At 61.0% G+C, this 48,236-nt stretch carries 36 protein-coding genes (1 of these 36 running past the window's edge); 21 read left to right on the forward strand and 15 right to left on the reverse strand.

All coding sequences use genetic code 11. From position 1 onward, the window contains the following. The 3 genes from QZ822_RS01735 to QZ822_RS01745 all read left to right on the forward strand — a co-directional run. Positions 1–276, forward strand: partial view of an alpha/beta hydrolase gene (locus QZ822_RS01735; RefSeq protein WP_294642114.1) — the final stretch only. It extends 765 nt beyond the left edge of the window; the window shows 276 of its 1,041 coding nt (coding positions 766–1,041); the start codon falls outside the window, past its left edge; it ends in the stop codon at positions 274–276. Positions 277–410: 134 nt separating this feature from the next. After that, positions 411–1,502 (forward strand): S-(hydroxymethyl)mycothiol dehydrogenase, encoded by a 1,092-nt coding sequence (locus QZ822_RS01740; protein WP_049354328.1) that lies wholly within the window; start codon positions 411–413, stop codon positions 1,500–1,502. A gap of 9 nt (positions 1,503–1,511) precedes the next feature. Further along, positions 1,512–2,159: an MBL fold metallo-hydrolase gene (locus QZ822_RS01745; RefSeq protein WP_005508635.1), complete on the forward strand. Its 648-nt coding sequence runs from the start codon at positions 1,512–1,514 to the stop codon at positions 2,157–2,159. A 178-nt stretch (positions 2,160–2,337) separates the two neighbouring features. On the opposite strand, the gene QZ822_RS01750 is transcribed toward QZ822_RS01745, so the two are convergent. The 3 genes from QZ822_RS01750 to QZ822_RS01760 all read right to left on the reverse strand — a co-directional run bounded on the left by QZ822_RS01750 (position 2,338) and on the right by QZ822_RS01760 (position 8,488). Beyond that, positions 2,338–3,927, reverse strand: a complete 1,590-nt coding sequence (locus QZ822_RS01750; protein ID WP_294642115.1) for an MFS transporter — start codon at positions 3,925–3,927, stop codon at positions 2,338–2,340. Between the two features lie 65 nt (positions 3,928–3,992). Beyond that, the gene (locus QZ822_RS01755; protein WP_294642117.1) at positions 3,993–7,286 is read right to left on the reverse strand and encodes an SMC family ATPase; all 3,294 of its coding nucleotides are present in this window, start codon (positions 7,284–7,286) and stop codon (positions 3,993–3,995) included. After that, positions 7,283–8,488, reverse strand: a complete 1,206-nt coding sequence (locus QZ822_RS01760; RefSeq protein WP_294642119.1) for an exonuclease SbcCD subunit D — start codon at positions 8,486–8,488, stop codon at positions 7,283–7,285. The genes QZ822_RS01755 and QZ822_RS01760 overlap by 4 nt, the downstream gene beginning before the upstream one ends. 297 nt (positions 8,489–8,785) lie before the next feature. Here QZ822_RS01760 and QZ822_RS01765 point away from each other — a divergent pair, with 297 nt between their 5' ends. Then, the gene (locus QZ822_RS01765) at positions 8,786–9,934 is read left to right on the forward strand and encodes an ADP-ribosylglycohydrolase family protein (RefSeq protein WP_294642121.1); all 1,149 of its coding nucleotides are present in this window, start codon (positions 8,786–8,788) and stop codon (positions 9,932–9,934) included. A 422-nt stretch (positions 9,935–10,356) separates the two neighbouring features. Here the strand turns inward: QZ822_RS01765 and QZ822_RS01770 are convergent, their stop codons facing one another. The 3 genes from QZ822_RS01770 to QZ822_RS01780 form a co-directional block, all read right to left on the reverse strand. Further along, entirely contained in the window at positions 10,357–11,718 is a 1,362-nt protein-coding gene (locus tag QZ822_RS01770) for an RNA polymerase sigma factor (RefSeq protein ID WP_294642123.1), read from the reverse strand. Between the two features lie 406 nt (positions 11,719–12,124). After that, positions 12,125–14,020, reverse strand: a complete 1,896-nt coding sequence (locus tag QZ822_RS01775; protein WP_294642125.1) for a metal-dependent hydrolase — start codon at positions 14,018–14,020, stop codon at positions 12,125–12,127. A gap of 236 nt (positions 14,021–14,256) precedes the next feature. Beyond that, positions 14,257–15,162 carry a PAC2 family protein gene (locus QZ822_RS01780; protein WP_294642127.1) on the reverse strand — a complete coding sequence of 302 codons (906 nt, stop codon included), beginning with the start codon at positions 15,160–15,162 and terminating at the stop codon, positions 14,257–14,259. Positions 15,163–15,596: 434 nt separating this feature from the next. On the opposite strand from QZ822_RS01780, the gene QZ822_RS01785 reads away from it, so the two are divergent. The 3 genes from QZ822_RS01785 (at position 15,597) to sucB (ending at position 20,776) form a co-directional block, all read left to right on the forward strand. After that, the gene (locus QZ822_RS01785; RefSeq protein WP_294642129.1) at positions 15,597–17,093 is read left to right on the forward strand and encodes a leucyl aminopeptidase; all 1,497 of its coding nucleotides are present in this window, start codon (positions 15,597–15,599) and stop codon (positions 17,091–17,093) included. Positions 17,094–17,531: 438 nt separating this feature from the next. Further along, positions 17,532–18,917, forward strand: coding sequence for a dihydrolipoyl dehydrogenase (gene lpdA / locus QZ822_RS01790; protein WP_044145795.1), 1,386 nt, complete (start codon positions 17,532–17,534; stop codon positions 18,915–18,917). A 191-nt stretch (positions 18,918–19,108) separates the two neighbouring features. Beyond that, positions 19,109–20,776: a 2-oxoglutarate dehydrogenase, E2 component, dihydrolipoamide succinyltransferase gene (gene sucB / locus QZ822_RS01795; protein WP_294642131.1), complete on the forward strand. Its 1,668-nt coding sequence runs from the start codon at positions 19,109–19,111 to the stop codon at positions 20,774–20,776. A gap of 176 nt (positions 20,777–20,952) precedes the next feature. Here sucB and QZ822_RS01800 read toward each other — a convergent pair whose 3' ends face one another. Continuing rightward, positions 20,953–22,566 carry a peptidase gene (locus tag QZ822_RS01800; RefSeq protein ID WP_294642133.1) on the reverse strand — a complete coding sequence of 538 codons (1,614 nt, stop codon included), beginning with the start codon at positions 22,564–22,566 and terminating at the stop codon, positions 20,953–20,955. A gap of 126 nt (positions 22,567–22,692) precedes the next feature. Between QZ822_RS01800 and lipB the strand changes: the two genes are divergently transcribed. From lipB to glnA, 4 genes are all read left to right on the forward strand, one after another. Then, positions 22,693–23,475: a lipoyl(octanoyl) transferase LipB gene (gene lipB, locus QZ822_RS01805; protein WP_294642166.1), complete on the forward strand. Its 783-nt coding sequence runs from the start codon at positions 22,693–22,695 to the stop codon at positions 23,473–23,475. 176 nt (positions 23,476–23,651) lie between these two features. Then, a complete protein-coding gene (gene lipA / locus QZ822_RS01810; RefSeq protein ID WP_005505472.1) occupies positions 23,652–24,659 on the forward strand; it encodes a lipoyl synthase in 1,008 nt (335 codons plus the stop codon). A 209-nt stretch (positions 24,660–24,868) separates the two neighbouring features. Next, positions 24,869–25,585 carry a DUF4191 domain-containing protein gene (locus tag QZ822_RS01815; RefSeq protein ID WP_294642135.1) on the forward strand — a complete coding sequence of 239 codons (717 nt, stop codon included), beginning with the start codon at positions 24,869–24,871 and terminating at the stop codon, positions 25,583–25,585. A gap of 350 nt (positions 25,586–25,935) precedes the next feature. Beyond that, complete coding sequence (glnA, locus tag QZ822_RS01820; RefSeq protein ID WP_294642137.1) at positions 25,936–27,360, forward strand: type I glutamate--ammonia ligase; 1,425 nt, start codon at positions 25,936–25,938, stop codon at positions 27,358–27,360. A 294-nt stretch (positions 27,361–27,654) separates the two neighbouring features. On the opposite strand, the gene QZ822_RS01825 is transcribed toward glnA, so the two are convergent. Further along, positions 27,655–28,035 (reverse strand): PH domain-containing protein, encoded by a 381-nt coding sequence (locus QZ822_RS01825; protein ID WP_294642139.1) that lies wholly within the window; start codon positions 28,033–28,035, stop codon positions 27,655–27,657. A 228-nt stretch (positions 28,036–28,263) separates the two neighbouring features. Here QZ822_RS01825 and QZ822_RS01830 point away from each other — a divergent pair, with 228 nt between their 5' ends. Continuing rightward, positions 28,264–28,761 carry a GNAT family N-acetyltransferase gene (locus QZ822_RS01830; protein WP_294642141.1) on the forward strand — a complete coding sequence of 166 codons (498 nt, stop codon included), beginning with the start codon at positions 28,264–28,266 and terminating at the stop codon, positions 28,759–28,761. Between the two features lie 269 nt (positions 28,762–29,030). Next, a complete protein-coding gene (gene budA, locus QZ822_RS01835; protein ID WP_049327712.1) occupies positions 29,031–29,780 on the forward strand; it encodes an acetolactate decarboxylase in 750 nt (249 codons plus the stop codon). A gap of 144 nt (positions 29,781–29,924) precedes the next feature. On the opposite strand, the gene QZ822_RS01840 is transcribed toward budA, so the two are convergent. Next, entirely contained in the window at positions 29,925–30,353 is a 429-nt protein-coding gene (locus tag QZ822_RS01840) for an HIT family protein (protein ID WP_294642143.1), read from the reverse strand. Between the two features lie 53 nt (positions 30,354–30,406). Then, complete coding sequence (locus tag QZ822_RS01845; protein ID WP_294642145.1) at positions 30,407–31,084, reverse strand: MBL fold metallo-hydrolase; 678 nt, start codon at positions 31,082–31,084, stop codon at positions 30,407–30,409. Positions 31,085–31,241: 157 nt separating this feature from the next. Here QZ822_RS01845 and QZ822_RS01850 point away from each other — a divergent pair, with 157 nt between their 5' ends. Next, entirely contained in the window at positions 31,242–31,706 is a 465-nt protein-coding gene (locus QZ822_RS01850) for a Fur family transcriptional regulator (RefSeq protein ID WP_049327710.1), read from the forward strand. A 265-nt stretch (positions 31,707–31,971) separates the two neighbouring features. Here the strand turns inward: QZ822_RS01850 and QZ822_RS01855 are convergent, their stop codons facing one another. From QZ822_RS01855 to QZ822_RS01875, 5 genes are all read right to left on the reverse strand, one after another. After that, positions 31,972–32,892 carry a metal ABC transporter permease gene (locus QZ822_RS01855; RefSeq protein ID WP_049352576.1) on the reverse strand — a complete coding sequence of 307 codons (921 nt, stop codon included), beginning with the start codon at positions 32,890–32,892 and terminating at the stop codon, positions 31,972–31,974. Then, the gene (locus QZ822_RS01860) at positions 32,889–33,788 is read right to left on the reverse strand and encodes a metal ABC transporter ATP-binding protein (RefSeq protein WP_049327709.1); all 900 of its coding nucleotides are present in this window, start codon (positions 33,786–33,788) and stop codon (positions 32,889–32,891) included. Before QZ822_RS01860 ends, QZ822_RS01855 begins: the two co-directional genes overlap by 4 nt. Continuing rightward, entirely contained in the window at positions 33,789–34,796 is a 1,008-nt protein-coding gene (locus QZ822_RS01865) for a metal ABC transporter solute-binding protein, Zn/Mn family (RefSeq protein WP_294642146.1), read from the reverse strand. 352 nt (positions 34,797–35,148) lie between these two features. Next, positions 35,149–36,231, reverse strand: a complete 1,083-nt coding sequence (locus QZ822_RS01870; RefSeq protein ID WP_049361912.1) for a hemolysin family protein — start codon at positions 36,229–36,231, stop codon at positions 35,149–35,151. Beyond that, positions 36,228–37,562, reverse strand: a complete 1,335-nt coding sequence (locus QZ822_RS01875; protein ID WP_070677962.1) for a hemolysin family protein — start codon at positions 37,560–37,562, stop codon at positions 36,228–36,230. The genes QZ822_RS01870 and QZ822_RS01875 overlap by 4 nt, the downstream gene beginning before the upstream one ends. Positions 37,563–38,149: 587 nt before the next feature. Here QZ822_RS01875 and QZ822_RS01880 point away from each other — a divergent pair. The 7 genes from QZ822_RS01880 to QZ822_RS01910 all read left to right on the forward strand — a co-directional run bounded on the left by QZ822_RS01880 (position 38,150) and on the right by QZ822_RS01910 (position 48,160). Beyond that, entirely contained in the window at positions 38,150–41,827 is a 3,678-nt protein-coding gene (locus QZ822_RS01880; RefSeq protein ID WP_294642147.1) for a multifunctional oxoglutarate decarboxylase/oxoglutarate dehydrogenase thiamine pyrophosphate-binding subunit/dihydrolipoyllysine-residue succinyltransferase subunit, read from the forward strand. A 220-nt stretch (positions 41,828–42,047) separates the two neighbouring features. Then, entirely contained in the window at positions 42,048–42,647 is a 600-nt protein-coding gene (locus tag QZ822_RS01885; RefSeq protein ID WP_005505446.1) for a GDSL-type esterase/lipase family protein, read from the forward strand. 461 nt (positions 42,648–43,108) lie between these two features. Next, on the forward strand, positions 43,109–43,828 hold the full coding sequence (locus tag QZ822_RS01890; RefSeq protein WP_294642149.1) for a sigma-70 family RNA polymerase sigma factor: 720 nt from the start codon (positions 43,109–43,111) through the stop codon (positions 43,826–43,828). An 88-nt stretch (positions 43,829–43,916) separates the two neighbouring features. Then, complete coding sequence (gene rsrA, locus QZ822_RS01895; protein ID WP_294642151.1) at positions 43,917–44,222, forward strand: mycothiol system anti-sigma-R factor; 306 nt, start codon at positions 43,917–43,919, stop codon at positions 44,220–44,222. A 275-nt stretch (positions 44,223–44,497) separates the two neighbouring features. Continuing rightward, positions 44,498–46,009 (forward strand): 3-phosphoshikimate 1-carboxyvinyltransferase, encoded by a 1,512-nt coding sequence (aroA, locus tag QZ822_RS01900; protein ID WP_294642153.1) that lies wholly within the window; start codon positions 44,498–44,500, stop codon positions 46,007–46,009. Beyond that, complete coding sequence (rsgA, locus tag QZ822_RS01905) at positions 46,010–47,137, forward strand: ribosome small subunit-dependent GTPase A (protein ID WP_070604484.1); 1,128 nt, start codon at positions 46,010–46,012, stop codon at positions 47,135–47,137. Positions 47,138–47,218: 81 nt separating this feature from the next. Then, a complete protein-coding gene (locus QZ822_RS01910; protein WP_294642155.1) occupies positions 47,219–48,160 on the forward strand; it encodes an inositol monophosphatase family protein in 942 nt (313 codons plus the stop codon). The last annotated feature ends 76 nt before the right edge of the window (positions 48,161–48,236 follow it).

Raw genomic sequence — 48,236 nt, forward strand, 5'->3', positions numbered from 1 at the left:
CCGTTCTTCGACGTGCCCGCCCTGCGTGCCGGATCCCCCGACTTGCCTACGGGTCACCCGGGCGCGCATCCGCACGCACCCATTGCGGTCGTGCTCGGTGACGCGGACACCATCGCCGCCGACGGGGCGGAACTCTACGACATGGTGCGCGGCAACAACCCGCTCAACCGTTTCATCTCCCTACCCGGCCGCGACCACGTGAACGCACTGACCTCGGGCGCATTCCGACGCGGTGCGCTCGCCTTTGCAGCAGAGGTGGAGGCGACAACGTCATAAAACGTCACATTCACCTGGGGGCTTCACGCTCAGCCCCGGGGTGCATCAGGTATGCCTTAGCTCTTAGAATGGGAACGTATCAAAAAACCTTTATCTGCGGTTGAACCTCAGCCGCGCCTTAGCAAAGGAGCACCATGCACAAGGTTAAGGCTGTCGTAGCCCTCTCCCAGGACGCGCCCGTCACCGTCACCACCATCAACGTACCCGACCCCGGCAAGGGCGAAGCACTCGTCAAGGTCCTCACCTGCGGTGTCTGCCAGACCGACCACCACTACGTCACCGGCGGCGTCGGCCAGGACTTCCCCTACCTGCTCGGCCACGAGTCCGCAGGTATCGTCGAGGCTGTCGGTGATGACGTCACCGACATCGCCCCCGGCGACCTGGTCATCCTCAACTGGCGTGCCGTCTGCGGCGAGTGCCGTGCCTGCCGCAAGGGTCAGCCGCAGTACTGCTTCGCAACCCACAACGCAACCCAGAAGATGACCCTCGAGGACGGCACCGAACTCACCCCCGCACTGGGTATCGGCTCCTTCGCTGAGAAGACCCTCGTCGCAGCCGGTCAGTGCACCAAGATCACCGCTGACATCAGCCCCGAACAGTACGCAGCCATCGGTCTGCTCGGTTGCGGCGTTACCGCAGGTCTGGGTGCTGTTCTGAACACCGGTGAGCTCAAGCGCGGCGAGTCCGTCGCAGTCATCGGCTGCGGCGGCGTCGGAACCGCAGCAATTGCAGGCGCACAGCTCGGTGGCGCAACCACCATCATCGCCGTCGACATCGACGAAGAGAAGCTGGCACGCGCACGCGAGCACGGCGCAACCCACACCGTGAACTCCTCCAAGGTCGACCCCGTCGAAGCCATCAAGGAACTCACCGGCGGCTTCGGTGCAGACCTCGTCATCGACGCTGTCGGCATCGCCCCCACCTTCAAGCAGGCATTCGAAGCACGCGACCTGGCTGGCCGCGTCGTCCTCGTCGGCGTGCCCGCGCCCGGCACCACCTGGGACATCCCGCTGGACGAGGTGTTCGGCCGCGGCGGCTCCATCAAGAGCGCATGGTACGGCGACACCCTGCCCTCCCGCGACTTCCCCGAGTTCGTGGACCAGTACCTGCTCGGCCGCCTCGACCTGGACGGCTTCGTCTCCGAGCGCATCCGCCTCGAAGACGTCAACGAAGCATTCGAAACCATGAAGACCGGCCGCGTGCTACGCTCGGTCGTGGAACTCTAGGAGCGTAGCGTGAGCGAACGTATTGAACGAGTCGTCACCTCCGGCACCTTCTCGCTGGACGGCGGCTGCTGGGACGTCGACAACAACGTCTGGATCATCGGCAATGACTCCTCCGTGATCATCATTGACCCTGCCCACGACGTCGACAAGATCTCCCGCACCGTCGCAGGCCGCACCGTGGAGAAGATCCTGCTGACCCACGCCCACGACGACCACATCCGCAGCGCCAAAGAGGCGGCAGAACGCTTCGGCGCACCCGTCTACCTGAACCCCGCGGACCGTGTGCTCTGGGAAATGGTGTACCCCTCCTGGGACTTCGATCACGAACTCGCTGACGGCGACGTACTGCGCATCGGCGACACCGAACTGAAGGTCCTCGCCACCCCCGGCCACTCCCCCGGCTCCGTGTGCTTCTACGCACCCACCCTCAGCTGGGAGAACAGCGAAGGCGTCGTCTTCTCCGGCGACACCCTCTTCAACGGCGGCCCCGGCGCAACCGGACGCTCCTACAGCGACTTCGACACCATCATCGAGTCGATCTCGACCCGCCTGCTGACCCTGCCCGAGTCCACCGCGGTCCTCACCGGCCACGGCGACAGCACCGGCATCGGTCTGGAAGCACCCGAGCTTCCGGCATGGATCAAGCGCGGTCACTAAACCGGTAGCCTCACGCTGAGATTCTCACGCTGAAGCTCTCAGGCTGAGGCTCGCAACAAACCGAGCACGGTACACAAAAGGCGATGCCCCACCACCTGCAGAAGGTGGCGGGGCATCCGCCTTTTATCACGCGCTCATCACGCTCAAGCTACCGGCAAGGAACTAGCAGCAACCCAAACTAGCCGCGTTCCGTCTCAGCCAAAGGAGCCAGCTGCTCCTCATGCTCCTCACGCCACAGGTAGCCGTACAAATGACCCAACGCAAAATACAGAGTCGCAATAATCACCGGAACCATAAACGCATTACGGTAATACGGGGCGTCGCCCATATAGCCGCCCCACATACAGCCCAGCGCAAGACCAATGCCCAGCATCGAGCGGGTAAAGAAGCTCGCCTGCGCATCAGGAATATGCTTGAGCGAACGGTTCAGCCACAGCTCATGGCCGCCAAACGCCACACCCAGCACCGCACCACACAGCACCAACGCATAGAAAATCGTGGACGTATCATCGCTCGCCGGCAAATATAGCGCCGCCATAATCAGCAGAACGCCACTCGCCAGCCAGCCGTGCCACGGGTTCACCGAACGGCCACCCAGAACCACCGGGAAAGCCACCACCACGAGCGCACCGGTACCGGTCGCAACCATCGCCATGAACAGGTTCATCGAACCGTGAATCAGCGAGAAGCCCAGCAAACCAGAACCAACCGAACCCATGCAAGCACCCAGCAGAACCAGACCAAGAATCAGCACCACCGTCTGACGGCTCGGACGCACCAGATTCTGCGGCGGAGCCATACGAATACGCGAAATGTCCGGCAGCCACCTCGGCGCCGCCAGCACCACAATGAACAGCAGCGCATCCAGAATAATCGTGATCCAGAAACCCGCGTACTCATTATTCGGGGTGATGTACGCATCGCCCAGCCACACCAGCAGAGCAGCCAGCGGGTGCATCGACATGTTCGCCGTAGTACCCCACGACACCGCAGTCGACAAGCGAACATCACTGTACTGATAATTACGGCGATACAGCGACTCAAGCGCAAACGGAGTCCACGGCGGAGTAGTGAAACCCATCGCCACACAGGACAGCGCATGGTAGGTCGTACTCACGTTATTCGGGTCAACCGTCAAACGCCAACCAATCACCAGCATATTCAGCACCGCGGCAATATTCAGGAGCGACGTAATCGCCAGCAACGACCGCAAACCCAGGGCACGAACCAGCATCGGGCCGAGCATAATCTGCACCGAATACGCGCCCGTAAACGCCGCCACCGCATAGCCGCCATCATGCACACTACCCAGGTGGCTCGCCAACAGAATATACAGCGCAAACGCCGAAGAAGCCGCCGGAATGTGGAACAGAATCGTCAACACACTACGGGCAAAACCCTCAGCACGGAGCACCGCATACAGGTGACGACGCTGCTCCTTACCGTTGCGCAGGAACAACGCCCAATGCTGACGCAAAATATCCGGCACCGACGCGTTCGTATTAATCTCATCCGCAGCCGGAATCGGGCGAGGCGGCAACTCCTGCAACACGTGCTCGTTGTTGCGCACCACATCCGTCAGGGAGGTGCCCGGAACCGTCGGAATGCCCGTGCCCGAAGCACGCATTTTATTCAGCGCATCGGAGGCTGGGCTCACCTTCATGGTGCGCGGAGGAACTTCCGGCGCGGATGCGCCAGTGCGCGCATCAGCCGAAGGTTCCACACGATACGTTGAATTCGGGTCCCTATCCTGAGGTGTCGAGGTCATCATCTCTTTCACGAATAAGCCGCCGGACATGCCATAACAGCAGCCCGGAAGCGAATTTATGCCTACTAGGAGTTTACCCTCACCGACGAGCCGTTCTGACCCTTTTCGACCACAATCTGCGCCGGAATACGGTTCTTCATCTCCTCCACATGCGAAATCAGGCCAATAGTGCGGCCACTATCACGCAAGGATTCGATTGTGCCCATGACCATATCCAGGGTTTCGGCGTCCAACGTGCCAAAACCCTCATCAATGAACAGGGTGTCCAGCTCGATACCGCCGTTATTCGCCTGCACAACCTCAGCCAGACCCAACGCCAACGACAGCGACGCCAAGAACGACTCACCACCGGACAGCGACGACGCCTCACGCGGCTCACCCGTCCAGGTGTCGGTAATCTCCAGGTTCAGGCCGCCGCCGGAACGGCTACCCTTCGCACGGTGAGCGCTGAACACCATGCCGTAGCGGCCCTCACTCATACGATCCAGGTGCAGCGACGCCGAATGCAGAATCCGCTCAAACTCGGCACCCAGCACATAACTCACCAGGTCAACCTGATGCTCATAACCGCCCAGCGTGTCGCCGCGGGCAGCCGCCGCCAGGTTCGCCAGCATCTGCGCACGGTCATAACGCTGCGCCGTCTGCGCACGGAACGCCGCATACTCGCCACGCAGAGCCTGCAAAGAACGCAGCACGCTCTCCCGCTCGCCCTCACGAAGAGTCAAACGGTGCGCCGCCGCACGCAGCTGCTCAACCTGCTCACGCACACCCTGCAGATCATCCGGCGCCTGCTCACCGGCGGCAACACGAGCCGCCACCGCAATAATTGCCTCACGACCAAAGCCCTCTAGGAGGCGGGCATGCTCCAACTCATACGCGGCGACAGCCCGCTCCAGGGCATCGATGCGCGCGGGGGTGCGCACCGCCGCATGCACCAGCTCGGCGCGCTCAAACGAAGACTCAGCCAGCAGACGCTCAGCCGCAGCCACCGCCGAAGCATGACGCTCACGCGCCTGTCCCAACAGCAGCACCGCACGAGCAAGACGCTGATGCGCCGCACGGTAGCCCTCCACAGCCTCAACACGCTGCGCAAAACCCACCGCCGCACGAGCAGGCGCCAACTGCGCCGCAGCCGCCTCACAGCGCGCCGCAGCGTCACGGTGACGAGTCTGAGCTTCCACCGCCGCGCCCTCGATGGTGCGCAGCGCCTCCTGAGCCTTCTGCTGCTCAACCCGCACCCGCTCAGCCTTCGCCTGCACGCCGTCACGCGCCGTCACGCGCGACTGAGCCTGCGTGAGGCGGGTCTGCGCCTCCTGCAGCTGCGCGGCAGTCTGCTCAACATCGCACTCGCCCTGAGCCACCAGAGTCTCGTACTGGGTGCGGGCGGCGGCAAGCGCCTCGGAAGCTTCCTGATGCGCCTTGGTCGCCCGATCCTTAGCCAGTTCGTGGGTGCGAGCCTGCTTGTGCGCCTTGTCTTCACGCTCCTTGGCGGCGTCCAGGTCGGCGCGCTCAACCAGCTGCTCACCCTCGGCAATCTGCGCCGGGGCGGGGTGCTCGACCGAGCCGCAGACTGCGCAGGGTTCGCCGTCCTTGAGCTCACGCGCGAGCAGGGAGGACGCCTGGGCGAGGCGCAACACCTGCAGGTTCTTAAACTCCTCCGTCGCGGCGAGCGCCTGCTGAGCCGAGGCCTGCCACTTTTCCTGCGCCTTCTGCTCTGCGGTGGCGGTGCGCTTGCTCTGCTTCTCAGCTGCGGCGACCGCGGCGGATGCGGCGTCCAGTTTCTGCTGCATCTGCTGGGCGGCGTCGTGCTTCTGCTGCGCCTCGGTGACCAGGTGCGCGGCGAGGGTGCGTTCCTCATCGGCGGTGCTGTAGCCGGCGAGCTCTTCAGCAAGCTGCTCCGCGGCGGCGGTGAGGTCGCTCAGGGTCTTTTCGGCACGCGACTTGTCCTTCTCGAGGGCGTTAGCCTGCTTCAGCAGGGCGGCAACGGCGGCCTCCTCGTCGGCGAGCTGAGCGTCCTGCTTCTGCAGGGCACGCAGGGTATCGAGGAGCGCCTCCAGCTGGGTTTCCTGCTCGGCGGGTTCGAGATCCGGGAGCGCGGCGAAGGTCGTCTCTTCGGGGAAGGTGACTTCTGCGGCGGTTTCCTCATCGCGGAGTGCCGCAAGTAGGGCACCGCCGTTCTCCTCCAGCGCGGAAGCACACGCGGCCTGTTCCTGTTCCCGGGCGGTGAGCACCTGGGATTCAGCCTGGACCTGCGCGTACTGTGCGTGCAGGGGTGCGGCGGCACGCGCCTGCGCCAGCTCTTCACGTTGCGCCTTATGCTCGTCAGCGCGTTCGGTCAGGCGGGTACGGCGCTCGCAGAGCTGCTCGTATTCGCGCCAGTCGGCCTGCAGCTGGGCGCGTTCGGCGAGTAGGCGGGTGTTCCGGTCGGCTTCGTCGGTGAGGCGCTGCTGTTCCTGCTTTTCGCGCGCGGAGGTTTCGCGGGCGCGTTCTACTCCGCCGGCGACCCATGCGTCGAGGGTTTCGGCAGTGACATTCTCGGCAGTGACGCTCTCAGCGGTGAGCTGTTCGGAAGTCTCCGCCTCCACAGGGTCTTCGGTAGCGGAGCCCTCCCCTGCAGCATCTTCAGCGTCCGGATCCGCAACATCCAGTAGCGCCTGCAGGGCGAGCATTTCTACGCGGGCACGTTCAAGGTAGCCGCGCTGGGTGTTTTCGTCCTGGGCGACTTCCTGCTGGGCGGTTTTCGCTTCTTCGGTGAGTGCGGCGAAGAGCTGTTCGTAGTGTTCGACGGGGAACATCTTTTTGAGCAGTTCTTTGCGTTCTTTGGGCTTGGACTTGAGGAATTGCGCGAACTGACCCTGCGGCAGGAGTACGACTTTGAGGAATTGTTCTTTGGTCAGGTGGGTGCGTTCGGCGATGGTGCGGTTGACTTCGGCGACGCTGCTGGAGATGGGGGTCCAGGCTTTTTCGTCGGCGGGGTCGGCGCCGGGTGCGAGTTCGGCGAGGGTTGCTTTGGCGCTTTCTTCGCGCATCTGGCCTTTGCGGGCGCCGCGGGTGATGGGCTTGTTGTAGGCGGGGGTGCGGTCGATGCGCAGGCGCTTGCCGTGGAGGGTCACGTCGAGCAGCACGCGCGGTTTGGTGCCGCTGTGTGCCGCGTAGGTGGAGTGCAGTTTGGCGGATTCGCGGTCGCTGCTGGTTTCGCCGTAGAGGGCGTAGCAGATGGCGTCGAGGATGGTGGTTTTGCCGGCGCCGGTGGGGCCGTTGAGCAGGAATACGCCGGCGCTGTTGAGGGTGTCGAAGTTGATTTCTTGGCGCTTGGGGTATGCCATGAAGGCTTCGAATTCGAGGGTGTGCAGGATCATGCGTTGTCCTTGTGGCTTTTGATGTGGTCGCTGAGGGTGGTGATGACGTCGCGTTCTTCGCTGGTGAGGGGGCGGTTGCGTACGTATTGGTGGAATTGGTCGAAGGTGTCGACGGGGTCGGCGTCGCGGGTGGGTTGTGCGGCGGCGGGTTTGTCGGCGGCGGGTTGGGTGCTGCGGTAGCTGAAGTGGGAGATGGTTTCGTAGCGGCTGCGCAGGCGGTCGACGGCACCGACGGGTAGGGTTTCGTCGGTGAGCTCGATGCGGCAGTAGTAGCCGTGTTCGTAGTCGGTGTGTTCGGGGCTGTTGAGTAGCTGCTCCATGGTGCCGCGCAGGGTTTTCATATGTACGCGGGTTGCCCATTCGTGGCTGCTGATGGCGGGCTCTTCGCCGGGGTTGAGTTCGATGAGGTAGGCACCGTTGCGGTTGTGTTCTTCGCTGAATGAGAAGCCGATCGGGGAGCCGCTGTAGCGGATGGTGTGGGTGACGGGGTAGCGCTTGTGGATGTGGCCGAGCGCTACGTAGTCGAAGCCGTCGAAGAGGGAGGCGGGTACCCAGTCGATGCCGCCGACGCTGATGTCGCGTTCGGAGTCGCTGCGGGGCGTGGTATCAGCGCTACTGGCGGTGTCGCTGACGGTGGCGTGGCTCATGACGATGATGCGGTCGGCGCCTTCGCCGCGGGCGTGACGTTCTGCGGCGTCGGTGCGGATGGCGTCGGTGACGGCGCCGAGGACGGCGTGGTGGGTGGGATCTACACCGAGGGCGGTGGCATGGAGGCGCGGCGCGAGGTAGGGGATGGCGTAGACGTGTACGCGCAAGGTGCCGTCGGTGAGTTCGACGGGGCGGGTAGCGTCTTCGAGGCTGGTGCGCAGGTGCACGCCGGAGGCTTCGAAGAAGGCGGCGCCGTAGCTGAGGCGGCGGAAGGAGTCGTGGTTGCCGGAGCTGAGGATGACTTGCACGCCGGCGCGCATGAGGCGGGTGAGTGCTTGGTCGAGCAGGGTGGTGCTTTCGGCGGTGGGGATGGTGCTGTCGTAGACGTCGCCGCTGATGAGGAGAGTATCGATGCCTTCGGCGTGCACGTATTCGAGCAGTTCGTCGATGAACTGCTGGTGTTCGCGGGTGAGGGGGCTGCGGTGGAAGGTGCGGCCGAGGTGCCAGTCGGAGGTGTGCAGAATCTTCATGGTTTCAGTATGGCACTGCGTCATGTTTTGCGCCTCACAGTTCGTCATTCACGGGCGGAACCCTCTGCGGCGTAGGTGCTCATGCGGAGCGGGGGCTGCAGCCTCGGTATCTCCCCATCCCCGGAGTAGACGCCCCACCGCGGCGTAGGTGCTCATGCGGAGCGGGGGCTCCGTCCTCAAGGCGCTCAGCGCCGCAGAGGGAGCACTCCCCCGCGAGCATGAGCACGAAGCCGCCTGGTACACCCCACCCCGCACATCCTGAGCACAAAGCCGCCCGGTACATCCCCCGCGCATTCTAACCACCCATGGGATAATCGCCCTATGAGTTTTTCTTCTGTTGAGTTCACGCGTGCACCTGAGGTTTCGGCTGAGTTTGCGGGCAGGGTGCGCGGCCTGTTGTGTGCCTCTGCGCTGGGTGATGCGCTGGGCTATCCTCTTGAGCTACTGCCGGCGGATCAGATTGCGGCGTGCGACCCGAAGCCGTGGGATTCGGCGTTTGGTGAGCTGCTGATCAGTGATGATACGCAGCTGACCTGCTTCACTCTGGATGGTCTGACGGAGGTTTTGGAGTGGAATAATGAGGGCGCGGCGGCGGATGAGTTGGCGTGTCTGTGGTTGGCGTATTTGCGGTGGTTCCGCGGTATTGGTGAGGTTTTGCCGGAGTCTGCGCCGTTTTCGTTGGATCGTGAGATTGATGGGTCGGTGGAGTTGACGGCGCGTCGTGGTCCGGGTGCGGCGACGGTGCGGGCGTTGGGTACCGGTGAGATGCAGTTGGTGTCGAAGTCGGTGAATCCTGATGCTTTGGGTAGTGGCGCGTTGGTGCGTTCGGCGGCGTTGGGTGTTTTGCCGGTGGCGCAGGAGCGTACGGTGGTTTTGTTGGCGGTGCGTGCGGCGGCGTTGACGCATGGGCATCCGGAGGCGTTGGCTTCGGCGGCGGCGTATGCGTTGCTCATCCGCGACCTGTTGGCGTCCCCGTCCGGTTCCTTTGATGCGTTGTTGGGTGCGGTGCGCCGTGTGCTTGACTGGTGTGGCACGGTGGGCGCGGATGATTCGATGCCGGGTGATGCTGCGCGTACGGCGGCGGCGCTGAGTCGTGCCCTCGAGCTGCTGGAGGGCGGTACGGTGCCGGTTCCGGAGGCTGTGGCGGAGCATTTTGGTACAGGTTGGACTGCGCCGGAGCTGTTGGGTATGGCTCTCTGGTGCGCGGCGGATGCTGTGAAGAGTCTGCCTGCTGATGCTGACGATGCGGCGGTGCGCGAAGCCCTGTTTGGGGGTTTGTGCTGTGCGGTGTCGGTGGATTCGGATTCGGATTCGGTGGGTGCGATGACGGCGGCATTGTGGGCGGCGGCTGGCTTCCCGGTGGCTGCCGACAACGAGGCTGATACTTGGTCGCAGGCGCTGGCTCGTGTGCGCGGCCTGGATCAGGTGGAGGCGGTGGCGGACCGCTATCTGCGCCAGCTGGGCCTGTAACGGCACGGTACAGCTGGCGGCGTAACGGACATGCGTAGCGGGGGCTCCGTCCTCAAGGCGCCCCGGCGCCGCAGAGGGGGCACTCCCCCGCGAGCATCGTCCGCGAGCCGGTCGTACAAAACGGTGCCGCAAGCATCGTCCGCGAGCCTGTCATGCGGAACGGTGCCGTAAGCCGTCGCTCCAACCGCATATAAGTAACAGAAAAGGCTCTCCGATATCTCGGAGAGCCTTTTCTGTATGTGCTAGAACTAGCGAAACTGAACCTAGACGGCATAGCAGCGATGCGTAGCGGGGGCTCCGTCCTCGAAGCGCCCCCAGGCGCTGAAGAGGGGGCACTCCCCCGCGAGCATCGTCTGTGTGCCGGACAGCAGAACAGCTGCACGAGCATCCGCCCGCATCTTAGAACCGCTAGTCAGGAACTTTTAGTCCAGGTAGTCGCGCAGCACCTGCGAACGCGAGGGGTGACGGAGCTTAGACATGGTCTTCGACTCGATCTGGCGGATTCGTTCGCGGGTCACGCCGTAGACCTTGCCGATTTCGTCGAGGGTCTTGGGCTGACCGTCGGTCATGCCGAAGCGCATTGCGACGACGCCTGCCTCACGCTCGGAGAGGGTGTCGAGCACGGAGTGGAGCTGTTCCTGCAGAAGGGTGAAGGACACTGCGTCTGCGGGGACGACTGCCTCGGAGTCTTCGATGAGGTCGCCGAATTCGGAGTCGCCGTCTTCACCGAGGGGGGTGTGCAGGGAGATGGGTTCGCGGCCGTACTTCTGGACTTCGATGACCTTTTCGGGGGTCATGTCGAGTTCCTTGCCGAGTTCTTCGGGGGTGGGTTCGCGACCGAGGTCCTGGAGCATCTGGCGCTGCACGCGGGCGAGCTTGTTGATGACTTCTACCATGTGCACGGGGATGCGGATGGTGCGGGCCTGGTCTGCCATTGCGCGGGTGATGGCCTGGCGGATCCACCAGGTTGCGTAGGTGGAGAACTTGAAGCCCTTGGAGTAGTCGAACTTTTCGACGGCGCGGATGAGGCCGAGGTTGCCTTCCTGGATGAGGTCGAGGAAGAGCATGCCGCGACCGGTGTAGCGCTTGGCGAGGGAGACGACGAGTCGCAGGTTGGCTTCGAGCAGGTGGTTCTTGGCTCGCTTGCCGTCGTGGATGACCCAGCGCAGGGCTTTTTTGAGGTCTTTGTCCATGTCGGGGTTTTCGGCGAGCTTGTGTTCGGCGTAGAGGCCTGCTTCGATGCGCATGGCGAGGTCGACTTCCTGCTGTGCGTTGAGCAGGGAGACCTTACCGATCTGCTTGAGGTAGTCCTTGACGGGGTCGGCGGTTGCGCCGGGGGTGACGACGCGCTGTGCGGGTGCGTCGTCGTCGTCGTTTGCGGTGAGGACGAAGCCGGAGCCCTTGGCTGCTACTGCTTCTGCGGCCTTCTTTTCTTCTTTTTTGGCTACGGTTTCTTCGTCTTCTTCGTCGGTTTCGTCTTCGCCGTCGATGATTTCGAGGTCGGTGTCGAGTTCGAGGTCGAATTCGTCGTCGTCGCTCTTTTTGCGGCGGCCACCGGTCTTGCGCTTGGTTGCGGTTTTGGTGGTGGTGGTTTTGCGGGTGCGCTTGGGCTTGTCTTCCGCAGTTTCTGCAGCGGTTTCGGCGGTTGCGCCAGCGGTGTCTTCGGTTGCCGCTGCGGCCTTGGTGGTTGCCTTCTTGGTGCGGGTGGTCTTGGTGGTGGTTTTTGCGACGGTTTCTTCGGTTGCGTCGCCGGTCGCGGTCTTCTTGCTGGTTGCAGGTGCCACTAGAACCCTTTCTGGCTTGTGGTGGGGTGTTTTGTTTGCAAAACACCTAAGACCCTGTCAAGTCTGTGCTGGCGTCCTCGGTCGGGGTGTTTGCTGCTTTTGACGTGTTTAACGCTGTGGGGGCGGGTTTTATTCCGCGTGCGTTGGTCGTTTGCAGGGTTCCGTTGCTCGTTGTGTTGAGCTGTTTGAGGGCGCGTTGTAGCGCATTGACTGTACGGGGTCAATATATAAGTATTGCAGATTTTTGGTTGCTTTCAACTTGACGCGCTGTTTGGGGGCTTGTGGGCTTGGTTTTGGGTGGGTGCGGCTGTGTGCGAGAGGTGTGTGGGAGGGGCGTGCCGGGTGGTGGCGCGCCCCTCCCCTGTTTTGCGCCTCGAGTTTAGGTGCCGGGTTCACGTACCGAGCTTTAGACCTTTCGTGGTTTGAGGGTGCTGATGGGTTGGCGGTTTGCGCCGGGTTCGCCGCAGATGGTGTGTTTGATCCAGGCGGGTAGGCCTCCGGCGTTGAGGTGTACGTCGAGGATGTTGAGGTCTTCTCCTGTGGTGTGGTGGTGGGCTTCTTGGCGGAGCAGGCGGGCATAGGTGCTGTAGCCCTTGTACCAGTTGGCCCAGGCTTGGGTGTTGCGCAGCGTTGCGTATTCGCCGTCGGCACTGTGGGGCGTGAGCAGGCTGGTGAGCAGTTCGAGCCCGTTGAGGCGCTCCCAGTGGGGGCTGTCTAGTTCTCCTTTGAGGGCGCCGAGGTAGTGGGCGTAGACGGCTTGGTGGTTGGGGTTGGCGAGGTATTCGCTGTTGGTGTAGGCGTCGTCGATTCGTTGGCTGATCTCTTCGAGTTTGCGTGCGGCGGTGTGGTCGTTGGAGTCTCTTTGTTTGAGCAGGCGCGGGAGCACTTCTCGGTTGATGGTGTTGAGTTCGGTGGTGACGGCGAGGTCGGCGGGGCTGAGTTCTTGGAGTGCCCAGTGGTCGAGGTTGACCTGTTGGATGCCGCGGTTTTGTTGGACGCTGCGGTTTTGCTGAATAGCGCGGTGGGTGCGGCGGATCCAGTCTTGCCATTGCACGCATTTTTCGGGCACGGCACGTACGTGTGTCTGGTCGGCGCCGGGTGCGGTGCTGAGCATGCGGGTGAAGCTTTCGGGCATGTAGGTTTTTCGGGTGATGCGGGTGCCGTAGTGGGGCGGTTCGAGCGGGTCGATGCCTGGGAGGGCGACGGGTCGGGGGCCGCCGAGGGCGTAGTTGGTGTGTTGGGCGGCGTAGTGCATGTGGGCGAGCGCTTTTTGGGCGTGGTTGAGCCCGTATCCGGCGAGGTAGGTGAGCATTTCGGGGGTGATGGGGTTGAGTGCCATCGGTGCGATGGAGGCGCGTAGGTGCCCGGCGACTTCGGCGGGGATGAGGTCGCGCAGCGCATCACCGATGGTGGGTGCCTTAGCATCATCGACCGGGTGGGTGGTGAGCAGGTGCGCGGCGGCGTTGATGGCGGCGTCCCAGTAGCAGAGGTCGATTTGGGCTTGGTGGTAGATGGCGTGGACGTTGGTGCGGCGGGCGTCGTCGCGCCGTGCGGTGTTGGTGCGGGTGTGGTCCCAGAGTTCTACGGCGTTTTCCCAGTCGTGGCGGGTTTCGGGGTTGCCGGTGGGGTCGGTGTCCCAGGGGCTGTGGGCGTAGTTGTGGTGGGCGTTGGGGGCGATGGTGTCGCCGTGGCGGGTGAGCCAGGTGTAGTAGCCGCTGTGGTGGATTTCTTCGATGGGCGCGAGGAGGGTGAGTGCTTGCTGTTCGGGGTCGAGCGCCCAGATGCTGGCGCCGCCGGCGTAGATGATGTCTTCGCAGCGTAGTTCGCTGACGATGCGCGGGTCGTGGAGCAGGTGGAGCCAGGTGTTGATGTTGATTTGGGTGTCGACGTCCTCTTGAATTTCTTCGATGGCGGCGAGTTGCGCGGTGTCGGGGCTGAGTTGGCGTTGGCGTACGGTGTTGTCGCCGTCGACGATGACAGTGTAGAAGCGGGTGAGGGTTTCGCCGTTGTGGCAGGTGGGTAGTTTGGCGAAGGTTTCGTGGAGGAAGTCAGCGCGTTCGGGCAGGGTGCAGGGTTCGTCGGGGAGGTTGACGCGCAGGCTGGGGCCGAGGGTGTCTTCGGTTGCGGTGAGGATGATGAGTGAGTGGTCGGGCCAGTAGCCGTGCTGGTGGAGGGCGCTGCTGAGCACGTCGTATTCGTTGCGGATGGGCGGGGGCGTGTCGTAGTTGCCGCTGTTGAAGTGGTCGCTGTTGAGGTGGTTGCTGTTGGGGGTGTTCCCGTTGGAGATATTGTTTGCGTTCATGCCTTCACGGTGGCATGGTTTGGGCGGGTGCGCAGGTTATACAAATAAATCTGTGGATACTTCGGTTCATAGGTCCGAAGATTCCACAGATTTATTCGTATTGTTCGTTTGTACGCTGGGGTTTGTCCACAGCGGCGCGGGGTGCCGCGTCATAATCTGTCATGCAGAGTAAGGGCCCCCCAGAGTAAGGGCGCACCGGGTACTTTCCCTACTGCACGCGCTTTACTGCACGCGCCCTACTGTTCGTCGAGGAATCGCTCAAAGAGCGCACCAATCTCGTCGCGGCTGGGCACGTTGTGCGCGTCGCGTCGCGAGAGGGGAACCGCAATGTCGGAGGTGCGGAAGTTCTCGTCGTAGTTCTCTTCCATGGTCGTAATCATGCGACCAATTTCGGGGTTCTGCTTGACCTGATCGTTAATCTGGCTGTGCACGTGGCGTGCGGCTTCGCGCAGGTTCTCGGTGGGTAGCGAGAGGTGCGCCGCCATGCCCACGTGTTCGAGGGCGGTGAGGGTGCCCTGCGGCAGGTCCGCCTCCGAAATGTACTGGGGAATGTTCACGCCGAAGCCGACGGTGTCGATTCCGTTTTCGGTGAAGAGCACTTCCAGCAGGTTGGTGACGGTCGCGTGTACGTCCGCGCTGGGCTTCCACGGGGAGATGCCGCGAATCAGGTCCTTGCGGGAGCCGTGTGCGGTAATCGGGAAGGGGCGGGTGTGCGGCACCGGCATGGGGAATGCGGAGACCAGCACGACCAGGGAGGGCTTGACCCGCTGGGCGATGGTCAGCACCGCCTTTTCGAAGCGCTGCCACTGCAGGTCCGGTTCAGCACCGGTGAGCAGCAGGAACGGCTTGTTGAGGCTGTCTTCTACGGCGTAGAGCTTCAGCTGCGGGTATTGCGGCTTTTCGAAGTGGTCTTTTTCGTAGCGGATGAAGGGGCGGCGGGCACGGTAGTCGTGCAGCTGGTCGCTGTCGAACTCGACGATTTCAATATTCTTGAGTTCGCTGAGCAGCACCTGTCCGAGCTGGCCGGCGGTGGAGCCTGCATCCTGCGGGCTGGAGAGGGCAATGACGAGGGTCAGCCCGTGCATCCGGGGGTCATCCAATATTTTGGTGTTGGCTAAGTAGAGATCTTCGGGGTTGAGCATCGTGCCTCCTCACTTCTGTCTGGTTCGCGCCGCGTTCGGGTGGGCTTAGCGTTTCATGCCGGTACCCGAGGTGGTGGGGCGAAGGGGCGTCTTCTGTTATCTGACGCTTTCCGTAGTCTTTCATTTTATGCCACGACTGCCCCGTATCGACAGTGTGCGGGCTTTTCTCGCAGTAGGTGAACTTGTTGAGGGTTGTGCCGACGTTCTTAAGACGCTGCAGCTCGGCTTTTTGCACGTTTTTCCTGTTCTGCCAGCGGCTCGGGGTGAGAGCTGAACCTCACGCCCTCCTACATATCCGTGTAGAGTAGAAGCAGTAGTCCGCGCGGCTTTGCGCGGCGGTATTCATCCTCACTCTTCGAGGGCCTACAGTTGAGTTTTTCGGGCGCGAGGATGTGCCCCGACTATTTCGAGAAGACATACGCAAAGGAGTAACGATGTCTCTGTCTCTGTCTATTCACAGCACCGACCTTGAAGCGCTCGAAGCTGACGTTCTGGTTCTGGGCGTTCTGAAGGGCGATGACGGCGCCTACCTGGCACCGAACTCGCTGTCTGAGGAGTCTGTTGAGGGTATTAACGAGCTGCTGGAGGCGCTGGGCGCCTCGGGTGCACCCGATCAGCTGCTGCGTCTGCCGGGCCTTGAGGACACCGGCGCCGGCATTGTTGCTCTGGCGGGTCTGGGTTCTGATACTGCTGAGGGTCAGGAGCGTCTGGACGCCCTGCGTTACGCTGCCGGTTCTGCGGCTCGTCAGCTGGTTGGTTCCGCTGAGGAGATTGCGTTCGATTTCGGCGTTTCCTCGGTGGAGGAAATTGAGGCGATTGCTCACGGTGCTGTGCTGGGTAACTTCGTTGAGGAGGGCCTGCGCGGCAAGACTCAGGATTCGATCAAGGAAGAGATCGATTCAATCCTGATCGTTTCGTCGATTGATCAGGAAGAGGCTGAAGAGGCTCTGGTTCACGCCCTGGTTCTGGGTGAGACCGCTAAGGATGCTCGCCGCCTGGTGAACCTGCCCCCGTCGCACCTGTACCCGGAGACTTTCGCTGAGTTCGTGGCTGAGGTCGCTGAGGATTACTCGAACGTTGAGATTGAGCTGTTCCACCACGACCGCCTGGCTGAGGAGGGCTTCGGCGGCATTTCCGGTGTTGGTCAGGGTTCGCCCCGCAAGCCGGTTCTTGCCGTTGTGAAGTACGTTCCGGAGAACCCGAAGGCTCACGTGGCTCTGGTGGGTAAGGGCATTACTTTCGACACCGGTGGTAACTCGCTGAAGCCTGCCGCTTCGATGATGACCATGAAGTGCGATATGGCGGGTGCCGCATCCGTGCTGAACGCTGTGCTTGCTTCTGCTGAGCTGGACGTTCCGGTTGCTGTGACCGGTTACCTGTGCCTGGCTGAGAACATGCCCGGCGGTCACGCTCTGCGCCCGGAGGACGTCATCACCATGCGTGACGGTCGTACCGTTGAGGTGCTGAACACTGACGCCGAGGGCCGCCTGGTCATGGCTGATGGTATTGCGCTGGCTTCTGAGTCGAACCCGGACGTCATCCTGGATATCGCTACTCTGACCGGTGCCGCTATGGCTGCTCTGGGTCTGCGCACTGCGGCTCTGCTCGGTGACGAGGAGATTCGTGACCGCGTGATTGCAGCCGGTGCCGCTGCGGGCGAGTCTTACTGGCCGATGCCGCTGGAGTCCTACCTGCGCAAGAGCCTGGAGTCCCCCGTTGCTGACCTGAAGAACATTGGTTCTCGCTACGGTGGTGCGCTGACTGCGGGTCTGTTCCTGAAGGAGTTCGTGGGCGAGGGCATCCCCTGGGCTCACCTGGACATTGCGGGCCCCGCATTCAACGAGGAGGCTCCCTACGGCTTCACCCCGAAGGAGGGTACCGGTTTCGGTACCGCTACCCTGGTGAACTTCATCCAGTCCTACGCTAAGTAGCCTGTAGTCTCGCTGGGCGCGCATCCTAGCTGGCGTATATCACTGGCATGTAGCCGCGCAGCATAGAGCTAATCAGAGGAGGGCTTTTCCGGTATTTCGTACCGGGGAGCCCTCCTTTTGTCTGTTCTTGACCGATGCTGCGCGCTCGTTGAGGCTGCGCTGTAATAGCGCTGTGCCGGTGCTGTCATCGGGCTGTTCTATGACGCGCCTCTTTTCTTGAGTGGTGAAAAATTTGCGCTGTTTGGGTGATTAATCAGCTAAAACCGCCCTGAGTGAACTTAAACGACCCTCAACGGGGGTATTGTTGTATTAAGTGTTTTTCTGCGTACGCGGAGGGGCGCGCGATTTTTGTGAGTCGCGGGCCTTTCGCGCATGCTGGGGAAACCTACCAATAAATTGGTAAAGAACTCATTGCAGGGGTCTTTAGCCCCCACAACTATGCAAGGGAGCAATATCGTGGCTCAAGAATTCGACATCCTCATCCTCGGCGGCGGTTCCGCTGGCTACTCTGCAGCTATTCGCGCACGCCAGCTAGGCTTCACCGTCGGCCTGATCGAGAAGGAAAAGGTCGGCGGCACCTGCCTGCACACCGGCTGTATCCCCACCAAGGCGTACCTGCACGCTGCTGAGCTGGCTGAAGAGGCACGCGAGGCGTCCAAGGTTGGCGTTAACGCTGTTCTGCAGTCCATCGAGATGGGCAAGGTTCGCGATTACAAGGACGGCATCGTCTCCGGTAAGTTCAAGGGTCTTGCAGGCCTGCTGAAGATGAAGGGCGTAGAGGTTATCCCCGGCGAGGGTAAGCTGACCGCTCAGGACACCATCACCGTCGGTGGTGTTGAGTACAAGGGTAAGAACATTATCCTGGCATCCGGCTCGGTCTCCAAGACCTTCGGTCTGCCCATTGAGGGTCGCGTTCTGACCTCCACTGAGGCACTGGAGATGGACTACCTGCCCAAGAGCGCTATCGTGCTCGGCGGCGGCGTGATTGGTTGCGAGTTCGCATCCATGTGGAACGCTATGGGCGTTGACGTCACCATCATCGAGGGCCTGCCGAACCTGGTTCCCAACGAGGACCCGGCAATCATCAAGGTTCTGGAGCGTGCGTTCAAGAAGCGCGGCATCAAGTTCAACACCGGCACCCTCTTCGAGAAGGTTGAGCAGGACGCTAACGGTGCTAAGGTCACCCTGGCTGACGGCAAGGTCTTCGAGGCAGAGATCGTTCTGGTTGCTGTTGGTCGTGGCCCGAACACCGCAAACATGGGCTACGAGGAGCAGGGCATCCCCATGGATCGCGGCTTCGTCCTGGCTAACGAGCGCCTGCACACCGGCGTTGGCAACATCTACGCTGTTGGCGACATCGTCCCCGGCGTTCAGCTGGCTCACCGCGGTTACCAGCAGGGTATCTTCGTTGCTGAGGAAATCGCTGGCCTGAACCCCTCCATCGTTGAAGACGTGAACATCCCCAAGGTCACCTTCTGTGACCCGGAGATCGCTTCCGTTGGCTACTCCGAGCCCAAGGCTAAGGAGAAGTTCGGCGCTGAGAACGTTGAGACCGCTGAGTACAACCTGGCTGGTAACGGTAAGTCCGCTATCCTCGGTGCTACCGGTATCGTGAAGGTTGTCCGCCAGAAGGACGGCCCCATCGTTGGTGTTCACGCTATTGGTAAGCGCATGGGTGAGCAGATTGGTGAGGCTCAGATGTGGGTTGCTTGGGAAGCATTCCCCGAGGACGTCGCTAAGTTCATCCACGCACACCCGACTCAGAACGAGTCCCTGGGTGAGGCAGCAATGGTCCTGAACGGCACCCCGCTGCACAGCGCATAAATTTTGCTGACTGGCGTTAGCGCGTCAGCTTAGTATTGACGACCGTTGGTCGTTAGCGGTTGCCGGGCGTATCCGCTGAACAACGCCCCTATCCGGATGCGCGTCGACGTGCTTTGACGCATACGGCGCGCATCCGGGTCGCCGCTCACATTTTTCTAGTTCAAGCATTCACAAGGAGAACGGGAAAGATTATGTCCCACACCGTAGTACTGCCCGCACTGGGCGAGTCCGTGACCGAGGGTACCGTTACCCGCTGGCTCGTTGAGGTCGGCGACACCATTGAGGTTGACGCACCCCTGGTTGAGGTTTCCACCGACAAGGTTGATACCGAGGTTCCCTCCCCCGTAGCAGGCGTTGTTGAGCAGATTCTCGTCCCCGAGGACGAGGACGTCGAGGTCGGCGCTGCTCTGGCTATCATTGGCGACGGTTCCGGTGCTGCTGCTCCGGCTGCTCCCGCAGCTGTTGAGGCTCCCGCAGCTCCCGCTCCGGTTGCTGAGGCTCCCGCTGCACCCGCTGCTGCTCCGGCTGCTCCCGCAGCTGCTGCTGCAGGCATCGAGGTCGTACTGCCCGCACTGGGCGAGTCCGTCACCGAGGGCACCGTTACCCGCTGGCTGAAGGAAGTTGGCGAGCAGGTTGAGGTTGACGAGCCCCTGGTTGAGGTTTCCACCGACAAGGTTGACACCGAGGTTCCCTCCCCCGTAGCAGGTACCCTGCTCGAGATCCGCATCCCCGAGGATGAGGACGCAGAGGTTGGCCAGGTTCTGGCTATCATCGGCGACGCTGCTGCTGCAGCTGCACCGGCTGCTCCCGCTGCACCCGCTCCGGTTGCTGAGGCTCCTGCTGCTCCCGCAGCACCCGCTGCTCCGGCTGCTCCCGCAGCTCCTGCAGCTCCCGCTGCACCTGCCGCTCCGGCAGCTGCTGAGGGCGAAGCATACGTGACCCCGCTGGTCCGTAAGCTCGCTAAGGACAACGGCATCGACCTGTCCACCGTCAAGGGCACCGGTGTTGGTGGCCGCATCCGCAAGCAGGATGTTCAGGCTGCTATCGCTGCTAAGGGTTCCGCTGCTCCCGCCGCTGCTGCACCCGCTGCAGCTGCTGGTTCTGCAAAGGCACCGCACACCTTCGAGGTTTCCCCCAAGCGTGGCACCGTCGAGAAGACCGCACGTATCCGCCAGGTTATTGCAAAGCGTATGCGTGAGTCCCTGGACGTCTCCACCCAGCTGACCCAGGTCACCGAGGTTGACGTGACCCGCGTTGTCCAGCTGCGTGCAAAGGCTAAGGACGGCTTCGCTGCTCGCGAGGGCGCAAAGCTGACCTTCCTGCCCTTCTTCGTCCAGGCAACCGCTGAGGCTCTGCAGCAGCACCCCGCTCTGAACGCGTCCATGACCGAGGACTACAAGCAGATTACTTACCACGGCTCCGAGAACATCGCTATTGCTGTGGACACCCCCAAGGGTCTGCTGGTTCCCGTCATCAAGAACACTTCTGACCTGGGCATTGCTGGCCTGGCAAAGGCTATTGGCGACCTGGGTGGCCGCGCACGTACCGGCGACATCTCCCCCGAGGAGCTGTCGGGTTCGACCTTCACCATCACCAACATTGGTTCCTTCGGTGCACTGTTCGACACCCCGATCATCAACCAGCCGAACGTTGCAATCCTCGGTACCGGTTCCATCGTGAAGCGCCCCATGGTTATCCAGGATGCAGACGGTAACGACGTTATCGCTATCCGCTCCATGTGCTACCTGTCCCTCACCTACGACCACCGCGTGGTCGACGGTGCAGACGCAGGTCGCTTCCTGCGCACCGTCAAGACCCGCCTGGAGGAGGCAAACTTCGAGTCTGAGCTGGGCCTCTAAGACCTGCAAAGATTCAAGGAAGTTTCCTTGTGGCGGTACCCTGACGGGTAACCGAGCGTAGCTCCCCGGTTTTTTCGGGGGAACGTAAAAGCGGCGGCTCCATCCACTTCGGTGGGTGGGGCCGCCGCTTTTGTTATGCCCGTTGAATGCTCCATGGTGCGGAGCGTGTACTGCGGTTATGCCGCGACGGGTTCGGCGCGGGCGATTTCCCAGCCTTTCTCCCCGCGGTGCAGGTCGAAGATGACTTTCTGACGGGTGACGCCGTGTTCTTCGCTGAGTTTGCGGGCTTCCTGCTCGGTTTTATCGGCGCGGTAGCCTGGTGCGGAGACTACCGCCATGACGCGGATGTTCTCGCCGTCTCGGCTGAGTTCTTCGGTGGTGTCGACGATGAGTTCTGCGCCGCCTCGGGCACGGCGTTCTTGGTTTCGCTGGTCGATCAGGGCACGTAGAATCTGATCGCCCTGCGCGCTCTGATCCTGTGTGCTCTGATCCGGTATTTCCGTGCCGCCGGGCTCCTGCTCCCCCGCAGTGTTCACGGATTGAGCGGATACGGGCTGCGCCGTTGCCGGGGCGTTCTGCCCGTAGAGGGTGAACCCGAGCGGTAGGGCGATGGATCCCAGAGCCAGCGCGGCTACGCCCAGACGTACGGAGGGACGGCTCAGCGCACCGCGTAGCGCCGTCAGGCGGGATGTGCCCGTCGATTCTGTGCCCACCGCATCTGCGTTCTTTGGGGCTGGGTTTGCGGAGCTCGCCACAGGGCTCAACGGCATAGAGCCTGCGGCAGCTGCCGGCTTCTTCACGCGAGGCAAACGTTCCGCTAGGTACCGTTGCGCCTTCTGCGTCTTTGAGAGCTTCTGTACCGGCGCGGGCTCCACAGCTGCGGGAATGAGGGCGCGGGCTCGTTCTGAACAGCTCAGGTAGACGTTGAGCGGGCGAGGCGACACCTCCTCCGCCAGGGCGACCACGGAGCTGAGCCCTGCGAGCGCCGCCTCCCGGGCGGGTGCGTCCAGCAGGTATTCAAGGGCTCTGCCGAGGCGCTCAATCCACTCGCTGTTGGGTGTACCTTCGGTTGCGGTGCCGACCGCTCCCATGCACAGCGAATCCATGCGCAGTGAGAGGGGTACGCGGGCGGCGGAGGGTTCCGGCGCGTGCCCGCAGGCGGCTTGCCAGAGCAGGGCGGCGGCGGAACGCGCGTAGTCACCGTAAGCGACTGTGAGCTGTTCAGCGTCGAGAGATTCCGCTTCACGATAGACGGCATCTGGTAGAAGGAGTTTGGGTACTCCGGCGGCGCTCAGCGCAATGTATTCGGCGCTTAGTTCGGCGCGCCCCTCCCCCACCTTTTTGAGGCTGCCGAGCGCCCGGTGCAGGGTGCGTACCAGGGTCATGAGCTCGGCGGGTGTCAGGGTGCGAGCACGCAGGAGCTTGTCGAGGGTGCCCGCGTCGAGGGGCTCGTACCAGAGGCACAGCTTGCTGTCGTACTCCTCGCTGGTGACGGCGTGGAGTTTGGCGACTCCGGGTGCGTTCCGCAGGGCGGCGGCTACCTGCGGGGTCTGAGCGTGAGTGGATGCATCCGTGCTTTCCTCGAATCCGTACCCGTTGGCTGCCGCACGCAGAGTGGGCGCGGAGGGAGCGGCACCCTCGGGTGCAGAAATGGTGCGCAGGGTGTAGCGTCCGGGGCGCACGGAGGTTGCCGGGGATACGGGAGTTACGGAGGGCACGCTCTCGGCGGTTCCACCCCGGCACTCAACAATCTGCAGGGTGGGCAGAGCCGTGTTGGCGATGCTTTCCAAAACGTGTGCTTCTTTGCTTCTCATACCACCATGTTATCAAATAACATCAAACAACATGTTTAGGCTAAGTAAAACACTATAAATAAACCATGCAACCCTAAAATCAACACCCAAAATATTCGCCCCATCAACCCACCGCACCCGCCCGTAACATTCCTACATGTTCGCTCATCACGTGATTCAGGGCGCCCTAATTTTCTTCCCTCCACTAGCAGTACTAAGGTAGAAAGTATGTCTGTGACGATTGAACGCGTGGGCTTCGCCCCGAACTATGTGAACTATATTGAGTGCCTGGACGAGCAGTACCGCATCCACGATGAGGTGGCTAACCGCACCCGCCAGAATACGATTCTTCTGCTTGAGCATGAGGCAGTGATTACCGCGGGTAAACGCACCGAAGACCACGAATACCCCACAGACAAGTCCACCCCCGTCGTCAAGATTGACCGCGGCGGCAAGCTGACCTGGCACGGCCCCGGCCAGCTGACTGCATACCCGATTCTGCGTCTGCCCGAGCCCATTGACGTGGTGGCGTATGTGCGCATCGTTGAGGAGATTATCATCAACGTCCTGGCTGGTCTGGGCATTAAGGGTGAGCGTGTTGAGGGCCGTAGCGGCGTGTGGATTCTGGGCGACGGCATCACCCAGGACAAGAAGATCGCGGCGCTGGGCATGCGCGTTTCGCGTAACACCACCATGCACGGCTTCGCGATTAACTGTTGCAACGACACCGCGCCTTTCCAGCAGTTCATTCCCTGCGGTATTAGCGATGCCGGCGTTACCACGATTTCGGAGCAGCTGGGTCGCACCGTCACCCCCGCCGATATTTTGGAGCCGCTGGAGGCGGAGCTTCTGAAGTACCAGGACCGCCTGGCGGAGTCCTTCGAGCCCGTCGCGGCGCAGGACTAAACGCAGAACTAAGCACAGGGTTAGACGTAGCCAAGAAGCATCGAACGGGCCGTACACGTAACGCATCCGGCTTTGTTCGTCATATACGAAAATCAGTTTCACCTACGCCTGAGCGGGCGTAATATAGAAGGTGGCCCACCTGCACAGAGGGCACATCGAGACCAAGGAGAAGACTTTTGAGCACCGCACCTGAAGGACGCAAGCTACTGCGTGTGGAGGCCCGCAACGCTGAGGTTCCCATTGAGAAGAAGCCTCACTGGATTAAGACCAAGGCTATTGTTGGCCCCGAATACAACGAGATGCGCGAGCTTGCTCGCGGTCAGGGTCTGCACACCGTGTGTGAAGAGGCCGGCTGCCCCAATATTTACGAGTGCTGGGAAGACCGTGAGGCAACCTACCTGATTGGTGGCTCCGAGTGCACCCGTCGTTGCGATTTCTGCAATATTGCGACCGGCAAGCCCGTTGCTGTTGACTACGCTGAGCCGTTCAAGGTTGCGAAGAACGTGAAGGTCATGGGTCTGCGTTACGCCACCGTGACCGGTGTTGCTCGTGATGACCTGGAAGACGGCGGCGCGTGGCTGTACGCAGAGACCACCCGCCAGATCCACAAGATGTGCCCGAACACCGGCGTTGAGATGCTCGTGCCCGACTTCAAGGGTGTTCCCGAGCATGTTCAGAAGGTCATTGACGCTAAGCCTGAGGTGTTCGCGCACAACCTGGAGACCGTCCCCCGTATCTTCCGTCAGATTCGCCCGGCGTTCCGTTACGAGCGTTCCCTGGATGTTATTACCCAGGCTAAGGAAGGCGGCATGGTCACCAAGTCCAACCTGATTCTGGGTATGGGCGAGACCGACGACGAGATTTACGAGGCGCTGTGCGATCTGCATGATGCTGGCTGTGACATCATTACCCTCACCCAGTACCTGCGCCCCGGCCCGCTCTTCCACCCCATTGAGCGTTGGGTGAAGCCGCAGCAGTTCGTGGATTTTGCGAACATGGCTGAGGAGATTGGTTTCGCTGGCGTTATGGCGGGCCCGATGGTTCGTTCTTCGTACCGTGCAGGTCGCCTGTGGGCTCGTGCAATGCGTAAGAACGGTTACCCGATCCCCGAGAACCTGGCTCACATTGAGGGTGAGGGCGCTGCTCTGCAGGAAGCCTCCTCTCTGGTGGCTGCAGGCTACTAAGCCTTTTCAGAATCTTTCTGAGAGCGTTGAGGCTCCTCGAACCCGGTGTTCGTCCGGTGTTCGGGGAGCCTCCCCTTATGCCCCGCCCCTTGTGCGGGTAGGGTAAACTAGAAAAATTGCAGGCATACACTGCATCGTTACGTCACTATGGTTCCGTGAGCGTTTGAGGCGCTTCTCGGGGCCGCGGAAGAACCAGCCGAGGAAGAATCGTGGCAGATAAGCGCGAAGAGAAGAAAAAGAAGAAGGAACGCACTCCGGGCACTTTCGCCCAGATGAAGCAGGTCTACCAGATGACCAAGAAGTCCGACCCGAATATTGGTTGGATTCTGAGTCTGTCGGCTCTGGGTACTCTTTTGGTTTTCCTCCTCATCGGTATTGCCCTGAATAACTGGATTACTTTCCTGATTCTGGGTCTGGGCGTTGCCGCTATTGTGGTGATGCTTCTGCTGGGTCGCCGCGCGCAGACTGCGGCTTTTGCTCAGATTGAGAACCAGCCCGGTCGTAGTGGTGCGGCGATGAACTCGGTGCGCCGCGGCTGGATTGTTGAGGAGCAGCCTGTTGCGGCGAACCGCCACCAGGATCTGGTGTTCCGTGCGCTGGGCCGTCCCGGTATTGTGCTGGTGACCGAGGGCCCTCACAGCCGTGTGAACTCGCTGGTGAACACTGAGAAGAAGCACCTGGCTCGTGTGGCTCCCGGCGTGCCGGTTCACGTGATTGAGACCGGCCACGAAGAGGGTCAGGTTGAGCTCAAGGACGTTGTGAAGACCATGAACAAGCTTCCGAAGGCTCTGACTCAGCAGGAGATGCAGGCTGTTTCGGGTCGTTTGAGCACCCTGAACACTATGCGTAACCCGATGAACGGTCTGCCGAAGGGTGTTGACCCGATGCGTGCTCGCCCCGATCGTCGTGCGATGCGCGGCCGCTAAACGGGTAGCTGATATTGATTTTGAAGGCTCCGGCTCTTCCCACTTTAGGGAGGGCCGGAGCCTTTTGTTACGCCCGATTATTGCACTGCTACTGGCGTTGCTGCGGGCTCTGCTACTGCCCTTGATACAGGGCGTTAGCAGCACTGTTGTGTTTCGTGAAGCAACATAGATGTAACTCCTTTCCAGGATTTGTAACATTACCGAAACACGATAGTCACGCACGCGCAAAAAATAACCACTATGCTTGATATGTCACAGGGTTTTGCCCGCGGCCAAAAACTAAACCAAAGACTGAATGTGATGAGGGAAGATACCCTCCTGCACCGTCAGTCGAACAAGGAGCAGTCCTCATGTTTACCAGCCCCCAGGAAGTTCTCGACTTTATCAAGAACGAAGAAGTAGTCTTCGTTGATATCCGATTCACCGACATGCCCGGCGTGCAGCAGCACTTCAACCTGCCCGCTAAGGCAATTGATGACGATTTCTTCGTCAACGGCCAGCTTTTTGATGGCTCCTCCATTCGCGGCTTCCAGGGCATCGCTGAGTCCGACATGCAGCTGATCCCCGACGTTCAGTCCGCATACGTTGACCCCTTCCGCATTGAGAAGACCCTGGTCATCATCTGCTCCATCGTGAACCCCCGCACCGGCGAGCCCTACCACCGTGACCCCCGCGGCGTTGCTGAGCGTGCCGAGGCGTACCTGCAGTCCACCGGCATTGCAGACACCGCATTCTTCGCATCCGAGGCTGAGTTCTTCGTCTTCGAGGACGTCCGTTACCAGGTCGAGCCGAACTCCGTGTTCTTCAAGATTGACTCCGACGAGGCTCCCTGGAACACCGGCCGCAAGGAAGAGGGCGGCAACCTGGGTAACAAGACCCCCGTCAAGGGCGGCTACTTCCCCGTCTCCCCCGTCGACAAGCAGGCTGACCTGCGTGACGCAATGTGCGTAGCAATGGACGAGGTTGGCCTTGAGGTTGAGCGTAGCCACCACGAGGTGGGCGCAGCCGGCCAGGCAGAAATCAACTACAAGTTCGATACCCTCACCAAGGCTGCTGACGACCTACTGAAGTTCAAGTACGTCATCAAGGGCACCGCAGACGCATGGGGCAAGTCCGTGACCTTCATGCCCAAGCCCGTGTTCGGCGACAACGGCTCCGGTATGCACTGCCACCAGTCGCTGTGGCAGAACGGTGAGCCCCTGTTCTACGACGAGCGCGGCTACGCTAACCTCTCTGACACCGCACGCTGGTACATTGGCGGTCTGATTGAGCACTCCTCCGCTGTTCTGGCGTTCACCAACCCGACCGTGAACTCTTACAAGCGTCTGGTTCCCGGTTACGAGGCTCCCATCAACATGGTGTACTCGCAGGGTAACCGTTCCGCTGGTATCCGTATTCCGATTACCGGCACCAACCCGAAGGCTAAGCGCCTGGAGTTCCGTGCACCGGACCCCTCCGCTAACCCCTACTTCGCATTCGCTGCTCAGCTGATGGCTGGTCTGGACGGTATCCGCAACCGCATTGAGCCGCCGGCACCGATCGACAAGGACCTGTACGAGCTGCCCGCCGAAGAGGCTAAGGACATCAAGAAGGCTCCGGCCAACCTGGAGGAGGCTCTGGCTGCTCTGGAGGCTGACCACGACTTCCTGCTCGAGGGCGGCGTCTTCACCGAGGACCTGATTCAGGCATGGATCGATTACAAGCGTAAGAACGAGCTGGAGCCGCTCTCGCTGGTTCCGCACCCGCTTGAGTACCAGCTGTACTACGGCGTCTAATCTTTCTTCCTGAACGGTGCCCCTTGTAAGGGGGTGCGTTCTGGAGAACAGACAACGGCCTATATGTTCCTTTGGGAACGTATAGGCCGTTGTTGTGTCTGCTGGAGTATCTCTGCGGACTTCTATCTTGCTGTAGCACTTTTGGCGACAGTACGTGTCCAATATTTTTATGCCTCGATGGGTCTTGCGCGCTTTAGTTGCGCTTAGAGCGGCTCTAAGGGCTAAGCTGTTGGTGCTGGCGTTCCCTCCCTTTTTGTCGTGCAACCGGAGGGAACGCCAGTCTATTTTTATGCCCTAATGCTGCTGAGCGTTTAGAACCTGCTGAGCGATGAGCCGGTCAAGCTTGCGGACGTCAATCTTTCGGCCCAGCTTGATTTTGATGTAGCCGATCTTCGTCCATAGAGCGATTTCACTATTCGCGTCGAACAGGTTTCCTGCATTTTCAGAAGACCACATATGGATTGAGGAGTAAGGCAACGAATACATTTCTACCTTCTTACCCGTCAAGCCTTGAGCATCACGAATGATGAGTCGGTGAGTCGTGAAAATAGCAGAATCACGGAAAGTAGCAAAGGCTGCAACGGCGCTCTCCCCCGGCCCCAAAAGAGCTTGGGCGTCCGGTGGTACAGGAATCTCTGATTGTAGAGTCCAGGTCATGATAGCGGCGATAGACATAGAGTTATCTCCAGGGGATTGAGTGATAATAACGTTCTCAGTATAAGAGCTTTGTTAATTCATGCGCGTTCTAAATGGTTATCCTTGCAGACACGCTGTGAGCAATAAATACCTGTTGGAGGGTTATACCGCTACATTCCACAAAGCGGCTTTTTGATTCTGCTCCTGCACGTAGCTTCCTCAATGGGATAGGCTCATTCTTTAGCTAGACGAAAGGACGACTCCCCCATGCATCCTCAGCCCTATACTCCCCGGCATTTTCAGGCAAAGCGCTTCAACGAGCTGACTCTCCGTGAGCTTCAGCAGATACACATCACCCGTTCTCTTGTCTTTACGGTGGGTCAGCAGATCCTTGCGCAGGAGCCAGACGAAGCAGACTTCGAGTCTGTTCACTTCTTCCACGCGGATGAGTCTGGGCGGGTCTTAGCCTACTTGCGGATCTTTGATCTTATGACAGTAGATGATGGCTACCACCGCCCTATCGAAGGTGCTTGGACCGTCGGTCGAGTAGCTGTCCGTGAGGAGGCGCGGGGCACCGGCCTGGGGCGTGCCCTACTGCATGAGGCGATTAGCTGGGTCCGTGAAAATACGGAAGCTCGTCAGCTGGTGATTAGCGCCCAGTCCTACCTGAAGGACAGCTACTACGGTGCAGCGGGGTTCGTGCAGATGGGAGAGCCGTATCTTGAGGTTGGAATTGAGCACGTAGAGATGCTTCTGGAGCTTTAACGGGCCCTACCCCCTCTTCCCTTGTAGGAGCAGGTCGCGGGCCACATCATAAGATGTTGTACCCGCTAATCCCGGGGTTCTTCCTGCACGGGCGTACAATGAAAGTACGTGCGCCCGGCCGGCGGCACCTACGAATTCCGCGAGAAACGACGTCACGAAGCCGTGTTCTCCCCACCGCCCCTCACCTTTTCAGCATCTGCTGGGGCGAGTATCGCCGATGACCGACCGACCCGTCTGACGCCGCATCCACTGTAACGAGGAGAAATCTCATGGCATATCAGCCGACCATCCTAAACGGTGAAACTGTTTTCCGTAACGAAGTTTTTCAGACCGGCCTCATGTCCCAGCTGCTGGACGGCATCTACGATGGCGAGATGACCATCGGTGAGCTCCTGAGCCACGGCAACTTCGGTGTGGGCACCTTCAACGGCCTCGACGGCGAAATGGTCGTCCTCGATGGCGTCTGCTACCAGGTACGCCACGACGGCTCCGTGTCTCTGCCCGACCTGCGCCAGCAGACCCCCTACGCCGTGGTCACCAACTTCGTGCCCATGATTAAGCGCGAACTACCGCATAACCTACTCCGTAAGTCTGCCTCGCAGATTCTGGATGACTTCACCGTCTCCAAGAACTACATGTACGCCATCAAGATTTACGGCGAGTTCGAATGGGTCCGCACCCGCACCGTCATCAAGCAGGAGAAGCCCTACCCGAAGATGGTTGCGGCCACCGAGAACGAGGACATCGTCCAGTTCGATAACGTGACCGGCACGATTGTTGGCTTCCGCACCCCGATTTACGAGCAGGGCATCTCGGTGCCCGGCTGCCACGCCCACTTTATCGATGATGAGCGCGTTCAGGGCGGCCACGTGGTCGACTTCAAGCTGCGCTCCGCTAAGGTCGAGATTTGCCCCGGTACCGGCCTGCAGCTGCACCTACCGCTGACCCCCGAGTTCTCCTCCGCTAACCTCTCCCCCGAGGACCTGGCTGACCAGATCTCCAAGGCTGAAAAGCACTAAGCTTCTTTCCCGCCGGAATATAGCAACGGGATATAGCAACGAAGGAGCCGCCCTCTACTGTTCTGTAGAGGGCGGCTTCTTCGTGTTTATACGCGCTGTCGTGTTTATACGCGCTGTCGTGTTTATACGCGCTGTAAAGGGCGCTTACGCCTCGGGCACGAACTCGCCGTGGCCGCGCTCGCGCAGGGCAGCACGCACCTTCTCAGCGGCCGCATCCAGCTCTTCGGCGGTAGCATCCTTCTTCGCGTTGGCGGGATCGTAATCAGCCATGCTATCAACCGGGAACAGATGGATGTGGGTGTGCGGCACGTCGAAGCCAGCAATCACCAAAGCCACACGCTCCTTATGAAACGCCTGATCCAGGGCACCAGAAATCTTGTGCACCACAGCGAACAGGTGCGCAGCCAGCTCAGCCGGCAGGTCGGGCCAGCGGTCAATCTCCGCGCGGGGAACCACCAGCAGGTGACCTTCCGACTGGGGCATGATGTCCATGAACGCCACGCAGTGCTCGTCCTTCCAGACGAAGCGGCCGGGAAGCTCGCCGTCAATAATCTTGGTAAAAATCGTGCTCACAATAATCTCCTTCATGCGCCGTCGTCGGCGCGTTTGAATCTCAACGGTCAGGCTTACGCCTCAACCTCAATGCTCTCGCCGGGGTTCAGATGCTTCAGCTCAGTGCCGTACTTCGCACCGAAGTTCGTCACCAGACCCTCAATAATGCCGGTGCCGTTCTGGTTAATCATGCCGTTGTGAATCGGAACCACACGCTGAGCGCCGGTCGCAATCACAAAATCAATGACTTCCTGAACCTTCGACCAGGGCGCGTGAATCGGCACCAGGACGGTATTTGCACGCACGCGGTGAGGAACCACCAGCGAATCACCAGGGTGGTACACGGCACCGTTAATCAGGTAACCGACATTGGCGATGGTCTGAATCAGCGGGTGAATCAGGGCGTGCTGACCGCCGTAGGTCTTCACCTCAAAACCGGGGATGCTGAACTCAGAATCAGAGGAAACAACGGTAACCTCGGCAGCGGGTACAGCCTCCTTGATGACCTGGGCGACAGCCTCGGGAGCCCAAATCTTCAACGGGGTCTGCGACTCGGCACGCTGAGCAATCAGCGGTAGCACCGACGGGCCATCAAAATGGTCCGGATGCGCGTGGGTCACGAACAGGTAATCGGCGCCTTCCAGCGCGGTGGCATGCTCACCTTCAGCAGCAAAATTGCCGGGGTCAAGAACGAGGGTGCGCCCCTCATTCTCAAGGCGGATACATGAGTGGGTGTACTTCGTCATCTTCATAGTTTTAGTCTACCGCGAACCTCCGCACCCGCCCGGCGGCGGCTTCAACTTTTGAGATAAGCCGCAAATCAGCCACCTTTTGAACGCCTCTAGTGTAAAGTCGTAAGACAAGATCGACCACACAATGGGGCGGATTTCCGCCCCGAAAGGTTCAGCAATGGACACTCATATTCCCGTACGGAGAATTACGAAGCCCGCCGAAGCCCGAAATACCCGCCAGCGTCGCATCATCAAGGCGACCATGGAAGAGCTCGGCGATTTCATCTCAGCACAGGATCTGCACCTGACCCTCGCGAACCGCAAGGAACAGGTCTCTCTCGCAACCACCTACCGTGTGTTGCAGTCGCTGGCTAACGCCGGTGAGCTCGACTCGGTCAAGGGCATTGAGGGTGAGACTCTGTACCGCCACTGCCAGGTAAAGGACCATCACCACCACCTGCTCTGCCGCCGATGCGGCACCGCCATTGAGCTAGAAGCACCCGCCCTCGAGGACTGGGCACTGGCCATGGGTAAGCAGCACGGCTTCTCGGAGCTGGAGCACGTGGTTGAAGTGACCGGTTACTGCCCGGACTGCACTTTGGCACGTCGCGAGGAAGAATCGCAGGGCGGCGCTGCACGCTAACGTTGCAGGCTACGCCGCAACCTCTAAGCCCCTCAATCTGAGGAGCTCTCCCCCACCGGGGAATCCCTTCTGCTCGAAGGATACGGCGCCTTCAAAAATCTTCGGCGCCACTACAGCACGACACACAGGGCATCTGGACAAGGCAACACAACGCCACACAGGTTGAGCCCGCATTGCGCACCGGGTACATGACCCGTAGCGCTAACACAGCACGACAACAAAAGAGCCCCACCTCATTCCCGAGGTGGGGCTCTTTCTATAGGTCTTATGCCTTCTCAGTCAGCTGGCGGCCCGACGCGCTATGGCGGCGCTTCACGCCACCAATCACACGGCACACCACGTAAATCAGGAAGGAAATACTGGTCACGTAGGGGCTAATCGGCAGCGAACCGGCAAGAGCCAGCAGAATACCGCCCACGATGGACGCCTCCGCGAACAGCACCGACAGGATCAGGGTGCGCACCGGAGAGGCAGTCACCTGCATCGCCGCAGCCGCCGGAGTAATCAGCAGCGCCAGCACCAGCAACGAACCGACCACCTGCACCGACAGCGCCACAGCAATACCCAGAATCACCATGAACACCAGGGACAGGAAGCGCATCGGCACGCCCTTAGCGCGCGCGACCTCCGGGTCCAGGGAGGCGAAGCTCAGCGGACGCCACACCATCACCAGCAGGCTGATAATAACCACCGCACCAATAATCATAGTGTGCAGCTGGTCGGCATCCACGGACACGATCTGACCGGTCAGCAGACCGAACTTATTCGCGCTACGGCCCTGGTACAGGGAGAGGAAGAGAATACCCAAGCCCAAGCCGAACGGCATGAGTGCACCAATGACCGAGTTCGAGTTGCTCGCCTTAGAGCCCAGAAAGGCAATCAGCAGAGCCGAGGCAATCGAACCGACCATAGAGCCGGTCACCACGTCATAGCCGAGCAACAGGGCAAGGGCGGCACCCGCGAAAGACATTTCAGAAACGCCGTGCACCGCAAAGGCGTGATCGCGCATCATCACGAAAATGCCGACGAAACCACCGATAAGGCCCAGAACAGCGCCAGCAAAAATGGAGTTCTGCAGCATCTGCAGCAGCTCGCCGTAGCGGTCAAAAACGAAGATACGGGAAAGCAAATCGTTCTGCGCGGCGGCAACCGGTGCCAGAGCGGGGAGGGAAGCAAGAATGGTCATCGAGTGGTTCCTCCCGGAATGTGTAGAGTGCGCTGCGGTTCAGAAAGACCAGACTTCAGGTGGGAGCCGTGAATGTTCTGGTCAGTGCCCTCAATATGGCAGTGGTCGCTGGCGTGAGTCTCACCCACCACCACGTAACGGCCATTAGACTTGAGCACGCTCACCGGGGTTCCGTACAGGGAGGTGAGAGTCTCACTGGTCATGACCTCTTCCACCGACCCGACCGTGAAACGGCCGTTCGCCAGGTAGAGCACGCGATCCACATGCTCAATGATGGGGTTGATTTCGTGGGTCACGAACACCACCGCCACGCCGCGTTCACGGTTGAACCGGTGAATCAGCTCAGCCACCGCGTACTGGTGGTTGAGGTCCAGGGAGAGTAGCGCCTCGTCAGCCAGCAGAATCTTCGGGTCGTTCGCGAGCGCCTGAGCGATACGCAGACGCTGCTGCTCACCGCCGGAGAGCAGGCCCACCGGCACGTTCGCGTACTCGGTCGCGCCGACGGCTTCGAGGAGCTCGTCAACCTTGGCGCGGTATTTGCGGCCGTGCAGGCGGATGCCCCAGCGGTGCCCGTCCACGCCAAGTCCCACGAGGTCGCGGGCGCGCATCGGGGTGGAGGTGGGGATGGACTTCTGCTGCGGTACGTAGCCGACGCCGGCGTTGCCCAGGCGTGCGGGTTTGCCGAGCACGGAGATTTCGCCGGCGTTGAGTCCGGTCAGGCCAAGAACGACTTTGAGGAAGGTGGACTTGCCGGAGCCGTTGGGTCCGAGCACGGCGAAGTATTCGCCTGCGCCGATGTCGAGGGTTAAATCTTTCCAGAGGGTGCGGGCCCCGAAAGCGAGGCTACCCCCGCGAATGGAAATCGCGGGGGCGGCACCGTTATTGTTGTCAGTCACTTAGGAGAGCGCCTTTTCGAGGTTGCTGACGTTGGTCTTCATCCATGCCAGGTAGTTGGTGTTTTCCGGCAGGGTTTCGGTGAAGGATACGTAGTTCACCGAGGCATCCTTAGCGGCCTGCAGCACCTCGTTGGTCTGAGAGGTGGAGGTCTGCTCGTTGTAGGCGAGCAGCTGGACCTTCTTCTCAGTGACCATGTCCTTGGTTTCCTTCAGGACGAGTGCGGGGACGTCGTTGCCGGCTTCTGCCGCCTCAGCGAATTCGCTGGGGGTTGCGTTCTCTGCGCCGGTGGAGGAAATCAGGTAGTCCGGCACGGGCTCGGTGGACAGGTACTTCTTACCTTCACCGGCGATTGCCTTGGCGGTGGTGTCCAGTGCGTCCAGTTCCTTGGAGAAGGTGGATGCGTTGGTGCGGAACGCCTCAGCGTGTGCGGAGTCGAGGCCTGCGAGCTCTTCAGCGATCTTCTGGGCGACCTTCTTCATGGTTTCGAAGTCGTACCAGAGGTGCTCGTTGAACTCGTGTGCGTGGGCGTGGTCGCCGCCGTCTTCGTGGTGTTCGCCGCCGCGGTGGTCCTCGACCAGGTGGGTGTATTCGGCGTCGGTGAGCTTGCCGCTGACCTTGACCGCGTTCACGATCTTTTGGGAGGCGTTGTCCTTGCCTGCGAGGTCTTCGAGGAACAGGTCGTAGCCTGCGCCGTTGATGACAATCAGGGATGCGTCCTTCGCCTTGAGGCGGTCGGCGCTGGTGGCTTCGTAGGAGTGGGGGTCGGTGCTGGTGGAGGCAATCAGCGCGGTGACCTCAATGTAGTCGCCGCCAACCTGCTTGGCGATGTCTGCGTAGACGTCGGTGGAGGCGACGACCTTCACCTTGCCCTTGTTGGAGCCAGCCGAGGAGGACGAACCGGAGGAGGTGCTGTTCTCGGTTGCGCAACCTGCCAGCAGCAGGGAGGACGCTGCGAGTGAGCCCATTGCGGTGAGGAAGTGCTTGCGGGTGATCTTCGGGTGCGACATGAGGGCTCTCTTTCGGTTCGTTCTAGTCTGTAGGTTTCTTAACTACATCATGCGCACACCCGTATAAACAACTCTTTATTGGTGTCATTTGGGTGCTGTTAGGCAACCCTTTTCCCTGTCAGTAGCTTATGCAACAGGGATAGTTAGCTCAGCCTACTGCGCTCCCCCACCGCTACTTTATACTGCCGCTTCATCCCGCCGTCTGAGAGTGCCCCTTGGGTGCATCCATAAGCCGTTTTTGACCGCAAAACAGCCCGCCCCGCGCCCTCCTTGACGAGGGCACCGGGCGGGCTGTGTGTTCAAGATTTCCCCGTTTTATTCGGGATATCTCACGATGCGGCTACTGGGCTTATTACTGGGCTTCGCGCGCCTGCTGTCGGCGTACACGCTCACGCACCGCGTCCTGGGTGGTGTCGTTGATTTCGCCGACGAGCTCCTCCAGCACGTCTTCAAGGAAGACCACGCCGAGGGTTACGCCCTGTTCATCCATAACCTGCGCGATATGGGTTCGGCTGCGTTGCATGGAGGCGAGCGCATCGTCAATATCGGTGGTCGGGGTGAGCGTGTCCAGGGAACGCAGCTTGTACCAGGGGAAGGGCTCCTCGAACCGCTCGGGGGCGATGGCGAGGGCGTCTTTCACGTGCAGGTAGCCCATGTAGGTTCCGTCGCTGTCGGTAATGACGAAGCGGGAGTAGCCGCTGCGTGCCACGGCGCGTTCCAGTTCGGCGGGGGTGCTGCCGAAGGGCAGGGTGACGAGCTTATCGCCGGGCACCATGATTTCGTAGACGTCCTTCTCGGTGAATTCGAGGGCGCTTTCAATCACGCCGGCGTCGTCTTCCACGGTGCCTTCCGCGGTTGAGGTTGCCACGATGGTCTGCAGCTCACCCAGGGTGAAGGTGGAGGCGACCTCATCCTTTCCTTCGACCTTCATGAGCGCCAGCAGCTTATTCGACAGGTTGTTCAGCAGGGCGACTACGGGGGCGAAGATCTTGGAGAAGGTCACCAGAGTCGGCACAATCCAGAGGGCCACACCGCGGGCTGCGAGGGTCACGGCGGCGTTCTTGGGAACCATCTCGCCGAAGATTACGTGCAGGTAGGTGACCAGGATTAGGGTGATACCGAAGGCGATTACGTCCACGATCGCGTGGGGCAGGCCGACCAGGTGCAGGGGCACCTCCAGCATGTGGTGCAGCGCCGGTTCTGAAACGTTCAGGATCAGCAACGAGCAGATGGTGATGCCCAGCTGGCAGGTGGCGAGCATGAGCGAGACGTTCTCTAGCGCGTAGATGACGGTCTGCGCTCGCTTATTGCCTTCTTCGGCGAGCGGTTCGATTTGTGCTCGTCGGGTGGACATGATGGCGAATTCACCGGCGACGAAGAAGGCATTTCCGGCGAGCAGGATGACGAGCAGTGCGATGGCTACCCAGTCGTTCATGCGTTGCCTCCCTTCTCGGTCTGTTCCTGTGCACTAGGTGCGGGGGTGAATCGGATGCGGTCCACGCGGCGGCCTTCGAGGGTGTCGACGCGCAGGGTACCGCCGGGTACGGGGACGCTGTCGCCTACTTCGGGGATGCGGCCGAGCCGTTCCATCATGAAGCCGCCGACGGTTTCGTATTCGGAGCTTTCCTCAACCTCGAGCCCGGGGATGAGGGTGTTGATTTCGTCGGGGCGGCGCAGTCCGGAGAACACCCAGTCGCCGTTGCCGTAGCGTAGGGGGCGTTCGGTGCGGCCGCGGTCGTGTTCGTCGGAGACTTCGCCGACGATTTCTTCGACGAGGTCTTCGAGGGTTGCGATGCCTGCGGTTCCACCGTATTCGTCGAGGACTACGGCGAGCTGCAGGGCGCCCTGGCGCAGCTGGGTGAGCAGCGCGTCCAGGTGCAGGGTTTCGGGGACCTGCAGCACGTCTTCTGCGAGGGCGCCGGCTTCGAGGGTTTCGCGAACCTCCGGGGGCACGCCGACTGCCTTCTTCACGTGTACGACGCCCACGATGTTGTCGTGGTCGCCCTTGTAGAGCGGGAATCGGGAGTGGCCGGTGGAGCGTGCCAGCTTGATGACTTCGGCAACGGGTGCGGTGTCTTCGAGCATGGCGACCTGGCCGCGAGGGGTCATGACTTCGGAGGCGGTCAGCTCGGAGAAGCGCAGGGTGCGGTCCACGAAGCGTGCCGCGTCGGAGTCGAGGGTACCTTCTTCTGCGGAGCGGCGCACCATGGAGGAGAGCTCTTCGGGGGTGCGTGCCGCGGAGAGTTCTTCTTTGGCTTCCATGCCGAAGCGTCCGAGGATCCAGTTGGCGGAGCCGTTCATGATGCGCACGAGCGGGGACATGACGCGGGTGAATGCCAGCTGCGCGGGGGCGACTCGACGAGCCACATCGTAGGGTTCGGCGATAGCGAGGCCCTTGGGCAGCAGTTCGCCGACGACCATGGAGAGCAGGGTTGCGATGAGCATCGCCAGCACCAGGGTGAGTACGTCGGTCACGCTGGTGGGCAGACCCAGGCTGCTGATGGCGCCGGTGGTGAGCGCCTTGATGGCGGCGTCGAGGGTGTAACCGGTCAGCAGCGTGGTGATGGTGATGCCGATCTGGCAGCTGGACAGCTGAGTGGAGAGGGTTTTGAGGCAGCGCAGGACGGCGTCGGCGGCTTTATCGCCGGAGTCCTTTGCCTGCTGCACGGTGGCGGTTTCGAGCGCCACGAGGGAGAACTCTACGGCAACGAAGAAGCCCGTGCCCAGGATGAGGAGCAGGCCGATGAGTAGGAGAATCAGATCCACTCAGCCACCGCCTCCATCGACTGGTGTGCGGCGCCTTGGGCTTGGCGGGGCAACCCCGCAGTCAGGCTGTCCAGATGCTGAGCATCGGAGGTGGTGTTTTTGGGTGTTACAGTGCCGTGTTGCGCAGAGTACGCGGGCAGTATTCTGCGCTGGCTAGTAGTCAGAGTCTTACTCAAAGGGTCATCCATACCCCATATTTTAGCGAAGGTTTCGTCTCTTCCCGGTGCTGTAGAGTGCCTGCTCACAAGTGCAAGACAGTACTTGTTGCGCACGCGGCTCATTGCTAATCCGTAAGAGTGAAAAATTGCATTGCGGATATGGCGCGATGAGCTGGAAAGTTCACCGTGCTTCTCTTTACACTTATACATAGGAGCATGAGTGTGCCGCCAAGCAAGCGGATGAACCCCGACGTTCACGGCACGCTAGGCAGGTTTGTACGGTGCACACCCCGCACATACGGCCACCATCTTAGGCGATGCGCACATGCTCAGCGTGATGATTCGCCCCTCGAAGACGCGGGTCGTCTATGCCGGGGAGAGTCCCGGACGCGACGGATAAATTCACACTAATTGGAAGAGGCGTTTAACGTGCCAAATCTGCCAGAACATCTGGTGCCTGAGGAATTTGCCGGTAACGAATGGTTCGTTGAAGAACAGTACGAGCGTTACCAGAAGGACAAGAACCTCGTGGACCCTTCATGGTGGCCCATTTTTGAGACCATCGACAAGGCGCTGGGAGGCGCCGGTACCGCTAGTGCAGCTCCTGCTGCGGCCCCCGCCGCACCGGCTGCGCCTGCCGCACCTGTAGCAACTCCCGCTCCCGCGGCACCGAAGCCTGCGGCTGCGCCTGCTAATCCCACCACTCCCGCTGCTACCAAGAAGGCTGAACCTGTGGAACCTGTTGAAGACAAGATTGTCCCCCTCCGCGGCCCTGCTAAGGCAGTCGTTACGACCATGGAAGAGTCGCTGACTGTCCCCACCGCAACCACCGTTCGTGCGGTCCCCGCAAAGCTGCTCATTGAGAACCGCGCAGCTATCAACAAGTACCTGGCAAGCACCCGCGGCGGCAAGGTTTCCTTCACCCACATCATTGGTTACGCTGTGATTCGCGCAGTGGCAGCGATGCCTTCGATGAACGTGACCTACGGTGTGGACGAGAAGGGCAAGCCCGTTGCAATCCACAACGCACACGTGAACTTTGGTCTGGCTATTGACCTGCCCCGCCCCGATGGTTCCCGTAACCTGGTCGTTCCGAACCTCAAGGGTGCTGAGCAGCTGAGCTTCCGCGAGTTCTGGGATGCGTACAACGACATCGTTAAGCGTGGCCGTAACGGCGCGCTGACCATTGAGGACTTCCGCGGCACCACTGTTTCGCTGACCAATCCCGGTGGTATTGGTACCGTCCACTCGGTGCCCCGCCTCTCCAAGGGCCAGGCAGCCATCATCGGTGTGGGTGCGCTGGAGTACCCGGCTGAGTTCCGCGGCCTGTCCGAGAAGCTCATCACCCAGCAGGGCCTGTCCAAGATCATCACCCTGACCAGCACCTACGACCACCGCGTCATTCAGGGTGCAGGTTCCGGTGAGTTCCTGAAGCTGGTTGAGCACTACCTGCTCGGCGGCGACGACTTCTACGACGCAATCTTCCGCGACCTGAAGGTTCCCTTCGAGCCGGTTCGTTGGGCACGCGACAACCACGTCGATGACGCTCACGAAATTTCCAAGGTTGCACGTATTCAGCAGCTGATTCACGCGTACCGCGTGCACGGCCACCTGACCGCAGCAACCAACCCCGTTGGCTACAAGATGCGTTCGCACCCGGACCTGAAGCTGGAGAACTACGGCCTGACCCTGTGGGATCTGGACCGCGTCTACCCGACCGGTGGCTTCGGCGGTTCCGAGCGTCTGCCGCTGCGCACCATCCTGGAGCGCCTGCACGAGGCATACTCCGGCTCCCTGTCCGTTGAGTACATGTACTCTGAGGACCCCGAGGTTCGCGCATGGTTCCAGGAGCGCCTGGAGCGCGGCGTTGCTAAGCCCACCCGCGAGGAGCAGCTGCGTGTTCTCTCCAAGCTGGTTGAGGCTGAGGCATTCGAGAACTTCCTGCAGACCAAGTACCTGGGTCAGAAGCGCTTCTCCCTGGAGGGCGGCGAGTCCCTGATTCCGCTGCTGGACGCTGTTCTGGACAAGGCCGCTAACAACGACCTGAAGGGCGTTGCCATTGGTATGGCACACCGCGGTCGCCTGAACGTGCTGACCAACATTGCTGGTAAGTCCTACGCTCAGATTTTCCGTGAGTTCTCCGGCACCGCAGCACCTTACGAGGGTGGCTCCGGTGACGTGAAGTACCACCTCGGTACCGAGGGTATCTTCACCTCCGATTCCGGTAAGCAGACCCAGGTGTACGTGGCTGCTAACCCCTCGCACCTTGAGGCTGCAAACACCGTGCTCGAGGGTATCGTCCGCGCTAAGCAGGACGTCTACCGTGAGCAGGGCGTTGAGGGCCACCCGGTCCTGCCGATCCTGATTCACGGTGACGCAGCGTTCGCTGGCCAGGGTATCGTCATGGAGACCCTGCAGATGGCTGACCTGAAGGCGTACACCACCGGCGGCACCGTGCACGTTGTGGTGAACAACCAGATTGGCTTCACCACCCTGCCCAACGACGGCCGCACCGCAACCCACGCCTCCGACATTGCGCGTATGACCAAGGCTCCGGTCTTCCACGTCAACGCTGATGACCCGGACGCAGTGGTTCGCGCCGCACGCCTGGCATTCGAGTACCGTGAGCGCTTCGGTCGCGACGTTGTCATTGACCTGATTTGCTACCGCCGCCGCGGTCACAACGAGGCTGACGATCCGTCGATGACCCAGCCGAAGATGTACCAGGACATCGACGCTCTGCCGTCGACCCGCACCCTGTACGCACAGGACCTGGTCGGTCGTGGCGATGTCTCTCAGGAAGAGGCAGACGAGGTTCTGGACTCCTACCACTCGAAGCTGGACGCTATCTTCGTCGAGACTCAGTCTTCGGCACCGGCTCCTGCTGGCGCGCACGTTTCCGGTCTGGAACTGCCCGCATCCCAGCAGAACACCGAGGTCGTTCACTCCGGTAAGACTGCGATCTCCCGTGAGACCTTCCAGCACATCGCTGACGCATTCGGCAAGGCTCCCGAGGGCTTCACCATCCACAAGAAGCTCAAGAAGCTCATGGATCAGCGTGTTGAGATGGGCCGCACCGGCAACGTGAACTGGGGTATGGGTGAACTGCTCGCCTTCGGTTCGCTGCTGATGGAGGGCACCGACGTTCGTATGAGCGGTCAGGATGTTCAGCGCGGTACCTTCGTTCAGCGTCACGCTGTGCTGCACGACCACATCACTGATGAAGAGTGGTCGCCGCTGGAGCACCTCTCTGAGGATCAGGGCAAGTTCCGTATCTACAACTCCTTCCTCTCTGAGTACGGCGTTCTCGGCTTCGAGTACGGCTACTCGGTGGAGCGCCCCGACTCGCTCGTGGTGTGGGAGGCTCAGTTCGGTGACTTCGCGAACGGCGCTCAGACCATCATTGACGAGTTCGTGTCCTCCTCCGAGCAGAAGTGGGGCCAGCGCTCCTCGCTGGTTATGCTGCTTCCTCACGGCTACGAGGGTCAGGGTCCTGACCACTCCTCGGCTCGTGTTGAGCGTTACCTGCAGCTGTGCGCTGAGAACAACATGACTGTTGCTTGCCCCTCGACTCCGGCTTCGCACTTCCACCTGCTGCGTCGCCACTCTCAGCACCGTCCGTACAAGCCGCTCGTGGTGATCAGCCCCAAGCAGCTGCTGCGTCTGAAGGCTGCTGCGTCCTCGATTGAGGACTTCACCGAGGGTTCGTTCCAGCCGGTGATTGGTGACCGTTCGGGTATCAACCCGGCTCAGGTTGAGCGTCTGGTCTTCGTGTCCGGCCGTCTCTACTACGATCTGGAAGCGGAGCGCGAGCGCCGCGGCGACACCAAGACCGCTATTGTCTCGGTGGAGCAGCTGTACCCGCTGCCCGAGCAGGAGATCAAGGAGCAGCTGGCTCTGTACTCGAACGCTACCGACGTCGTGTGGGCTCAGGACGAGCCTGCTAACCAGGGTCAGTGGCCGTTCATGGCTGTGAACCTGCTGCCGCTGCTGAACCGCCGCGTGCGTCTGGCTTCCCGTGCCGCTGCGGCTTCCCCGGCTGCCGGTACCGGCAAGCTGCACGCAGCTGAGGCTGAGGCTCTGCTCAAGCAGGTCTTCGAAGGCTAAGGTCTTCTACAGCTGATCGGCTCATGATTTAGCTCTTCAAACCCCGTCTTCCCGTCAGATGTTTCTGGTGGGAAGACGGGTTTTTTAGTCTCGGATACTTACCGGATAGGGTATTAAGTTCGAAAAGAGGCCGGTAAGCGCTTATCCTAGATATAAAGACTATTACTCACGTGCCTTGCCGCCTCACACGGCGGGCGCATACTGCAGAAGAAAGAATTCCGTGGAGCAACGCAATATTCGAATTGTGGCAGTCGGCGATGACCTGCTCGCCGGTGTTGGCGATCCCCGTACCCTCGGCTGGTTTGGCCGTGTTATGGCGCGCACCCCGCAGACCACCGCATCCATTGCGGCATATAACCTTGCCGCCCCCAATGAAGGTAGCGAGCAGCTGAATGCACGCTGGTTCGAGGAGGCGCGTCGCCGCTTCGTTCCCGGTGCTGATAACCGCCTCATTATTGCTCCGTCGACCTTTGACATTGATTTGGGTCTGACCAGCGCTCGTTCGCGTTTGAACCTGGCGAACATTGTGGACATGGCGTCGCAGAACAACATTAAGGTTCTGGTTGTTGGTCCGCCGCCGACCCTGGACGCTGAGCGTAACCGCCGTATCGCTGACCTGTCGGCGGCGTACGCGGATGTGGTGACCCGCCGTAACCATGTGTACGTGGATACGTTCAACCCGCTGTTGCATCACGAGCAGTGGCGCAACGACCTTGCCGCGAATGACGGCCGCCCGGGTCAGTCCGGTTACGGTCTGATGGCGTGGCTGGTTCTGCACCGCGGCTGGTACAACTGGCTGAACATTCCTGAGCACGGCTAAGAGCCCGCTCCCCGGCTGGGGCTGTGAGCTGATGCGAAGAAAGTTCGTGTTTTTTAGCTCATATCCCGGTTCCAAGATGCAATCATGCCGTTTCTATGAAAAAATAGACGGCGTTGCCCTTATAGCGTGGAGCACCGGTTTTCGGTGACCGCCTCTGCTAGGGCAGGTAATAGGGAGCGCGCACCGCGAAGGTGGGGCGTGCATCCATGAACACTATAAGGAGGCTCTGATGAGCAAGCGCGGTCGTAAGCGCAAGGACCGTCGTAAGGGCGGCGCAAACCACGGTAAGCGCCCCAACGCATAAGGTATCTTGCATACACTTTAAAACCCCGGCGTTTCGGATATTATTCGGACCCGGGGTTTTGCTTTACCCGCAGATGTTTGTGCGCATTCTGCGGAATAAAGAGAAGAATTCTACGTTATGGAAGTGAACGCCTGGCGCGTTCCTGTAGAGGAGAAACATGGCTGAAACCAACACCGCGGCGGATACCCGCGAGCTACGCGAACGCTTTACCGCGGACGCTATGCAGTATGTGGATCAGCTCTACGCTGCCGCCCTGCGGATGAGCCGCAACTCTGCCGATGCTGAAGACTTGGTGCAGGAAACCTACATGAAGGCTTTTGCTTCGTACCACCAGTTCACCGAGGGTACGAACCTGAAGGCGTGGCTGTACCGCATCCTGACGAATACGTACATCAATTTGTACCGTAAGCGTCAGCGTGAGCCGCAGCAGTCTCAGGGGGAGACGGTGGAGGATTGGCAGCTGGCTCAGGCCGGTGAGCATGATGCGGTGGGTCTGCGTTCTGCCGAGGCGGAGGCGCTGAGTGCCCTGCCGAATACGGAGGTTCGTGAGGCTCTGAATGAGCTGTCTGAGGATTTCCGTATGGTGGTGTACTACTCCGATGTGGAGGGGTTCGCGTACAAGGATATTGCGGAGATTCTGGATATCCCTCTGGGCACGGTGATGTCTCGCCTGCATCGTGGCCGCCGTATTCTGCGTGAGAAGCTGCTCGATTATGCGCGTGAGAACGGTCTGCGCCCGTCGACCATCGCAAAGGTAGAAGCGAAGGCTGAGGCGAAAGCTGCAGCGAAGGCGAGCGCTAAGGCTACCAAAGCAAAGGGCGTCAAGTCCCCGCCGGCGGGCTCTCGTTCCGAGGCACCTGCGGATTCTTATTCTTAGCTCCGCTTTTCTCCACGTGAGCTAGCCTCCATGAGGTTGAGGCGGCTCTCCCCTAACGCTTTATACCTTCCGTGTGAAAGGAACCCCGATGTCAAGCACAGACAAGAATTCTTCCGTCCCCGCAGCCTCCGAGCCGCTGGAGGATTGCGGCGGCCTGCCCTGCTCGTCGACCCTCAAGCACCTCTACGAGTTCCTCGATAGGGAGCTGAGCCCCGAGCAGCTGCGCACGATTCAGGCGCATCTGAATGCCTGCCCCGAGTGCGAGGATGTGAAGGACTTTGAGCTGATGGTTCGTGAGAAGATGCGTTCTTCGTGTGCTCAGCAGGCACCCGAGCAGTTGAAGGCTCGCCTGCTGCAGGATGTGCAGAAGTTCTGCGCCGAGGCAAAGCTCTAAGCTGCCCCAAGCTGTTGCCTCGCTGAGGGGACAGAATTCTGACGATGTGTGAAGGCGGTGTACCGATGAGGGTGCGCCGCCTTCCTGCGTAGTGGCTGGTTCACGCTATCTGGTTCGTATTGCTTGGGTCGCGCTGTCTGGTTCGCGCAGCCTATCTCATCGCTGGAGCCCTCAGCGGCTCGCAAACCCTCAACCGGTAGAATAGGGGTAGACGTCAACCGGCGCAGCCTCTCTGATTCTGCGCCCTCCCCATGATTTGAACCAAAAGAGGATATATGAGCGACGCAGCAGTGCAGCTTTCCCCCGGTGATTGGCCCGCTCCCCTGGCACCCGCCTCCAGCGAAGCCGCTGGCAAGAACGCGCTGGTGCATATCCCGGGTTCTAAGTCGCTCACGAACCGTTATCTGCTGCTTGCTGCTCTGGCTGATTCCCCCTCGTATTTGCGTGCGCCTCTGCATTCGCGCGATTCGGCGCTGATGATTGAGGCGCTGCGTCAGCTGGGTGCGGGTATTGAGCTGGTGCCGACCGATTCGCCGTTCGGCCCGGATATTAGGGTCACTCCCCTGAGCTTTGTGGAAGCGCATTCCGCACAGGCGCAGTCCGATTCCGCTCAGGCACGCGCGGTTTCGATTGAGTGCGGTCTTGCCGGTACCGTGATGCGTTTTGTGCCTGCCCTGGCGGCGCTGCTGCCGGGTGAGTTCGCTTTTGACGGTGACCCGCACGCCCGTCAGCGTCCGATGGGCCCTGTTCTTGAGGGTCTGCGTCAGCTGGGTGTGCAGGTGGAGTGTGAGCAGGGCGAGAACGCTCTGCCCTTCGTGCTGCGCTCCCCCGGTCTGGCGAGCGCGGAGGGTGTTTCTGAGGCGCCCGTGGTTCGTATTGATGCTTCGACGTCGTCCCAGTTCGTTTCGGCGCTGTTGCTGATGGCGCCTCGCCTGCCGCAGGGTATGGTGCTGGTGCACGAGGGCTCTTCGGTGCCGTCTATCCCGCACATTCAGATGACCGTGGAGGCGCTGCGCCAGATGGGTATTCGGGTGCAGGAGCACTACCCGAGCCAAAGCAACGAAGCAGAGGGTGGCGAGTACCGTTGGACGGTTCACCCCGGTTCCTTCCCCGGCTTTGAGATGACCATTGAGCCGGACCTGTCGAATGCCGGTCCGTTCCTTGCCGCTGCCGTGGTTACCGGCGAGTCGGTGACTATCCCTCATTGGCCTGCACCGGCGGCTGATTCTTCGGCGGGTACGACCCAGGTGGGCGATATGTGGCGTGAGCTTCTGCCCGCGCTGGGTGCGCAGGTTCGCTACGCTGAGGGCCGTCTGACTGTGACCGGTCCGGCGCAGCTTCCCGAGGGTGACTTCTCCTTTGATCTGTCTGCCGGTGGCGAGCTGGCGCCGACCATGGCGGCTGCCTGCGCTTTCGTGAATGGCCGCGTTGAGCTGACCGGTATTGCGCATCTGCGCGGTCATGAGACGGACCGCCTCGCAGCGCTCGCCGCTGAGATTAACCGTCTGGGAGGTACCGCCCACGACACCGCCGATTCGCTGGTGATTGAGGCGCCCATCCCCGCTACCGCTGAGGCTGCGCCGGTTCTGGCGCGCACCTACGACGATCACCGTATGGCAACCTTCGCGGCGATTATTGGTCTGCGCCGCCCCAATGTGGTGGTGCAGAACGTAGCTACCGTGGCTAAGACCATGCCCGAATTTACCGCAATGTGGGAGGACATGCTGGCGCAATGGCAGGTCGGCGCTTCCACCTCTGACGTTACCGCCGACCAGGAGGTCTTCTAAATGGGTTCTTCCCGCATGAACGTGCGCGATTTCTCCGAATGGGATGAGTCGGATGTGCGCGTGCGCCCGAACAAGAAGGGCTCCCGCCCCCGCACGAAGGACCGCCCGACCTTCAAAGAAGCGATTCGTGGCAGGGTCATTACGGTGGACCGCGGCCGCTGGTCGGTTGTAGTTGATGAGGGTACCGAGAAGGAGCGTACCCTCATTGCGGCGCGCGCTAAGGAGCTGCGCCGCACCGCGATTGTGACCGGTGACTTTGTGGATCTGGTGGGTGACACCTCCGGCGCGAAGGATACCCTGGCGCGCATTGTGCGTCTGGGCGAGCGCACCTCGATTCTGCGCCGTAGCGCCGATGACACCGACCCGTCGGAGCGCGTGGTCGTGGCGAACGCTCAGCAGCTGGTGATTGTGGTTGCTGCGGCGAACCCGGAGCCGCGTACTGGCTTCATTGATCGTGCCGTGGTGGCGGCGTTTGATGCCGGTATTGAGCCGATTCTGTGCATTACGAAGACCGATGTGCGGTACCCGCAGAACCTGCTGGATTACTATGCGGCAAGCGGTTTGAAGATTGTGTTGTCCTCCTCTTCGGATGGTTTGGCGCCGAGTCAGGAGGGCGCTGCCGGTTTGGAGTCGGCGCCGGTTCAGGAGCTTCTGCAGGAGCTGCTGGGCCAGGTGTCGGTGCTTCTGGGCCATTCGGGTGTGGGTAAGTCAACCCTGGTGAATGCGCTGACCGGCTCCGAGCGTGCGACCGGCCACGTGAACGCGGTGACGGGCCGTGGTCGCCACACCTCCTCGTCGGCGTTGGCGTTGCGTCCGGTGAATGCGAATGGCGACCCGATGGAGCCGGGCACCTGGATTATTGATACTCCGGGTATTCGTTCTTTCGGTCTGGCGCATGTGCCGCCGGAGACCGTCGTGGAGGCGTTCGTGGATTTGGCGCCCGGTGCGGCGGATTGCCCGAAGGCGTGTACTCACGCGGCGCAGGCTCCCGAGTGCGGTCTGGAGGCGTACGTTGCTGCCGGTCATGCCGGCGAGAGCGGTCCCGCCCGCCTGGACTCCTTGCGTAAGCTACTGCTTTTGACTCCTGAAGAGGGCGATTCGGAGAAGGAGCTGGGCGCTCTCGTCTAGCATCTCACCCCTGCATTGCACACAGCACTACGCACACATTTTTGCTGACTACATCACCGAATACTGAAGAAGAGCATTACTATGAGCCGTCCCCAGCAGTACACCGACGATTTGCGTCTTGCGCATATTCTTGCCGATAGCGTCGATCGTGTGAGCGCCATGCGTTTTCGTGACCGCCCGGTCTTCTCCCCCGCTTCCGAGGCGGTAGAGCCCGCCGAGGCGGCACCCGCTGCGGCACCGTTGGCGCCGTGGCAGCAGGCGGTTCAGCAGCCCGCGGAGCCGCAGGAACCGGTGCAGGAGCCTGACGATTACGCCTCGGGTGTGGCTGAGGAGGTTGAGGAGCTTCTGCGCGCGCAGCTGTCGCGTGTGCGTACTCGCGACGGTATTGCCGGTGCGCATGCCGGCTATAACGGTCAGGCGTCGCGCCAGTGGGTGATTGCGCCGATTGCTGAGCCGGATAATTTTCGCCGCGGCGTGCCGGTGTGGGCGACTCTGATTGCTTTGCTGGATCAGGGCGAGCCGGTGGTGGGTGTGGTGTCTGCACCCGCGCTGGGTCGCCGCTGGTGGGCTGCTCGCGGTTCGGGCGCGTACACGGGTAAGTCCTTGGCGCAGGCGACTCGTCTTGAGGTGTCTTCGCTGACTCAGCTGGATCAGCTGTCTGCCACGTACACCGACCTCTCCTCCTGGAAGATGGTCTCTGAAGGCGCTGTGGACCGCTCTGACGAGCTTGTACAGCTTCTGGGTTCAGTGGGTCGTTCCCGTGCGTACGGTTCGTTCTGGGCGGCGTGTATGCTCGCTGAAGGTGCCGTGGATACCGTCGTGGACGCATCCCTATCTTTCTACGAGGTGGCGGCGCTACTGCCGCTGATCCGCGAAGCTGGCGGTGTCGCCTCCACCCTGGAGGGCGATTTGCCCGAGCACGCGGGCGTTTCTACCGCCGGTATGCACCCGGTGTCCCTGGTAGCAAGTAACACGGCGGCGGTCCAGCAGCAGGTGCTGGAGGCGCTCGCGCCCCGTTCCTAGACTCTCTCCGCCCCTAGCCCCTCCCCCGGTGGCGGTAGCAATATAGCGAGGCGGCGGCTTTCGGTAAGTGGAAAGC

This window comes from uncultured Rothia sp. (genome assembly GCF_916715725.1).
Lineage (GTDB): Bacteria > Actinomycetota > Actinomycetes > Actinomycetales > Micrococcaceae > Rothia.

Excerpts from the sequence above, each read along its gene's own strand:
- QZ822_RS01740 (WP_049354328.1), top strand. The coding sequence starts at position 411 with ATGCACAAGGTTAAGGCTGTCGTAGCCCTCTCCCAGGACGCGCCCGTC.
- budA (WP_049327712.1), top strand. The coding sequence starts at position 29,031 with ATGGCATATCAGCCGACCATCCTAAACGGTGAAACTGTTTTCCGTAAC.
- QZ822_RS01780 (WP_294642127.1), bottom strand. The coding sequence starts at position 15,162 with ATGCTCAACCCCGAAGATCTCTACTTAGCCAACACCAAAATATTGGAT.
- QZ822_RS01850 (WP_049327710.1), top strand. The coding sequence starts at position 31,242 with ATGGACACTCATATTCCCGTACGGAGAATTACGAAGCCCGCCGAAGCC.
- QZ822_RS01870 (WP_049361912.1), bottom strand. The coding sequence starts at position 36,231 with ATGAACGACTGGGTAGCCATCGCACTGCTCGTCATCCTGCTCGCCGGA.
- QZ822_RS01855 (WP_049352576.1), bottom strand. The coding sequence starts at position 32,892 with ATGACCATTCTTGCTTCCCTCCCCGCTCTGGCACCGGTTGCCGCCGCG.
- QZ822_RS01910 (WP_294642155.1), top strand. The coding sequence starts at position 47,219 with ATGAGCCGTCCCCAGCAGTACACCGACGATTTGCGTCTTGCGCATATT.
- sucB (WP_294642131.1), top strand. The coding sequence starts at position 19,109 with ATGTCCCACACCGTAGTACTGCCCGCACTGGGCGAGTCCGTGACCGAG.
- QZ822_RS01830 (WP_294642141.1), top strand. The coding sequence starts at position 28,264 with ATGCATCCTCAGCCCTATACTCCCCGGCATTTTCAGGCAAAGCGCTTC.
- QZ822_RS01765 (WP_294642121.1), top strand. The coding sequence starts at position 8,786 with ATGAGTTTTTCTTCTGTTGAGTTCACGCGTGCACCTGAGGTTTCGGCT.
- QZ822_RS01755 (WP_294642117.1), bottom strand. The coding sequence starts at position 7,286 with ATGATCCTGCACACCCTCGAATTCGAAGCCTTCATGGCATACCCCAAG.
- QZ822_RS01825 (WP_294642139.1), bottom strand. The coding sequence starts at position 28,035 with ATGTCTATCGCCGCTATCATGACCTGGACTCTACAATCAGAGATTCCT.
- QZ822_RS01785 (WP_294642129.1), top strand. The coding sequence starts at position 15,597 with ATGTCTCTGTCTCTGTCTATTCACAGCACCGACCTTGAAGCGCTCGAA.
- QZ822_RS01845 (WP_294642145.1), bottom strand. The coding sequence starts at position 31,084 with ATGAAGATGACGAAGTACACCCACTCATGTATCCGCCTTGAGAATGAG.
- rsrA (WP_294642151.1), top strand. The coding sequence starts at position 43,917 with ATGTCAAGCACAGACAAGAATTCTTCCGTCCCCGCAGCCTCCGAGCCG.
- rsgA (WP_070604484.1), top strand. The coding sequence starts at position 46,010 with ATGGGTTCTTCCCGCATGAACGTGCGCGATTTCTCCGAATGGGATGAG.
- lpdA (WP_044145795.1), top strand. The coding sequence starts at position 17,532 with ATGCAAGGGAGCAATATCGTGGCTCAAGAATTCGACATCCTCATCCTC.
- QZ822_RS01890 (WP_294642149.1), top strand. The coding sequence starts at position 43,109 with ATGGCTGAAACCAACACCGCGGCGGATACCCGCGAGCTACGCGAACGC.
- QZ822_RS01760 (WP_294642119.1), bottom strand. The coding sequence starts at position 8,488 with ATGACGCAGTGCCATACTGAAACCATGAAGATTCTGCACACCTCCGAC.
- aroA (WP_294642153.1), top strand. The coding sequence starts at position 44,498 with ATGAGCGACGCAGCAGTGCAGCTTTCCCCCGGTGATTGGCCCGCTCCC.
- QZ822_RS01750 (WP_294642115.1), bottom strand. The coding sequence starts at position 3,927 with ATGACCTCGACACCTCAGGATAGGGACCCGAATTCAACGTATCGTGTG.
- QZ822_RS01865 (WP_294642146.1), bottom strand. The coding sequence starts at position 34,796 with ATGTCGCACCCGAAGATCACCCGCAAGCACTTCCTCACCGCAATGGGC.
- glnA (WP_294642137.1), top strand. The coding sequence starts at position 25,936 with ATGTTTACCAGCCCCCAGGAAGTTCTCGACTTTATCAAGAACGAAGAA.
- QZ822_RS01775 (WP_294642125.1), bottom strand. The coding sequence starts at position 14,020 with ATGAACGCAAACAATATCTCCAACGGGAACACCCCCAACAGCAACCAC.